The 56,739-nt window shown below is 66.3% G+C and carries 57 protein-coding genes and 2 pseudogenes (1 of these 59 only partly in view); 14 read left to right on the top strand and 45 right to left on the bottom strand.

The annotated features are described in order from the left end of the window. Positions 1-562: the 3' portion of an alpha/beta hydrolase gene (locus ACH438_RS41440; protein ID WP_397015851.1), read on the top strand. It extends 491 nt beyond the left edge of the window; only the last 562 of its 1,053 coding nucleotides appear in the window; the start codon falls outside the window, past its left edge; it ends in the stop codon at positions 560-562. A 61-nt stretch (positions 563-623) separates the two neighbouring features. Continuing rightward, positions 624-1,214 (top strand): hypothetical protein, encoded by a 591-nt coding sequence (locus tag ACH438_RS41435; protein ID WP_397015849.1) that lies wholly within the window; start codon positions 624-626, stop codon positions 1,212-1,214. Positions 1,215-1,258: 44 nt separating this feature from the next. Here ACH438_RS41435 and ACH438_RS41430 read toward each other — a convergent pair whose 3' ends face one another. The 3 genes from ACH438_RS41430 to ACH438_RS41420 form a co-directional block, all read right to left on the bottom strand. Further along, positions 1,259-2,407 carry an alpha/beta hydrolase family protein gene (locus ACH438_RS41430; protein ID WP_397015847.1) on the bottom strand — a complete coding sequence of 383 codons (1,149 nt, stop codon included), beginning with the start codon at positions 2,405-2,407 and terminating at the stop codon, positions 1,259-1,261. Positions 2,408-2,511: 104 nt separating this feature from the next. Continuing rightward, on the bottom strand, positions 2,512-2,910 hold the full coding sequence (locus ACH438_RS41425; RefSeq protein ID WP_397015845.1) for a PPOX class F420-dependent oxidoreductase: 399 nt from the start codon (positions 2,908-2,910) through the stop codon (positions 2,512-2,514). Between the two features lie 99 nt (positions 2,911-3,009). Further along, the gene (locus ACH438_RS41420) at positions 3,010-3,693 is read right to left on the bottom strand and encodes a TetR family transcriptional regulator (RefSeq protein ID WP_397015843.1); all 684 of its coding nucleotides are present in this window, start codon (positions 3,691-3,693) and stop codon (positions 3,010-3,012) included. Positions 3,694-3,807: 114 nt separating this feature from the next. Here ACH438_RS41420 and ACH438_RS41415 point away from each other — a divergent pair. After that, positions 3,808-4,458: pseudogene (locus ACH438_RS41415) on the top strand (SDR family NAD(P)-dependent oxidoreductase); the annotation flags it as partial. A gap of 12 nt (positions 4,459-4,470) precedes the next feature. On the opposite strand, the gene ACH438_RS41410 reads toward ACH438_RS41415, so the two are convergent. The 18 genes from ACH438_RS41410 to ACH438_RS41325 form a co-directional block, all read right to left on the bottom strand. Beyond that, positions 4,471-4,848, bottom strand: coding sequence for a cupin domain-containing protein (locus tag ACH438_RS41410; protein WP_397015841.1), 378 nt, complete (start codon positions 4,846-4,848; stop codon positions 4,471-4,473). 295 nt (positions 4,849-5,143) lie between these two features. Further along, positions 5,144-6,088 (bottom strand): alpha/beta hydrolase, encoded by a 945-nt coding sequence (locus tag ACH438_RS41405; protein WP_397015839.1) that lies wholly within the window; start codon positions 6,086-6,088, stop codon positions 5,144-5,146. Between the two features lie 28 nt (positions 6,089-6,116). Further along, a complete protein-coding gene (locus ACH438_RS41400; protein ID WP_397015837.1) occupies positions 6,117-6,785 on the bottom strand; it encodes a LuxR C-terminal-related transcriptional regulator in 669 nt (222 codons plus the stop codon). A gap of 121 nt (positions 6,786-6,906) precedes the next feature. Next, positions 6,907-7,554 carry a 4'-phosphopantetheinyl transferase family protein gene (locus ACH438_RS41395; RefSeq protein WP_397015835.1) on the bottom strand — a complete coding sequence of 216 codons (648 nt, stop codon included), beginning with the start codon at positions 7,552-7,554 and terminating at the stop codon, positions 6,907-6,909. A gap of 13 nt (positions 7,555-7,567) precedes the next feature. Then, a complete protein-coding gene (locus tag ACH438_RS41390; RefSeq protein WP_397015833.1) occupies positions 7,568-8,446 on the bottom strand; it encodes a hypothetical protein in 879 nt (292 codons plus the stop codon). A gap of 4 nt (positions 8,447-8,450) precedes the next feature. Then, entirely contained in the window at positions 8,451-8,705 is a 255-nt protein-coding gene (locus ACH438_RS41385; protein ID WP_397015831.1) for an acyl carrier protein, read from the bottom strand. Continuing rightward, positions 8,702-10,009, bottom strand: a complete 1,308-nt coding sequence (locus tag ACH438_RS41380; RefSeq protein WP_397015829.1) for a type III PLP-dependent enzyme — start codon at positions 10,007-10,009, stop codon at positions 8,702-8,704. Before ACH438_RS41380 ends, ACH438_RS41385 begins: the two co-directional genes overlap by 4 nt. Before the next feature lie 13 nt (positions 10,010-10,022). After that, a complete protein-coding gene (locus ACH438_RS41375) occupies positions 10,023-11,396 on the bottom strand; it encodes an ATP-grasp domain-containing protein (RefSeq protein ID WP_397015827.1) in 1,374 nt (457 codons plus the stop codon). Positions 11,397-11,432: 36 nt separating this feature from the next. After that, complete coding sequence (locus ACH438_RS41370; protein ID WP_397015825.1) at positions 11,433-12,371, bottom strand: 3-oxoacyl-[acyl-carrier-protein] synthase III C-terminal domain-containing protein; 939 nt, start codon at positions 12,369-12,371, stop codon at positions 11,433-11,435. A 98-nt stretch (positions 12,372-12,469) separates the two neighbouring features. Further along, entirely contained in the window at positions 12,470-13,549 is a 1,080-nt protein-coding gene (locus ACH438_RS41365) for an alcohol dehydrogenase catalytic domain-containing protein (protein ID WP_397015823.1), read from the bottom strand. Continuing rightward, positions 13,546-15,381 (bottom strand): beta-galactosidase trimerization domain-containing protein, encoded by a 1,836-nt coding sequence (locus ACH438_RS41360; RefSeq protein WP_397015821.1) that lies wholly within the window; start codon positions 15,379-15,381, stop codon positions 13,546-13,548. Before ACH438_RS41360 ends, ACH438_RS41365 begins: the two co-directional genes overlap by 4 nt. Continuing rightward, positions 15,378-16,559: a DegT/DnrJ/EryC1/StrS family aminotransferase gene (locus ACH438_RS41355; RefSeq protein WP_397015819.1), complete on the bottom strand. Its 1,182-nt coding sequence runs from the start codon at positions 16,557-16,559 to the stop codon at positions 15,378-15,380. Before ACH438_RS41355 ends, ACH438_RS41360 begins: the two co-directional genes overlap by 4 nt. A gap of 38 nt (positions 16,560-16,597) precedes the next feature. Next, a complete protein-coding gene (locus ACH438_RS41350) occupies positions 16,598-17,725 on the bottom strand; it encodes a glycosyltransferase family 4 protein (protein ID WP_397015817.1) in 1,128 nt (375 codons plus the stop codon). Continuing rightward, a complete protein-coding gene (locus ACH438_RS41345) occupies positions 17,722-18,708 on the bottom strand; it encodes an NAD-dependent epimerase/dehydratase family protein (protein WP_397015815.1) in 987 nt (328 codons plus the stop codon). The genes ACH438_RS41350 and ACH438_RS41345 overlap by 4 nt, the downstream gene beginning before the upstream one ends. Beyond that, complete coding sequence (locus tag ACH438_RS41340; protein WP_397015813.1) at positions 18,701-20,008, bottom strand: nucleotide sugar dehydrogenase; 1,308 nt, start codon at positions 20,006-20,008, stop codon at positions 18,701-18,703. The genes ACH438_RS41345 and ACH438_RS41340 overlap by 8 nt, the downstream gene beginning before the upstream one ends. Beyond that, positions 20,005-21,552 carry a class I adenylate-forming enzyme family protein gene (locus ACH438_RS41335; protein ID WP_397015811.1) on the bottom strand — a complete coding sequence of 516 codons (1,548 nt, stop codon included), beginning with the start codon at positions 21,550-21,552 and terminating at the stop codon, positions 20,005-20,007. The genes ACH438_RS41340 and ACH438_RS41335 overlap by 4 nt, the downstream gene beginning before the upstream one ends. A 1-nt stretch (position 21,553) precedes the next feature. Next, positions 21,554-21,820 (bottom strand): ATP-binding protein, encoded by a 267-nt coding sequence (locus ACH438_RS41330; RefSeq protein ID WP_397015809.1) that lies wholly within the window; start codon positions 21,818-21,820, stop codon positions 21,554-21,556. Beyond that, the gene (locus tag ACH438_RS41325) at positions 21,817-22,563 is read right to left on the bottom strand and encodes an NDP-sugar synthase (protein ID WP_397015807.1); all 747 of its coding nucleotides are present in this window, start codon (positions 22,561-22,563) and stop codon (positions 21,817-21,819) included. The genes ACH438_RS41330 and ACH438_RS41325 overlap by 4 nt, the downstream gene beginning before the upstream one ends. Before the next feature lie 216 nt (positions 22,564-22,779). Here ACH438_RS41325 and ACH438_RS41320 point away from each other — a divergent pair, with 216 nt between their 5' ends. Beyond that, positions 22,780-24,183, top strand: a complete 1,404-nt coding sequence (locus ACH438_RS41320) for an aldehyde dehydrogenase family protein (RefSeq protein ID WP_397015805.1) — start codon at positions 22,780-22,782, stop codon at positions 24,181-24,183. A 159-nt stretch (positions 24,184-24,342) separates the two neighbouring features. Here the strand turns inward: ACH438_RS41320 and uvrA are convergent, their stop codons facing one another. The 3 genes from uvrA to ACH438_RS41305 form a co-directional block, all read right to left on the bottom strand. Further along, positions 24,343-27,159 (bottom strand): excinuclease ABC subunit UvrA, encoded by a 2,817-nt coding sequence (gene uvrA / locus ACH438_RS41315; protein ID WP_397015803.1) that lies wholly within the window; start codon positions 27,157-27,159, stop codon positions 24,343-24,345. Beyond that, positions 27,156-30,485 (bottom strand): condensation domain-containing protein, encoded by a 3,330-nt coding sequence (locus tag ACH438_RS41310; RefSeq protein ID WP_397015801.1) that lies wholly within the window; start codon positions 30,483-30,485, stop codon positions 27,156-27,158. The genes uvrA and ACH438_RS41310 overlap by 4 nt, the downstream gene beginning before the upstream one ends. A gap of 143 nt (positions 30,486-30,628) precedes the next feature. Next, positions 30,629-31,495: a hypothetical protein gene (locus ACH438_RS41305; protein WP_397015799.1), complete on the bottom strand. Its 867-nt coding sequence runs from the start codon at positions 31,493-31,495 to the stop codon at positions 30,629-30,631. A 233-nt stretch (positions 31,496-31,728) separates the two neighbouring features. Here ACH438_RS41305 and ACH438_RS41300 point away from each other — a divergent pair, with 233 nt between their 5' ends. After that, positions 31,729-32,703 (top strand): hypothetical protein, encoded by a 975-nt coding sequence (locus ACH438_RS41300; protein WP_397015797.1) that lies wholly within the window; start codon positions 31,729-31,731, stop codon positions 32,701-32,703. 25 nt (positions 32,704-32,728) lie between these two features. Further along, positions 32,729-33,109, top strand: coding sequence for a hypothetical protein (locus ACH438_RS41295; RefSeq protein WP_397015795.1), 381 nt, complete (start codon positions 32,729-32,731; stop codon positions 33,107-33,109). Between the two features lie 51 nt (positions 33,110-33,160). Here ACH438_RS41295 and ACH438_RS41290 read toward each other — a convergent pair whose 3' ends face one another. From ACH438_RS41290 to ACH438_RS41275, 4 genes are all read right to left on the bottom strand, one after another. Beyond that, positions 33,161-33,868: a S1 family peptidase gene (locus ACH438_RS41290; protein WP_397015793.1), complete on the bottom strand. Its 708-nt coding sequence runs from the start codon at positions 33,866-33,868 to the stop codon at positions 33,161-33,163. A gap of 210 nt (positions 33,869-34,078) precedes the next feature. Next, positions 34,079-34,480 carry a hypothetical protein gene (locus tag ACH438_RS41285; protein WP_397015791.1) on the bottom strand — a complete coding sequence of 134 codons (402 nt, stop codon included), beginning with the start codon at positions 34,478-34,480 and terminating at the stop codon, positions 34,079-34,081. A gap of 61 nt (positions 34,481-34,541) precedes the next feature. After that, positions 34,542-35,366 (bottom strand): SAM-dependent methyltransferase, encoded by an 825-nt coding sequence (locus ACH438_RS41280; protein WP_397015789.1) that lies wholly within the window; start codon positions 35,364-35,366, stop codon positions 34,542-34,544. Between the two features lie 18 nt (positions 35,367-35,384). Further along, positions 35,385-36,278 carry a Scr1 family TA system antitoxin-like transcriptional regulator gene (locus ACH438_RS41275; protein ID WP_397015787.1) on the bottom strand — a complete coding sequence of 298 codons (894 nt, stop codon included), beginning with the start codon at positions 36,276-36,278 and terminating at the stop codon, positions 35,385-35,387. Between the two features lie 164 nt (positions 36,279-36,442). Here ACH438_RS41275 and ACH438_RS41270 point away from each other — a divergent pair, with 164 nt between their 5' ends. After that, entirely contained in the window at positions 36,443-37,876 is a 1,434-nt protein-coding gene (locus ACH438_RS41270) for a hypothetical protein (protein ID WP_397015785.1), read from the top strand. Between the two features lie 320 nt (positions 37,877-38,196). Continuing rightward, complete coding sequence (locus tag ACH438_RS41265; protein ID WP_397015783.1) at positions 38,197-38,733, top strand: hypothetical protein; 537 nt, start codon at positions 38,197-38,199, stop codon at positions 38,731-38,733. Between the two features lie 14 nt (positions 38,734-38,747). On the opposite strand, the gene ACH438_RS41260 is transcribed toward ACH438_RS41265, so the two are convergent. After that, complete coding sequence (locus tag ACH438_RS41260; protein WP_397015781.1) at positions 38,748-39,974, bottom strand: amidohydrolase family protein; 1,227 nt, start codon at positions 39,972-39,974, stop codon at positions 38,748-38,750. A gap of 206 nt (positions 39,975-40,180) precedes the next feature. Between ACH438_RS41260 and ACH438_RS41255 the strand changes: the two genes are divergently transcribed. Beyond that, the gene (locus ACH438_RS41255; RefSeq protein WP_397015779.1) at positions 40,181-40,462 is read left to right on the top strand and encodes a hypothetical protein; all 282 of its coding nucleotides are present in this window, start codon (positions 40,181-40,183) and stop codon (positions 40,460-40,462) included. An 87-nt stretch (positions 40,463-40,549) separates the two neighbouring features. Here the strand turns inward: ACH438_RS41255 and ACH438_RS41250 are convergent, their stop codons facing one another. Next, on the bottom strand, positions 40,550-41,083 hold the full coding sequence (locus ACH438_RS41250; protein ID WP_397016000.1) for a sugar phosphate isomerase/epimerase family protein: 534 nt from the start codon (positions 41,081-41,083) through the stop codon (positions 40,550-40,552). 242 nt (positions 41,084-41,325) lie between these two features. Here ACH438_RS41250 and ACH438_RS41245 point away from each other — a divergent pair, with 242 nt between their 5' ends. From ACH438_RS41245 to ACH438_RS41235, 3 genes are read left to right on the top strand one after another with little or no spacing between them, the layout of a single operon-like run. Further along, on the top strand, positions 41,326-42,555 hold the full coding sequence (locus ACH438_RS41245; RefSeq protein ID WP_397015777.1) for an alpha/beta hydrolase family protein: 1,230 nt from the start codon (positions 41,326-41,328) through the stop codon (positions 42,553-42,555). Beyond that, the gene (locus tag ACH438_RS41240) at positions 42,552-43,505 is read left to right on the top strand and encodes a fumarylacetoacetate hydrolase family protein (protein WP_397015775.1); all 954 of its coding nucleotides are present in this window, start codon (positions 42,552-42,554) and stop codon (positions 43,503-43,505) included. The genes ACH438_RS41245 and ACH438_RS41240 overlap by 4 nt, the downstream gene beginning before the upstream one ends. Before the next feature lie 11 nt (positions 43,506-43,516). Beyond that, positions 43,517-44,260 (top strand): MBL fold metallo-hydrolase, encoded by a 744-nt coding sequence (locus tag ACH438_RS41235; protein WP_397015773.1) that lies wholly within the window; start codon positions 43,517-43,519, stop codon positions 44,258-44,260. A 3-nt stretch (positions 44,261-44,263) separates the two neighbouring features. On the opposite strand, the gene ACH438_RS41230 is transcribed toward ACH438_RS41235, so the two are convergent. Continuing rightward, positions 44,264-45,226, bottom strand: a complete 963-nt coding sequence (locus tag ACH438_RS41230) for an amidohydrolase family protein (protein WP_397015771.1) — start codon at positions 45,224-45,226, stop codon at positions 44,264-44,266. An 82-nt stretch (positions 45,227-45,308) separates the two neighbouring features. On the opposite strand from ACH438_RS41230, the gene ACH438_RS41225 reads away from it, so the two are divergent. Beyond that, positions 45,309-45,797, top strand: coding sequence for a MarR family winged helix-turn-helix transcriptional regulator (locus tag ACH438_RS41225; RefSeq protein WP_397015769.1), 489 nt, complete (start codon positions 45,309-45,311; stop codon positions 45,795-45,797). Between the two features lie 47 nt (positions 45,798-45,844). Here ACH438_RS41225 and ligA read toward each other — a convergent pair whose 3' ends face one another. The 14 genes from ligA to ACH438_RS41155 all read right to left on the bottom strand — a co-directional run bounded on the left by ligA (position 45,845) and on the right by ACH438_RS41155 (position 56,323). Then, positions 45,845-47,836, bottom strand: a complete 1,992-nt coding sequence (gene ligA / locus ACH438_RS41220; RefSeq protein ID WP_397015767.1) for an NAD-dependent DNA ligase LigA — start codon at positions 47,834-47,836, stop codon at positions 45,845-45,847. A 79-nt stretch (positions 47,837-47,915) separates the two neighbouring features. Beyond that, positions 47,916-49,466, bottom strand: a complete 1,551-nt coding sequence (locus ACH438_RS41215; RefSeq protein WP_397015765.1) for a cation:proton antiporter — start codon at positions 49,464-49,466, stop codon at positions 47,916-47,918. A gap of 146 nt (positions 49,467-49,612) precedes the next feature. Further along, entirely contained in the window at positions 49,613-49,963 is a 351-nt protein-coding gene (locus ACH438_RS41210) for a DUF190 domain-containing protein (RefSeq protein ID WP_397015763.1), read from the bottom strand. 133 nt (positions 49,964-50,096) lie between these two features. Further along, positions 50,097-50,324, bottom strand: coding sequence for a hypothetical protein (locus tag ACH438_RS41205; RefSeq protein ID WP_397015761.1), 228 nt, complete (start codon positions 50,322-50,324; stop codon positions 50,097-50,099). Positions 50,325-50,422: 98 nt separating this feature from the next. Further along, positions 50,423-50,836 (bottom strand): hypothetical protein, encoded by a 414-nt coding sequence (locus ACH438_RS41200; protein ID WP_397015759.1) that lies wholly within the window; start codon positions 50,834-50,836, stop codon positions 50,423-50,425. A gap of 269 nt (positions 50,837-51,105) precedes the next feature. Further along, positions 51,106-51,924, bottom strand: coding sequence for an SDR family NAD(P)-dependent oxidoreductase (locus ACH438_RS41195; RefSeq protein WP_397015757.1), 819 nt, complete (start codon positions 51,922-51,924; stop codon positions 51,106-51,108). A gap of 143 nt (positions 51,925-52,067) precedes the next feature. Beyond that, positions 52,068-52,202, bottom strand: coding sequence for a hypothetical protein (locus tag ACH438_RS41190; RefSeq protein WP_397015755.1), 135 nt, complete (start codon positions 52,200-52,202; stop codon positions 52,068-52,070). A gap of 103 nt (positions 52,203-52,305) precedes the next feature. Beyond that, the gene (locus ACH438_RS41185) at positions 52,306-52,680 is read right to left on the bottom strand and encodes a YbaB/EbfC family nucleoid-associated protein (protein ID WP_397015753.1); all 375 of its coding nucleotides are present in this window, start codon (positions 52,678-52,680) and stop codon (positions 52,306-52,308) included. 27 nt (positions 52,681-52,707) lie between these two features. Then, a complete protein-coding gene (locus tag ACH438_RS41180; protein WP_397015751.1) occupies positions 52,708-53,010 on the bottom strand; it encodes a hypothetical protein in 303 nt (100 codons plus the stop codon). A 2-nt stretch (positions 53,011-53,012) separates the two neighbouring features. Continuing rightward, a complete protein-coding gene (locus tag ACH438_RS41175; RefSeq protein ID WP_397015749.1) occupies positions 53,013-53,243 on the bottom strand; it encodes a hypothetical protein in 231 nt (76 codons plus the stop codon). 1 nt (position 53,244) lies between these two features. Continuing rightward, positions 53,245-54,195: a hypothetical protein gene (locus ACH438_RS41170; RefSeq protein ID WP_397015747.1), complete on the bottom strand. Its 951-nt coding sequence runs from the start codon at positions 54,193-54,195 to the stop codon at positions 53,245-53,247. Between the two features lie 151 nt (positions 54,196-54,346). Continuing rightward, positions 54,347-54,856: a methyltransferase family protein gene (locus ACH438_RS41165; protein ID WP_397015744.1), complete on the bottom strand. Its 510-nt coding sequence runs from the start codon at positions 54,854-54,856 to the stop codon at positions 54,347-54,349. Between the two features lie 37 nt (positions 54,857-54,893). After that, positions 54,894-55,727, bottom strand: a complete 834-nt coding sequence (locus ACH438_RS41160) for an SAM-dependent methyltransferase (protein ID WP_397015742.1) — start codon at positions 55,725-55,727, stop codon at positions 54,894-54,896. Further along, the gene (locus tag ACH438_RS41155; protein ID WP_397015740.1) at positions 55,634-56,323 is read right to left on the bottom strand and encodes a helix-turn-helix domain-containing protein; all 690 of its coding nucleotides are present in this window, start codon (positions 56,321-56,323) and stop codon (positions 55,634-55,636) included. The genes ACH438_RS41160 and ACH438_RS41155 overlap by 94 nt, the downstream gene beginning before the upstream one ends. Before the next feature lie 170 nt (positions 56,324-56,493). Here ACH438_RS41155 and ACH438_RS41150 point away from each other — a divergent pair. Continuing rightward, positions 56,494-56,631 (top strand): annotated as a pseudogene (locus ACH438_RS41150) (IMP dehydrogenase); the annotation flags it as partial. Positions 56,632-56,739: the final 108 nt, after the last annotated feature.

Here is a 56,739-nt window from a genome sequence, read left to right as displayed (position 1 = left end):
CACGATCGGATTGGTCGGCAACGCCATACCCGAGGCCGTCGACCGGCTCGTCTACCTCTCCGCCTTCTGCCCGTCCACTGCCGACGCACCCAGCGCCACGGCCCTGAGCCAGACCCCCGAGGCGCTCAAAAACGTGCCGATCCCAAACGCCGACCACTCGCTGTTCCTGGGCATGGAGCCGGTATCGCGCGGACTCATCCGCTTCAACCTCCGCTCCCCCGATCCCGATGCCTTGGAAGACTTTCGGCTGACAAACATGCCCGAAGCCCCCCTCACGCAGACACTGACGGTGATCAACTACGGCATGCAGCCCGAGGACGGCGCACAGACCAACTTCGCCGACGCCCGAGTAGACGCCGACACCTGGGGACGGGTACCCCACAGCTATATCGTGCTCACGAAAGACAACGTCATCCCGCCGGCGCTGGCCACCAAGATGATCGACGACGCAGACCGCCTCACACCGGACAACCCCTTCGACGTCCACACCCTGGCAGCTGGACACGTCGGTGTCATCCTGCAAGCCCGCGAGCTGGCGGCCATCCTCGCTGGCCTCGCCTGAACTGTCGATTATACGATCCTGCAGAGCAGTCGATCCGATAGCCGATAACTATGATCTTGGAATGGCTATCGATGCTCGGTATCGGGCGCTTCCTTATGAACCGCTGTTGGAACGCGCGATCTGGGATCGTGAGGCCGCAGAGAATGCAGTCGCACTTTTCGCCAGTTTGGCTACCACTGACGTTGCGAGTTCGCCGTATTGGGATGATCCGATCTGGCTGGAGCTGGCCCCGGTTGCGCGCCAGATCGTGAGGGAGCGGCCCGGCATTCTGGACCGGACCTTCTCCACGCGGGCATGGGACGCTGTCTACTGGTTACTTGCACCGAACCGCCGTGCGGACGAGGGGCGGAATCCCGGAGGGCTGGCCGAGATCGCAGTATTCGGGGCTGAGCCGTTCGCTTCGGGTGCGACTGGGGGACAAGGGATTACGCTGCGGTTCGTCCGACCCGATACTGCGCGCATCGTAGCTGATTTCGTTGACAACAGCGTGGAGGACGCATCACGGCTGTTCGATGCCGAGGCGATGGAAGCATCCGGCGTCTACAAGGGTCCGAGGGATCGCGATTATCTGCTCGATCTGCTGGGCCAGTACGCCACGTTGTATCGATTAGCAGCCGACCTGGACGAATGTGTGCTGGTGATGCTCGACTGAACCCGTTCACATGCGAATTCGGTTCGACCCCAGGATGACTGGTCTCAGCGCATGACGGTGATATCCGGGATCGTCTCCGGGTGTTCCAGGGCGGTTGATTCGTTGCCGCGGAGGAATTTGTCGAAGAAGCTCGTCACCGTGGTGCGCACGGCGGCATCGGCGCGGGCGGGAGGGATGGGGCCGACGACCGCGTTGGCGCCCATGTAGGTCGGGCTGGGGATCAGCCGGTTCAGGTCGGTGAGGTCGTTGTGGGCGGAGTTCGTCAGTTCCAGTTCGGTTTTCCAGCTGTGGGCGTGATCGAGCATCGCGTCGAAGGCGCCGTGTCCGGAGCCATTGTCGATGGTTTGCTCGCTGCGCAGCACCAGCAACGGCTGGCGCACGCCGTCGGTGCCGGACTTGCCCCAGTCTTCGTTGTCGGCGACTGCGCCGTCCAGGTCGAGGACGGCGTCGATGCGCGGGTCCTGGGCTGCTGCCTCGACCATGGTGGTGCCGCCCAGTGAGTGCCCGAAGGCGCCGAGGTGGGTGAGGTCGAGTGCTGCTCCCAAACCGGAGGGCAGCGGGCGGTTCTCGGCATCGGGGTCGGTGCCGGCATGGAGTGCGGTCAATGCGTCGAGCACGTATTCCACGTCGGCGACCTGGATGTCGCGCCGCTGTCCGCCGGGCAGGGAGGTGAATTGCGGTGCGGGACCGACTATCCGGTCGCCGGGGAACTCGATGACCGGGGAGTCGCCGGTGTGGTCGATGGTGACGACGACGTAGCCTCGGCTGGCCAGTTCCTCTGCGGCGCCGGTGCCCAGCAGTCTCGGGGTGCTCTGCCCGGGCGAGAAGAGCACGACCGGATACGAGCCCGCCGCGACCGGTGCGTCCTGGTACGAGTTCGACAGCAGCACCGGCAGTGACACCCCGAGCTGCCGCTCCAACGCGGGCAGCACGACGGCGGACACCGCATGTGCGCGAGGCAGATTCGTGACATCAGCGGCTGGATAGAACACCGACACCATCAGCTCGCGGTCACTGCCCGGGGCGAACGGGTCGGGTCGGCCGTGCTGCACCAGATGCATGGTGGTGGTGCCGACCGGCAGGGGCCCGCCCGGCGCCGGCAGCATGCCCGGTGCGGGTGTGGCCTGCGCCGCTCCTGCTTGCAGCACCGACACCGCTACCGCGGCACTCACCGCAGCCAAACGACCGAACATGAACTCTCCCCGCCCAATTCCAGCATCCGGCTCTGCCGGGATCCGAGGCGACGTTACCTCACACCGCCGTCGTCAACCGATCCCCCACTGGGCGAAGGGGTCGACTACTCGCCGCTGCGGCTGGTGAAGTCGAAGGATTCGGTGTCGATACCCCAGGAGATGACCTTTTCGGGGTGGATACGGATGACCGCGCGCTCCTGGGACGGGAACGGCGGCTCCTCGTCGTCGAGAGCCTCGGCCGTGCCGCGCACCTCAACGCCGCGAATCACGTAGGGATCCAAGGAAACTTGCTGGTCTACGACGAACGACACGCGGCTGCCCGCTTCGACATTGCGGTACTTCCGGCTGCCTCGCATCCGCATACCCCCGATGTCGATCGTGCCGTCGTCGTTGACCCGATAGCCGGTCGGGTTGTTCTGCACGACGCCGTCGGGCGAGACCGTGGCCAGCCGGCCGATCCCGGCCTCGGCGAGGAACTTCTGCTCGTTGATCGTGAATGCCATGTCCGTTGCTCCTCAGGTCAATTCGAGATTCTTCTAGCATCGCTAGAAACTAAAGCAAAGGTAACACCGGCATGCAAGATTGTCTAGCGGTGCTAGATTTCAGATCGAGCGGGCGACGTAGCCGATCATCAGGGTGGCGAGAAGGTCGGTCAGTGAAGGCTCGACATCGACGATGGCGTGGGCGAGTTCGGATTCGGATTCATAGAAGGCCCGGAGGTTCGTGCCGGGGGCGGCCATCTGCCACATGGCGCCGGCCATCGCGGTGGCGGTGGCGACGACGCTGCGGGCCTGGTCGAGCTGCAGGGGCGTGACAACACAGAGCGCGGAGCCTATTTCGGCCACCGCAGCGAGGGCGCGGAGCTTGAATGCTTTGACCTTCTCCTGAGAGACGTTGCGCTCGAGGTTCAGTGGCGTCTGCGCGAGCAGGTCGCAGAACAGCGGACGAGCGACGAGCGAGTGCGCAACGACGGAGGCGACTTCATGCGCGGCGGCCTGGTCCCAGTCGTGGCGTCCACCGGCGGCGAGATCTTCGAGTTCGACACGGACCGCGCTCGACCATTCGCCCCACGCGTCGGCTGCCAGTTGCAGGAAGATGTCCTCGCGAGTTTCGAAGTAGCGCAGCATCGCCGACTTATGCATGCCGACTTCGTCAGCAATGGCACTCGCCGTAACCTCACGCACGCTGGCAGCGGTGGCGAGCCGAGTGGCTGCGGCCAGGATCGTTTCCTGCCGGGCACGCTTGGCCTCGGGAGTGCGGGCGCGGGCGAAGTCCAAATCAGTCACCCCTCAAACATACAACCATAACGAAACATTGTTGCAGTATGTCCATATTTAACACAACACCGTTGCGCTAATAGCGCAACGGTGTTGTACTAGTGCGCCGATGCGCTCGGGCAGGGTTTCGACAGGTACGGCCGGATCGATGTGGTGGTCAACAACGCCGGCTACGCCAACCTCTCCCCCGTCGAGACCACCAGCGAAACCGACTTCCGCCGACAGTTCGAGACCAACTTCTGGGGCGTCTACAACGTCTCCACGGCCGCGATCCCGCTACTGAAGAAGCAGGGCACGGGCATCGTCATCCAGTTCTCCTCGGTCGGCGGACGCGTCGGCCGCACTCCCGGACTCGGCTCCTACCAGGCAGCCAAGTTCGCGGTCGACGGGTTCACCCGCGTCCTGGCCGTTGAGACCGCGCCGTTCGGAATCCGCTACCTGGTGGTCGAACCCGGCGGCTTCGCCACTGACTGGGCCGGTCCGTCGATGCGAGTCGACGACATTCCCCAGGAGTACCGCGATACCGTCGGAGCGATGGCCGAATTGCTCGGCAAGGGTGCCGCGCCCGGTGATCCCGACCGGGCCGCGGACATCCTCGTGCGGATCGTGCACGCCGACAACCTGCCCAGCCATCTACTCCTGGGTGCCGGTGCGACAGAGATGGCCCTGGGCTACTCCCGCAGCCAGATCGCCGAAGCCACAGCCTGGCAAGCCATTTCGGCCTCTGCCGACGCCGGTGCCGATTATCCGGTGGACCTGCCCATCAACCACTAATCCCTACCCGGGTTACTGAATCCAGGGCGGGGTGGCGCCTGTCGCGCCGCCGGGGACGCCTGCCTTGGCTCCTGCGGGGGCGGTGACGATTGCGGAGAAGCCGAGGGTTGGGTCGCCGGCTACTTTTCGTGGGGTGCCGGCGGGCATGATGACGGTGTCGCCTGCGGTGACGGAGACGGTTTGGTCGCCGAGTTCGATTGTGGCGCCGCCTTCGACGAAGACCCAGACTTGTTCGGCGTCGAAGACGTGCAGGGGGCCTGCGACGTCTGCGCCGACTTCCACTCGCCAGACGGCGCTGCCTGCGCCGCCCAGGGTGGGTGAGGCGAAGGTGGTCATGACGCCGGCTCCGGTTTCGGAGCGGCGGGTTTCGGTGGAACGGATGACGGCCATGGAAGCGGTCCTCTCTGGCTGAGCGGGGCTCAGCGACGAGCTGTGGGGGAAGACCACTCGAGTGATCCGGGATGAGTTTGCGACGCGTCGCGGTGAGAAGCGATTACGTGCGAGGTAACGAGAATGGCCGCGACGCTGGGCAGTTGATTGGCGCCATCTGTCTCTTCGTCGCTGTCATGTTCGTCATGGTCGCGAATACTGTCCGACGGTGCTGGTAGTGCACTGTCAGCCACTGCCAGTGGCTACATCGTCGCGGCTCAGCGCTGATCGATCAGGCTCGCGATACCGACGCAGGTCAGTGGACGGGGTCTGCGACCACCGCGGATCGGATTGTGGCGCAGATATTTTCGGCTGCTTCGCGGCCGCCGGGGAGGAACTCGGTCATGGCGAAGAAGCTGTGGAACAGGCCCTCGGCGCGGTAGAGGTGGGTGGGGACGCCGGCTTCGGTGAGGCGGGCGGCGTAGGCCTCGCCTTCGTCGCGCAGAGGGTCGTATTCGGCGGTGAGCACCATCGCTGGGGGCAGGTCGCGCAGATCGGGGGCACGCAGTGGCGAGATGTCCGGATGTGCTGCCGTGGAGGGGTTTTCGAGGTACTGGCGTTGAAACCAGTCGAGATGGGCGGCGGTGAGGTAGTAACCGTCAGCGTTCTCGTGGCGCGATGGCAGGTCGGAGAGGAAGTCCACCCAGGGATATACGAGCAGTTGGAATGCGATGGCGGGTCCGCCGTGGTCGCGCACGCGTAGGCAGGTGACGGCGGCGAGATTGGCTCCGGCGCTGTCGCCGGCAAGCACGAGGCGTTGTGGGTCGCCGCCGAGCTCGTGGGCGTTGGCGTGGGCCCAGTCCAGTGCGGCCTGCGCGTCTTCGACGGCGGCTGGGTAGGGGTGTTCGGGGGCGAGGCGGTAGTCGACGGCGATGACGATGGCGGGGACTCCGGCGGCCAGGGTGCGGCAGAAGCCGTCGTGGGTGTCGATGCTGCCCAGGACGAAGCCGCCGCCGTGGAAGTAGACGATCACCGGGGGTGGGGCGGATTGGGTTCTGGGCCAGTAGATGCGGATCGGTAGTGCTGATCGTCCCGAGATGGTCCGGTCTTCCACGCGCGGCAGTGGCATGGCCGGTGGTTGCTTGACGCGGGCGAGTAGTCGCCGGGCTTCGGCGGGATCGGTGATGGTTGTGCCGATGTCGGGGTAGGCGGCGGTCATCAGTTGTAGTACTGCTTCGGTTTGCGGATGTAGTCCGGTCATCGCTGCCTCCGATCGTGTCGCGGGGTTGTCAGTGGCATTCGATGAGGCCGTATTTCATCGCGGTGACGACCGCGGTGGTGCGATTCGGGGATCCGAGTTTGAGCAGGACGCTGCCCACGAGACGTTTGACGCCGTGTTCGGAGATCTTGAGCCAGCGCGCGATTTGTTTGTTGCTCAAGCCCTGTGCAAGCAGGGTGAGTGTTTCATTCTCGCGGGCGGTGAGGGAGACCGGGCGCAGATTATCGCCGGGTGCGGCGCGGCCGAGTAATTGCCGGGTGAGGGTGGCGGGCATAGGTATTTCGCCGATGGCCATCCGGTGCAGTGCATCGTGGAGTGCACGGGTGGAGAGTTCTTGGCGCAACAGGAATCCGTCGATGGGCAGGGTGGCGAGGGGGCCCAGGTTGGCGGCCTGTGGTTCGTCCAGGAGCATGAGTACTCGGGGGCGGGAGATGCTGCGGCCCAAGGCTCGTAGGCGTGGTGCTGCGGCGGCGGTGACGATCAGGACGTCGATGCGGCCGGTGCGCAGGCGGCGTTCGAGTTCGGACCAGTCGGCGCAGTGGTGGATGGCGCCGATGCCGGGGGCGCGGCGCAAGGCGGCGCCGAGTTCGCGGCTCAATACCTCATTGTCGACGAGGAGGGCGTGAATTGTCTGGCCGCCCAGTGCAGGCCTGGTGTATTCGACGAAAGCTTCGGTCACGGTGATCCCCTATCCGCATTTTTCGCTGAATTTCAATTTAACAGCGGGACGGGGTGCGCGACTCTGCATAAAAGTGTGCCGAGCGGGACCGGCTGACGGCAGCATACTGCCGTCCGGAGTGTCACGATCGTGCCAATTGCACGAATTTACTTGCGGATTCGGGTCCGGGGCGCCACGTCTGAGGAATCACGGCGGCAGGCTGTGTGCCCGCTAGTGCCACGGCGGCGGTGTACCCGGCGGGGACGTTCAGGTCGGTGACCGTCCACAGGCCGGGGAGAGCCTGCCGGGGATCGCGCACGATGACGGTGCCTGCCGTACCGGCGACGGGCAGCCGAAGTCCTTGGGCCAGGCGTACTCCCGCGGCCTTCACGCATGCTTCCTTGCGAGTCCACAGCCGCGCGAAGGCCGGGTGCGCTGATCGCGCGTTGCGTACCAGCTCAGCCTCGGCAGACGGAAAGTAACGGGAGGCAAAGGCGACCGCCGGAAATCCACTGCGCGGGGCTTCCAGGTCGACACCTACCGAGCGTCCCCCGGTCACCGCCAGCAGGGCCAATTCTCCGGAATGCGTGAGGTTGAAGCTCAGCGTGCCCGAGCAGCCTTCGATCTCGGGCTTGCCGAATTCACCTGTGCGCCAGCGCAGCCGATGTGGTGGCTGATCCAGATAGGCTCCGAGGATGCGGCGGGTAGCCGCCCGGGCTGATATGCGCAGTTCCACGGCCGCCCCCGCGATGGTCCAGAGGTGAACCTCACCGGGCGGGACGACGGGCATTGTCTGCGCCGGTTCAGGATTCGGTGCTGCCGCCTGGCACCTCGATGGTGCACAGCGACAGATACCGCAGCACGGGGTCGTAGTCGATGAGCTCCACGCGCTGTCCGGTCCGCTGCCACTGCGGTAGCCGCTCGGCGAAGGCCGTCCACAATCCGGCGCAGGGCAGATCCGCTGCGGCCCAGTACAGCTGCTCTCCGTCACCGGCGCGGGTGTCCACGCCGGCCCCGGCGATGGTGGTGGTCGGGATTCCGGTGGCGGCCGCCTCATGCAGGTGGGCGTCGACGAGTTCGCGTGCTTCAGCCGGGCCGACATCGGCGAGATTGAGCGTCGTCACCGGCCCGAGCGCGCCGGCGGGTTCGAGGATGAGAACCACCGCGGCATCGCGTCCTGGCATGCGGGTGCCGCGCGGCGGCTGGGCACTGGCGCCGTTCCACAGGAAGCTCTGGTCCAGGATCATCACCAGCCCGCGTCGAAATGAGCTGTCGCGCGCGTATTCACGGGTCAACTGCAAGGCGGTGAACGGTGCGGTGACCCCTTGTTCGGACAGGGCGAAGGACAGCGTGTCGCCGCTCAGTGCCTGCGCCAGGTAGCAGGCCGGGCGGGTGGGTTTGGCGTCGGGCGTGGTGTGCGCGATGACTGCGAGATCGTAGGTCTCATCCGGAGGGGTTGCGGCGGACAGGATCTCACTCGCCATGGCGGTGAACGAGTTCGGCGCGGCCTGGGCGAAGTAGTCCGGGTGATAAGGCTGGCCGAACTGCCCGGACAGATCCTGGAAGTAGTCGAGGAATTCGGCGCTGTAGGGTTCGCCGCGCCCGAAGTGGCGGACTTCGATGCGTGCCAGTCCGAGTGGTGGCGCCGTGGTGGCGGTGGTGTGGGGCTTCGCGAGGTACACGCGGTTATCCGTCCAGTTGGTCGAGGGTGTAGCCGACCAGCGAGCTCACCGTTTCGAAGTGGTGTTGTTCGAGGGTGTCCTGGTCGAATTCGATGCCGGTCTCGTCCTCGATCTTCATGAGTAGTTCGAGGGCGCTGGTGGAGTCGAGTCCGAGGTCGTCGAAGAGGCGGGTGCCGGGTTCGAGGGTGTCGGGCTCGCGGTGCACCATGGCGGCGAGGATGAGGACGACCTTGTCGGCGATGGCGGTCTGCTGGCTCATTGTTCGGTTCCTTCGCGGGTGGGTCCGGGCGCGGTGCGGGCCGTCAGGTCGTGCAGGTGCTGGGGGCGCAGTAGGTCCTCGGCGGTGTCGCGCTCGCGGATCCGGTACGCCTGCCCGTGGTGGACGAGCACTTCCGCGGGACCGCCGTGTCCGAGGAACAGCACCGGTGAGGCGGTGGGCCCGTAGGCGCCCGAGCGGGCGACGCCCAGCAGATCCCCGGGCCGCAGCGGCGGCAGCTCCGCACGTTTGGCGAGGGTGTCGTTGGGAGTGCACAAGGGTCCGGTTACGGTCCAGGTCCCGACCGGTCCGGCTTCACCGCCGGAGAGCACGCGCATCGGGAAGTCGCGTTTGACGAAGGACCCGATGCCGACTGCCGCCATATGGTGGTGCGTGCCGCCGTCGGTGATCGCGAACTGTTGTTCCAGTGAGGTTTTCACGTATCGCACTCGCACGGCGTAGGTGCCGGCGAGGGCGGTGAGGTAGCGCCCGAGCTCCATGACGAGCCGGGTCCGCGGGTGCGAGGCCGTGAACTCGGCGATGATCGGTTCGAGCCGCTCGCCGACCAGGGCCGGGTCGAGATCGCGCTCGCCGTCGAAGTAGGCGATCCCGAGTCCCCCGCCGATATCGACCATCTCGAGTGCGAAGCCGAGCTGCTCCGACAGCCGTTGCGCGAGCGCGAGTATGCGCTGGGTGTTCTCGGCGATCACCCCTTCGTCGAGAATTCGGGTGCCCATATAGACGTGGATGCCCATGAACCGCAGGTTCGGATAGCGGCGCACGAGGTCGGGAGCCTCGTCGAGTTGTGCTTCGTCGATGCCGAACTGGCGCGGCTTGCCGCCCATGGTGAGCCCGGAACCTTTGACCGCGAAGGCGGGATTGACCCGCAGCGCGACCGGTGCGATCAGCCCGCGCTCCCCCGCGATCCGATCGAGCAGATCCAGCTCACCGAAGGATTCGCAGATGATCGCGTACACCCCCATATCGAGGCAGGCGGCGAGTTCGACCGGGCTCTTGCCGGGCCCGGGAAAGATGATGTCACCGGGTGCGACGCCCGCGCGGGTGGCGGTGACCAGTTCGGCGAGCGAACACACCTCCGCTCGTGCGCCCAGCGAGTGCAGCAGCGCGCAGATGCTGATGTTGGGATTGGCTTTGAGGGAGAAGAAGATCTCCAGCTTCGGGTGCAGGTGTGCGCGCAGTCGCCGGTATTGGGATTCGAGCACATCGCCGTCGTAGACGAACAAGGGTGTGCCGTGTTCGCGGGCGAGTTCGCTGTAAGTGAGGCCTTGGATCTCGGTGTCGCTCATCGGTTCTGCCTCTCTACAGCGCCGCCAGGCGGGTGCTGATCTCGGTGTCGATGGCTGAAAGCTGGTGCGGGTCGCGGGCCATCACCAGTCCGTAGAGCCGCCCGTCGTACCCGTCCGAGGGTGTGCTGGCGGCCGGTGCGGCGGCGTTGACGGTGGCGAAGTTGTTGATCAGCAGCCCGCTGTCGCTGTCGCGTTCGAGCAGTATGCCTTTGAGTGCGCGGCGCAGGTCGGAGAAGGCGAGCGGGGCGCGCAGCCGCACCGGATAGTGGCGGGCGAGTACCGGATTCTCGTCGGTGCCGAGGGTTTCCTGGATGCGGGCCTGGTAGGTGGACATGTTGTTGCGGGCGTTGATCTCGATCATGGGATAGAGCCCGCCGTCGGGGTCGAGCAGGGCGTCCACGCCGGCCACGCCGAAGTAGCCGTCGCGCGCGAGCGCCGCGCCGATGCGCTGGGCGCTGTCGCGCAGCAAGGCGTCCTGGGCTGGGGTGAGTGCGGCCGGGAATCGGTGTCCTTTGTGCACACCGGCTTCGGTGATCGCCTCCTTGACGAAGTCGAAGTGCACGTCGCCGTCGCGGCCGATCGTGAACTGGTAGTTCAGGTCTGTGCGTTTGGCGACCCACTCCTCGACGACGAGTCCGGCGCGCCGATGTCCGGCGCGTTCGGCTCGGCGAATCGCCATGCGCTGCAACCGATCGAGGCGCTCGACGGTGGCCACCACGGCGATCCCGCGCCCGGACACCCCGTAGGCGTCCTTGACCACGACGGTGTGCCCGTCGGCAAGCAGCAGCCGGGCCTGTTCCACGGCTCGGTCGAGTTCATCCAGGGTCTCCGCGGCCCATCCCCGCGGGCGCCGCAGAGCCAATTCCTCGGCCAGCCGGCAACTGTAGATCTTGCTGTTGACCCGTTTGCAGACCGCGGCCGCCGGTGCGGCCAGCGGAATTTCACTCGCCTGGGCGAGCTCTTCTTCCAGGTCCGAGACACCGTGCGGGAGCAGCCGGGCGCCGCCGCGACCGAGCCGCCGTAACGCATCCTGGGTAGCGTGATCAGCGAGGATATCGGCGGTGACGGTGTGCTGCGGGTCCTGATGGTCGATGGTGAGGATGTGCGGCGGCGTGAGTCCGAGTTCGTCGAGGTAGTTCAGATACCCGGGATCGGGTGCGGCTTTGAGTACGACGTGGTCGTCCGGGCCGGCCAGTAGCAGGGTGAATTCGTCCATCCGGTTCACCACGGCTCGTCCCGCGGGGAAGCTCACCCCGGGCAGGCCGGGTTCGCCCATGGCCCACCGGTCTTCGATCTCGAAGTTGCCGAGAAAGACCAGAGGAGTGTCGGGTGTGCCGGTGACGGCGATTTTGAGCCGGGTGCCGAAATCGTCGGGCTGTGCGCGCATGGTTGGTCCTGGCCTGTTCTCGAGGGCGGAAGCTGCTCAGTGGCGGAAGACCATGGCGGAGAACGTCGCTCCGAGCCCGACCGAGGCCATCATGTAGTAGTCGCCCGGTCGCAGCCGCCCGGTCTCACACGCGGTGCGGTAGTTCAGGAACGGGTCCGCGCAGAAGCAGTGCCCGGTGATGGGCAGGTTCTCGAGGAAGATGCGCCCGATCGGAAATCCGATCTGCTTCGACAGTCGCTTCCAGGAGTTCTGATTGACGTGGTGCGGCAGGATCAGCGCGATGTCATCGAGGGTGAGCCCGGCATCGTCGACCGCCGCCTGCAGCACCTCGGCGAGAGCCTCGGGATAGAGCCGATCGAATTCCCGCGCCAGTTCGTAGGTCAGCCAGGGCGCTTGATTGAACTGGCCGTGGGTGCGGGTGGCGTAGGACAGTATCCGGTCGTGATCGCCATTGCGTCGCACCAGGATCGCGGCCATGCCCTCCCCCATGACGGCGGTGTCGACGATGAACTGCTGCGAGTAGGCGTTGTAGGCCTTCTCGCCGGTGAAGATCAGCGCCAGCGCCTCGGGATCGCTGTCGGCGGCGAGCAGTCGCCCGCACACGTCCAAGGCGAGCAGTCCGGTGGCACAGGCATGCTGGGTCAGGCAGAAGGTCGCGGCATGGTCGAGCCCGAGTGCGCGGCGTACTTCGTGCACGGGGTTGGTCGGGTAGGGCGCGGCGACGGGCAGGGTGAGGGCCTGCACGATGTAGCGCACTTGCTTCTCGCGCCCGCGCAGTTGTTCTTCGAGTCCGGCGACGGTGCTGAGCATCTGGTCGGCCAGCCGGGCCTGGCTGTCGCGGCGGATGTGGGAGAAGCCGTAGAAGCGCCGGAACAGGCGGATCTGGGTGTCGCTGACGTCGAGTCCGGCCAGGGCCTCGTCGATGGGGATGCTGCGCGGTGGGAGATAGGTGGCCACCGCTTCCAGGCAGGTCATCGCGTGTCACCCTGCTTTCTGGGCTCGAAGGGTTTGGGAGAGAGGATGTTTCGACTATCACCGATGGCGCGCGGGCGGATAAGGCTCCGACGGGCGCCTCATCGGCCCGATCGAACGGTCATGCCCGATGGGCCGGTGTCCGCGCCGGCGGTGAGCACGACCTTGAAGGCCTCGCGCCGGTGGAACAGGTCGTAGCCGTGGCGGGCCTCGCGTAGTGGGAGGCGGTGCGAGATCAGGGGTGCCGGGTCGATGACGCCGGTACGCATGAGTTCGACGGCCTTGTCGCGGTGGCGGATCGGGTCGCCGACGGTGAAGCGCAGGGTCAGTTCCCGGGTGAAGGCCAGCCCGCTGGGGAAGGGCATGGCGGTGGCGCTGTGCGCTCCGACGACAGCAACGGTGGCGCGTGGGCCCGCGCTGTGCATGGCGCATTGCAGGGCGGCGTCGGTGCCGACGGCTTCGAGGATGGCGCGCGCGCCGTACCCGGGTGCGGCTTCGTCCAGCGTGGCTGCCAGTTCGGTTGGCGCGACCGCACGGATGCCGAGGGCTTCGGCGGTGGCGCGGCGAGCGGGATCAGGATCGGCGATCACGACGTGTGCGGCGCCGAGGGCGCTCGCACAGAGGGCGGCGAGCAGCCCTACCGGTCCCGCGCCCACGACTCCCGTCACCGTACCGGCCTCGATGCCTGCGTCCGCTGCCGCGGCGTAGGCGGTGGTGAGCACGTCGCCGGCGAACAGTGCTTGCTCGTCGGTGAGGTCTGCGGGCGTGCGCGCGAGCACCGTGTCAGCGAAGGGAATTCGCACGTATTCGGCTTGCCCGCCGGGTACGGGCGCACCGACGACGGTCGAGTAGCCGAACAGGCTGGCGTGCGCGCAGTGATAGTGCCAGCCGCGCGCGCAGATCGGGCAGCGGCCGCACGCGACGAGATCGGAGGCGTACACCCGCTCCCCCGCCGCGAAGGGCACTTCGCTGCCGGCATCGACGACGACGCCGGCGAATTCGTGGCCCAGGATGGTGCCCGGTGCGAAGTCGGGAATCTCGCCCCGGTAGGGGTGCAGGTCCGAACCGCAGATGGCGCTGCGGGTCACCCGTACGACCGCCGCGCGCGGCCCGTCCACGCGCGGCATCGGCACGTCGTTTACGCGGACCTGATAGGGCCCTTGGTACACAACGCCTTTCATCGGCGCTCCTCGTCGCTGTGCGGGTGCAGGATGGTCCAGTCCTTCGGTCCCAGCTCGATCCGGGCCTTCTGTTCGATGCCGCTGTCCCACCGGATATCGGTGACATGTGTGGTGGCGCCGTGGTTGATCACAATCAGCCGCTCGGCATCGTGGTCACGGATGAGTTCGAGGTCCGGATCGTCGCAGTCCGCGATCGCTGGGATCCCCGCCAGCGCGGCGATGCGCCGGTAGAACTGCTCCCAGGGCGCAGCCACCAGTCGTCCGGGCCGGTCGAGCTGACGTTCGAACGGGGTGTTGGTGAACAGAACCCGCCCCTCACCGATCCGTTGGCAGACCAAAGCCGGCGTGCCGTCGCGGTAAGAGCCGAGTACCTCGGCAGTGGTCGCGCGCAGTGTGGTGGCTCGGGTGGGAGCGGCGCTCCAGTCGATCTCCCATGCCCGGCCGTCCCACTCGAACGCGGCATGCCCGGTCGAGGGCGGTGCGTAGTCGATGATCTCCGCGCCGACAAGGTCCGTGCCCGGGAACCCGTGCAGATGATCGCCCAGCGAGCAGTACACCGTTCCCCCACGTTCGGCGACGCCACGCAGGGCACGCCGGTCCGACAGCGTGAGGTGCGTCGGCGAGGGGCACAGTACGAGGTCATAGCCCTCGAGATCGCCTGCGGCGATATCGAAGTCGAGGTGCGCGCGGGTGAGCAGCAGATGGCAGAAGAACGCGCCCAGCGTCGCGACACCGGTGTCGAGGTAGGACGCACCGGCCTCGCGCCCGCGCCGGGGTAGGTACACCGCGATCCGGGGACGCGAGCGCCTCACAGCGAGTTCACTTGCGGCGTCGGCGATTCTGCGGAACTCGTGCATGGCGGGTTTCTCGGTGCCGTCGAGGCGGTGTAGTCCGGCGACTCGTTCGCCGGGCCGGTCGAGGTAGGGCGCGGTCTCGGCGGCGATGTCCTGCCAGCACCACACGAACAGGCCGTTGGCGCCGTTAGCGATGGCCGAGGTTGCAGCGGCGCGAAGGTACGAAGCAGCGGTGTCGTCGGCGACGCCGTAGCTCCCGAGCTCGTCGACCAGCGGAACACCGTATGCCGCAGCGTATTTGACCAGGAATGCAGGCAGCGTGGTGGCCTTGTAGGACAGGGTGGATTCGATGGATCCCGGTGCCCACAGCGGGAATCCGTGGATGCCGATCAGGTCGAGTGGTTCGCTGTTGTCGGGTCCGAACGGCGACGGGCCGAGCACGCCGGAGGCGTCGTTGGCCTGTAGGACGAGGACGCCGGGTGATTCCTCGCGTAGTGCAGCGGCCAATCGCACCTGCCAGCAGGCGATGTCATCCGCGGTCAGGGCGGCGGCCTCGATGGGATCGACACAGCCGATCTCGTCGCCGAGGTCGAAGCCGAGCAGGCCCTCGCGCGCCCCGACCGCGCGGGCGACGGTGCGAGCGAATTCCTCCTGGCGGTCGAGCATGCCGGGATCGCGCCAGAGGCTGCGTCCGTGCCGCCACGGCAGGTCCAGCCGTTGCCCGTTCATCCAGATGGTGAACAGCGAGACCACGCACGCCAATTGCGCGCGCTCGGCCGCGGCGAGGACCGCGTCGAGGCGGTGCAGCATGGCCGGATCGATCTGTCCCGCCGCGGGTTCGAAGTCACGCCAGAGCACGAACAGCCGCACGGTGCTCAGCCCGGCCGCCGCCACGGCCGTGAAATCGGCTTCGATGGCGAGTGGATCCCAGTCCGTCCAGATCCGGCACCCCGCGACCGACGGGTGATAGTCGACGCCGACGGCGAGGAAGGGCCGCCCATTGCGATGTAACCGGCCGTCGCGCACAGCGAAGCTCATGAGACGGTCCTCCCGCAGGCGCGCAGCACGCTCTCGGCGAGCACATCGGCGACGAATGCCGGATCGTCGTCGCTCATCCGGGCGTGCAGCGGCAGGGACAGCAGTCGAGTGGCGATGGCGTCGGTGACCGGCAGCGGTCGCCGGTGCGAACCGAAACGTGCACGGTAGTAAGAGAATTGGTGCGTCGGCGGATAGTGCACGGAGGTCTGTATCCCCGCGTCACGCAGGTGTGCGCGTACGGTGTCGCGATCGGCGCGCACGGGCAGGATCACCGCCATCAGGTGCAGGCCGCTGTCCTGGTCGTATTCGGCGAAGGGCACGATCAATTCCGGAATCCCGGCCAGCCGTTCGCGATAGTGGTCGATGAGCTCCCGGCGGCGGCGCCGCTCGCCCGCGAGTTTGCGCAATTGGATACCGCCGATGGCCGAGGTGATTTCGGTGGGCCGATAGTTCAGCCCGACATCGGCAACGTCGTAGTCGGCGCGCCCGCTGCGATCGCGATCCCAGGTGCTGGCCGACAGGCAGTGCGAGCGGGCGGCCCGCACGTGCCCGAGCAGTACCGGGTCCTTGGCCACCACCATGCCGCCTTCGCCGGTGGTGAGGTTCTTGGTGGCGTAGAAGCTGAAACAGCCTATGTCGCCGATGGTTCCGAGCATGCCGGTGCCGGGTGCGCGCACGATCGGCGCGTGGGCGGCGTCCTCGATCAGCGCCAGGCCGTGCTCGCGGGCGATGCCCGCCAGCGCGACGAGGTCGGCCGGGTAGCCGCCGTAGTGCATGGCGACGATCGCTTTGGTGCGGGGCGTGATCAGCTTGCGGACATCGCCCGGATCCAGGGTGGGATCGCTGCCGGAGCGGACGTCGGCGAAAACCGGTGTGCCGCCTTCCAAGACGATCATGGCCGCAGCGGAGACGAAGCTCAGCGCCGGCATGATCACCTCGTCGCCGGGCCCGATGTGCAATGCGCGCACGGTCAGGTGCAGGGCGGCGGTGCCGCTGCTGACCGCGACCGCGTCCGGGCATCCGAGTGCGGCGGCGAAGTCCTGTTCGAAGGCGCGGGTGCGTGGGCCCGGTGACAGCCAGCGCGAGCGCAGCACCTCGGTGACCGCGGCGATCTCCTCCTCGTCGATGGTGTTGTCGGCGAGGGTGACCTTCCACTCGGGTGGTGTCGGGGTGGGCATCGAAGCCTCCTTGTGGTGAGTGGCGACCGGCGGACCGGTCAGGTGGTACCGCGGATCTCGGCGTAGCCGGCGGCGACCTGCTCGGCGACGCGATCCCAGGTGAAGTCGGCGCGTACGCGCGCCTGCCCGGCTTGTCCCATGGCTCGGCGGGCCGGTTCGTCGGTGAGCAGCCGTATCAGGGCGGCGGCGATGTCCGTGGGCCGCGGGGTGACGACCAGGCCGTCGACGCCGTCGGCGACGATGTCGTGCACGCCCGGGAAATCGCCTGTGACAACCGGTATTCCGGATGCCCACGCTTCGAGGAACACGAGTGGGAACACATCCGCACTCGTCGGCAGGCACAGGACCGCCCCGGCGGCGAGGACGTCGCGTTTGGTCGCTTCGTCGACGACACCGAGATCCAGGATGCGCGGATCGGCATACGCCCGAAAGGTTTCCGTGGCGGTGCGATCGCCGTCGGGCCCGAGAAACAGGAATCGTATCTCGGGCAGCGTCCGCCACACCAGCGGTGCGGCGCGCAGTAGTTCGGCATATCCCTTCGAGGGGATCCGCCGCCCGACGAACACGACCACCGGCCCGCCCAGTGGCAGCCGGTCCCGGATCCGGTCTGGTTCCGCTTCGCCGGACAGATCGGGTGCGTGCGGAATCTGTCGTATGCGTCCGGGTTCGGCGCCGAACCGCCCGAGTTCCAGGGCTTCGGACTCGGTCAGCGCGTAGATGATTCCCGCACGCCGGCATGCGATCCGCCCGAGTTCGCGATCGGGCCACAGCTGTGGCGCGGTGGCCGGTGTCAGCGCCAGTCGTGCACCGCAGCGTCCGGCCAGGCGCAGTGCGCTGGCGATGTGTTCGGGCTTGGCCAGGTCGTAGGCGTGCACGACGTCGGCGCGCCACATCTTCTCGGGACCGGTGCTGTGATCGGTGCGCATCACCCGTGGATCCAGGTCGTTCTTGCCGCGATCGGTGCGTATCGGTCCCGGGTCCAGCTCGGTCTCGCAGCGGTGGATGTGTACCAGTGCGGGGTCCAGGTCCTCGGGTGGGTGGGAGTCGGTGAGGGCGTGGACGCAATGTCCTTGTCGGGCGAGGTGTTCGCTGGTTCGCCAAGCCATGCGCTCGGCGCCGGCGTGGGTGCCGGCGTAGCCGCCGAAGGTGACGAGTACGGCGGTCATCGCGGGCCGGCTTCGGGGTCGGCGGGGCGATGGCGGGCGTACCAGTCGAAGGTTTCGCGTAGCCCGGTGTCGAGGTCGGTTTTCGGTTCGTAGCCGAGAACGCTGCGCAGGACCGAGAGTTCGGGCAGTCGGCGATCGGGTGACCCGGCGGGCGGCTGGTGGACGGTGATTTCGGGGTGGGCTGCGGCCAGGTCCAGTACTCGCTGGGCGAGGTCGTGGATGCGGATTTCCTCGCGGTCGTTGCCGATATTGGCGATGATCGGTTCGGTCCCGCCGAGGCGGGTAAGTCCGGTTGTGGCGTCGATGGCGTCGTCGATGTAGCAGAAGGCGCGAGTCTGGGCGTCGCCGTAGATGTCGAAGGGGTTGGCGCCGGACAGGGCGCGTTCGATGAATTGCGGGATGACGTGGGAGCGGCCCATGCGCGGTCCGTAGATATTGTGGTAGCGGCCGATCCGCACGCGTGCGCCGGTGTCCTGTTGCAGGAACAGGGTTTCGGAGACGATCTTGCTGAGTGCGTAGGACGAGCGTGGCGCGCGGGGGTCTGTCAGTACGAACGGCAGATCCTCCGGTGACGGGAAGGCCGACAGACCCGCGCGGAGTGCGCCGTCGGCGACTTCGCTGGTCGAGCTGAGGAACAGTGCACCTGGGGGGTGGGCGCGACACCAGTCGAGCAGGTTCAGTGTGGCGAGCAGATTGGTCCGCAGGACCCGCCCTGGTTCCTCGTTGGCGCGCTGCACGCCGACCACCGCCGCCAGGTGGTAAACGGCGTCGAAGTCCTTGCCGGGCAGTCGGTCCGGGAGCGGTGTGGTCAGGTCGTGGGTGACGACAGCCGCATGCTGGCGGATTTCGGCGAGGTCGGCGTCGTCGGCGCCGCGTGAGAAGTCGTCGAGCAGTACCAGTTCGGCTCCGTCGCGCAGCAGTCGCCGCGCGAGGTGGAGGCCGACGAATCCGGCGCCGCCGGTGATCAGTACGCGTTCAGGCACGGCCCAGCCTCCGATACTCGATGCCGGGAACCCCGGACAGTGCACCTTCGAGCAGCCCCCACATGTCGAAGACGATGGCGGGCTTGCGCATTCGGGTCAGCACGAATTCCGCGTCGAGGACGCTGTAGCGCGGGTGATCGACCAGCAGCAGGAGTGCATCGGCGTCGGTCAGTCCCTCTTCGAGGCTCATGGGCTGCGCGCCGATCTGTGTGATCCGCTCCGCGCCGACCACGAAGTCGTGGCCGCCCAGTACCGCGACCTTCCCGCGCAGGTCCGCGGCGATCTCGACGGCTGCCGACCCGCGCACATCATCGGTCTCCGGACGCCCTTTGTAAGCGATCCCGCCCAGCAGGATCTTCGCCGATTCCAGGGATCGTCCCTGTGCGGCAAGGGTTTTCACCACAGTATCCAGGGCATGGTGCGGCACCGCTTCGTTGACGGCGCGAGCGGCCGCGACCATCGGTGGTGTGTATCCGGCGTGCTCGGCGCTGTGGATGAGCAGGTAGGGGTCCTTGATCAGGCAGCTGCCGCCGACGAATCCGGGTTTCGACAGATCCGGCCGCGGATAGCGCAGATTGGCGGCGGCGATGACCTCATTGGCGTCGATGCCCAGTGCCGAGGACATGAGTGCGACCTCGTTGCCGAACCCGTAGATGAGGTCGGTGTGGGCATTGCACACCAATTTCACCATCTCCGCGGCTTCCGGGCTCGACACCGTCACTTGGTCGGCTGCGACCGGCTTCAGTAGTCGGCGGGTGCGTTCCAGTGAGCGTTCGTCGAGCGCGCCGATGATCTGCGGGAGTTCTTCGAGCTCACGCAGCGCTTGCCCCTGAATGATCCGTTCAGGGCACATGGCCAGCAGCGGCGCCTCGACCCGACGGCGCAGCAGCGGCAGCACGACGGTGCGGCAGGTGCCGACGGGCACGGTGCTGCGGATGACGACGAGTGTCTCCGGTGACATGTGCTCTGCGACCATGCTCGTCGCCGAGATGAGGTGGCGCAGATCGGGTTGATGGGTCTCCTCATCGACCGCGGTGCCCACGCAGATGATGATCTCGCGCGGTGGCTCGTCGGGCAGCCGGTCGGTCACCGTGAACTGCTCGGGCCCAACGGATTCGAGTAGCTCCGGCAGTCCCGGCTCCAGAAATCGGGGTGCCCCGGCCGCGAGTGCGGCGCGCACGCCGGGATCCACGTCGACGCCGATCACTCGTCGACCGGCGCGCGCCAGCGACAATGCCAGCGGCAGGCCCACATAGCCGAGTCCGATGACCGCCACGGTGTCGTTCACAGGCTGGTTCATATTCCACCTTCACTGAGGTCCGGGGCGGCGGCCGCGCGCCGGTCGACGGCGGTGCCACGAAGAAGTTGGCCGAGTGAGACCTTGCCGAGCGCGCTGCGCGGCAGCTCGGCGACGACGTGCACTTGGTGCGGAATCTCGTAGGGCAGCAGTCGTGTCCGGCAGAACCCGACGACTTGCTCGAGATCGGCGTCGCCGGCGAGTACCACGGCGGCGTGGATCTCCTGCTCGGCGTCGTCTTCTCCGCCGCCGTAGACGAATATCTCGCTGACGTCGGGACATTCGCCGATCAGCCGCTCGACTCGGCGCGGGTTGATCTTGCGTCCGCCGACATTGATGAAGGTGTCCTTGCGGGCCAGGACGAACAGATTCCCATGCTCGTCGACCCGCACCAGATCACCGGTGTCGTGAAAGCCGTTGTCGTCGTGATGTTCTCCGGGCTTATCGAATCCGTCGAACATGGTGCCGGTCCGCACGCGCAGCCGCCCGACCGTGCCATCCACTTTCGCGTCGGCGGCCGGAGAACCCGGTTCGGCAATGGCGCCGTCGTCCGCGATCTCGGTCGGGGCGGGCGCTTCCACGCGCCATTCGACGCCGGGTGCGAAGGTGCCGACCGATCCTTCCGGCCAGGGCTCGGGCCGTTCGTAAGTGCAGGCGACGAGCCCTGTTTCGGTACTGCCGTAGATCTGGTGGACGCGTACGCCCAGCCGCTGTCCCGCGGCGGTGGCCACGCGCTCCGAGAGCGGGCCGCCCGAGGACAAGGCCACCCGCAGCCGATTCCCGCCCGAGCCGGGGGCCGAGGCGATGAGCTCGTAACCCAGCGGTGTTCCCAGTAGCACGGTCGCGTCGCTCAGACCCGCCAGCAGCACACGCAGATTGAATTGGGTGAGCGTGAGTAGCCGCGCGCCGGAGACGACGGCGGCTGCCAGTCCGCCGACCAGGCCGAAGGAGTGCGCGAGCGGGATGCTCACGAAAACTGTGTCGTCCGTGGTCAGTCGGTGAATATCGCGGTAGATGCGTCCGCCGCGCACGATATTGTCCGCGCGGTGCCGTGCAATGCGTTGCTCGCCGGTCGATCCGGAGGTGAGCTGGTCGATCGATGCGGGAGGTGCGCTCTCCGGACGTGCCGTTGCCGGTCCGGTCGTGAGCGTCCGGAACTCCATATACCGCAGGCGGTCCGAGACCTGCTCGGCGAAATCCGCCGGCCCGATCACGCAGCGCGGCGCGGCGGCAACTACCGCCGATGCTTCGTCGCCGAGATACGAGTTGGGCCATTCCACCAGCAGCAGTTCGATCCCTGCGGCAGCCAGCCCGATCAGGACCGCGACACACTCCACGGTGTTATCGACAACGACCACTACCGGCCCAGCGCCAGCGGGCAGTACCTGTGTGCGGCCCGCTACCGTTTCGGCCAGTTCGCGTAGCCGCGACCAGCTGACCGAGGTCCAGCCTTGCGGTGCACCGGAACTCACCGCGATCGCGTCGGGCGCCCGCTCGGCGTGGCGGCGCACATGGTCGAGGAGTGTGGCTTCTCGTTCGGTGTCCATGTCAGTACCGCCCGAACACGACGGCCAGCGCCTGCGGGGTCCCGGTATCGAACATGGCCAGCACCAGCTCCTCGTGCAGTCGGTCCGCGATCTCGTCATCACGCGGGCGGTATCGGTCCAGCAGTTCCGCGACGACCTGCATCGCGCGATGCGAATCCCCGCCCTCACGGAAGAAGTCCTCGGTCGCCGCGAGCGGTGATCGTGTCAGCGCGCGGCCCATGAATCTGCCTATCGTGGTGAGGAGATCGGTCATGGTCGTCTCGCTCATCGGGCCTCCAGGACCGGGTGTCCGTCGCGTGGCCGGTCGGCGACGGTGAGGTAGTGATCCGGGTCGGCCAGGAATTCGCGTTCGGCGGCCGTGTAGCCGGCGGGTGTGCCGATGTCGTGCCAGGCGTCGGCGAAGCGGTAGGCGTACACGTCTTCGCCACTGTCGATGAGCGATTCGATGAGGTCGGGCATGTCCACGGTGACGCCCGCGGGAATGAGTTCCCGCACCACGGGATCGATCACGTACATGCCCGAGGACACGTCGACGGCGAGCGTCGGCTTCTCCCAGATGGCGCGCACCTGCCCGGAGGCGACGTGCAGCACACCCAGATCCATCGGCACTTCCCGGCGCCGCACCGCGACCGACAGCAGACAGCCGCTGCGCACATGGATGCCGTGCAGATGGGCGAAGTCGACAGCGGTGAGGATGTCGGCGTTCATCACCACCGCGGGCGTGTCCCAGTCCCGCACCTGCCGCAGCGGCGCGGCGGTCCCGCAGGGCGGCTCGTCGATGCAGTAGTCGATGGCCAGTCCCAGCCGTGAGCCGTCGCCGAATTCGTCGCGGATCATGTCGCCGAGGTGCGCGATACACAGTGTGGCGCGGTCGAATCCGCACGACCGCAATCGCCGGAGCAGGATTTCCAGGATGGAATACCTACCCAGCGTCATCAGCGGTTTGGGCCGGTTCCGGGTGTAGGGCAGCAGCCGCGATCCCCTACCCCCGGCCAGAATGATGGCGTGCACAGTTTCTCCTGCCCCGGAACTGCTGGAACGATGTCCCGAATTCTTTTGCAGTGCACCGAGTATCGGCAGCGGAGGGGGTGAGCGGTAAGTCCCGGACGCGCGCGCGACCGACCTGGAAACACGACCATGCTCGAACGGTCAGCAACCGTGGACGGGGACGGTGGGCGGTTGCTACCAAGGACTCGGGGGAATTCGCTACCACCGGTGGAGCCGTGCATGGAAACGACGCATATGACGATAGGCGGCCGGGTGGCCGCAGTCGTCGACACCTTTCCCGTCGAGAATCCCGCTGACGCGGAGGTTTTCGCGGCCGCCCCGGCAGCGACGGTCGAGCAGGTGGATGCCGCGGTCACTGCCGCGCGGACCGCGCACCCGCGATGGGCAGCACTGCCGATCGATGGGCGCCGCGCTCACCTGCGTAAGTGCGGCGCGGCGCTGAGCGCGGCGGCCGATGAGATTGCGGCACTGCTGACTCGCGAGCAGGGCAAGCCGTTGGTCAAAGCCCGGGCCGAAGTCGAGCTGTCCGCGACGTGGTTCTCCGATACCGCCGGCCAGGATCTCGCCGTCGAGGATCTCGGCGACGCCGGCGCCGAGATTCGGCTGCAGCACAAGCCTTATGGTGTGGTGGCCGCGATCACGCCATGGAACTATCCGATCATCCTGGCCGTGTGCAAGTTGGCCCCAGCCCTGCTGGCGGGCAATACGGTTGTGCTCAAGCCGTCACCGGAGACCCCGCTGTCGTCGCTGCTGATGACCGAAGTGCTGTGCGAGGTACTCCCGTCGGGTGTGTTGAACGTGGTCTCGGGCGCAGGCCCGGTCGGCCGTGCCCTGGTGGAACATGCAGGTGTGGACAAGGTTTCGTTCACCGGCTCGGTGCAGACGGGCCTGGCGATCGCCGCGTCGACGGCGCAGCGATTGCAGCGCCCGACTTTGGAGCTCGGCGGTAATGACGCGGCCATCGTGCTGCCGGACGCGCCAGTGGCAGAGATCGCGGAACGCCTGTTCTGGGCCGCATTCGAGAACAGCGGCCAGTACTGCACCGCCGTCAAACGCGTCTATGCCCACCGCGTCGTGTACTCCGATCTGGTCGATGCGCTGCGGGCGCAGGCCGAGCAGGTCGTGGTCGGCGATGGAATGGATCCCACTACCCAATTGGGCCCACTGGTAAGCGCCCATCAGCTCGACCGGGTCGCCGCCCTCGTAGAGCAGGCTGTGGCGGGTGGCGGGCAGGTGGTCGCTGGTGGACGCCGTCTCGATCGTCCCGGCCACTTCTATGCGCCGACCATCGTCGCCGGCGCAGAGCCTGACAGCCGCCTGGTGCAGGAGGAACAGTTCGGACCAGTGCTTCCAATTCTGCCCTTCGACACGGTCGAGGAAGCTGTGACCCAAGCGAATTCGACCACCTTCGGTCTCGGCGGTTCTGCATGGGGTGAATCGGATCGTGCAACCGAGGTCGCGGCTGAACTCGAGTGCGGCACAGCGTGGATCAACACCCATGGCGACCTACGCCACGGTGTCCCCTTCGGCGGCTACCGGCAGTCGGGAGCTGGTGTCGAGTACGGCACCCTCGGCCTGCTCGAGTACACCCGACCGCGCGTCACCCACGTACGCCGGGTCTGAAGACCACAGGTACACGCCCGGCCTGCGGGTGACCCACGCTCTCCCAGCGTGGAGATCACCCGACCAGGCCGGGCGTGAGAACTATCAGCGCACGCCGCACTTGAAGCCCACCAACGCATTCCCGGCGCGAAGACGGCCGGTGCACAGCGGATCCGAGCCTCACCGCCGCAGGCCGGGCGTGAGGACCGCGGGTGCGCGACGCAGGTATGGGGCGAGTGCGCTGGTGGGATCCTCTGCGACGTCCTCCGGTGTGCCCTGTGCGACGAGTTGCCCGCCGCCGTCGCCGCCGCCGGGTCCGAGGTCGATGATCCAGTCGGCGGCCGCGATCACGTCCACGTTGTGTTCGATGACCACGACGGTGTCGCCGCGGTCGACCAGGCGGTGCAGTAGGTCGATGAGGAGTCCGACGTCGGCGGCGTGCAGGCCACTGGTGGGTTCGTCGACGATGTAGAGGGTGCGGGCGGCGTCGATGTCGCGCAGCAGTTCTCGGGAGAGTTTGAGCCGCTGGGCTTCGCCGCCGCTGAGGGTGGCGCAGCTCTGGCCGAGTCGCAGATGGCCGAGTCCGACCTCGTCGAGCATGCGCAGGGCGCGGCCGATCTTGGGACGGTCGCCGAGGACGTGCATTGCCTGGGTCACTTCGAGATCGAGGACCTCTGCGATGGTGACGCCGTCGAGCCGGACCTCGAGTACCTCGGCGTTGTAGCGGCGGCCGCCGCAGACTCCACATGGCACGACCACGTCGGACAGGAAGTGCATCGGCATAGACAATTCTCCTGAGCCGCGGCAGGTCCAGCATTGGCCGGCCTCGGCGTTGAAGGAGAAGTGCGCGATGCCCCAGCCGCGTTGCGCTGCGAGTGGTGCCCGCGCGAACAGTTTGCGGATCTCGTCGAAGATGCCGATGTAGGTCGCGGGGATCGAGCGGTTCGACCGGCCCATCGGATCCTGCGCGGCCCCGATCACCCGATCGAAGACCTCGTGTCCTCGCAGCCCGCGCAGGACCTCCGGATTCGCCGGTTCGCCTTTGAGTGCTGCGGCTACTTCGGGTTCCAGGATGCCTTTCACCAACGAGCTCTTGCCACTGCCGCTCGGTCCGGTGACGCAGGTCAGTACATCTCGGGGTATGGATACGTCAATATCGCGCAGATTGTGCAGCCGCGCGCCGGTAAGAACGATCTGCGCATCCGGTGCCGGGATGCGGCGGCGGGGCTGCCGCCCACCGGGCACAAACTCGCCACGCAGGTACCGTGCGGTCGCCGACATCGGTTCTCCCGCAACCACTTCAGGAGGTCCTGCCGCAACCACGCGACCCCCCGCATCGCCCGCACCTGGCCCGATATCGATGAGATGGTCTGCGCTGCGCATGATGTCGGCATCGTGCTCGACGACGACCACGGTATTGCCGCTTTCGCGCAGGCGCGCCAGACTCTCGATGAGCCGGCCGGTATCGCGTGGATGCAGACCCACAGAGGGCTCGTCCAGGACGTACACCACCCCGACCAGCCCGCACCCGAGCTGGCGGGCGATGCGCAGCCGCTGGCCCTCCCCCGCCGACAGCGCGGGCATCTGCCGATCCAGCGACAGATAGTCCAGCCCGACCTCGCTCATGTGCGAAAGCCGTTGCCGCAGTTCAGAAATGATCTCCTGCGCGGCCTGGGCCACTACATCGGCAAACACCAGCTGTGATACCGCATCCAACCACGCGGGCAGTTCCGAGATCGGCAAGGCCGACACCTCGGTGATATCCAGTCCCTCCAGCCGGACGGCACGCGCGTCGGCATTTAGCCGCGCGCCGCCGCATTCCGGGCACGGGGTGGCGCTCATGAACTGGTGGTAGTTGTGCCGCCGGTCCTCGGAGGCGGCCGCTCGCGCGAGCCGATCGATCTGCGGCACCAGGCCCGCATCGGTACGGCGTGGCAGATAGGCGGCGACGTCGCCGGGCACCGAATGTACCGTCTCGCCGTAAAGCACGATGTCGCGCAGTGCGACCGGAAGCTCGCACCAGGGTGTGTCGAGGGTGGCGCCGAACATCTCGAGCAGCTTCGGTACATCGCGCACCGGCCAGTAGGTCTTCTTGGGTTCGCGACGGCGATCCCCGTAGAAGGCGAGCGCGCCGGCACGGATGGAGGCGTTCGGATCGGCCACCATCCGTGCCGCGGTCACTGTGATGCGGGTGCCCAATCCCTCGCATTCGCGGCACATACCGTCGGGTGTGTTGGCACTGAAGTAGCGCGCCGAGATCGCTGCCGCCTTGCGCCCGCAGTCCGTGCACACATGTCCGGTCGCGAGATACGCCGGATGCGTCCCGGCCCGTTCGATGACGAGCACCCGATCGTCTTTGGGCCGCACCGCTTTGATCCGCGCCCGCAGCCGCCGCGCGACGGATTCGGAACCACCACCGTCTGTTCCGACATGTCCGTTACTGCCGGCCTTGCCGAGCGATTCCACTTCGACCGCGTAGTTCTCCCCCAGCGGCGCCACGCCTTCGCCGACCGGCAGCGCCCATTGCGGGACCAGCCCCGCACGCACCGCGTCCCCGGCTACGGCCGTGGCCTGTTCGAGCAGCTCATCGGTGCTGCGCCCGACCACATCCGCTCCGCAGTAGCGGCAGGTGTGTATCCCGGCGCGTGCGAACAACAGCCGCAGCAGATCTCCGGTCTCGGAGACACTGCCCACGGTCGACCGCGGATTGCGGCCCGGCACATGCTGTTTCACCGCGATCGTGGGACCGAGCCCGGTGATGGTGTCGACTTTGGGCCGCGGCAGTCGTTCGAAACCGCGCCGCAGATACGGCGAGAGGCTCTCCTGGTATTGGCGTTGCCCCTCCGCGTAGAGGGTGCCGAAGGCGAGGGAGGACTTCCCGCTGCCGGAGACGCCCGTGACGACGGTCAGCGCGTTGCGCGGGATCTCCACATTGATCGATTGCAGATTGTGTTCGCGCGCACCGCGTACCCGAATGACCTCGGGCTCCGGGCTCACGCTGTCGCCCCGTGCACGGCCACGTGCTCGGCGGCGCCGCGCAGGGTCGGCCGCAGCAGGAATTGTGCGAGGCCCAGTTCTACGCCGAACTCGCGCAGCACCGCTGTCAGCATGGTGGTCACCGCGAGCGAATCTCCGCCGAGGGCGAAGAAGTTGTCCTCGGGCGCGGCGAGTTCACCGTGCAGTACGTCCGACCAGATCTTCTGCATGCGTCGCTCCTCCGAAGAGATCTCATCCGCTTCCTGTGCCCAATCCGTCTCGTCCCGGGCGCTTCGAACGGCCACCATGGTGCGGTCGAGGGTGCCGTCCGGGCGCAGCGGGAGCGTATCGAGGACGGTCACCCGGCTGGGCACCATGTAGGAGGGGATGCGGTACTGCACCGTCGAGCGCACGTCGTCACCCGAAAGCCGTTCGCCCCGTTGCGGAACGACCGCGGCCAGCACCCGGTCCCCTGCCGGTGAGGGTTCGCTCCAGGCTACCGCCGCCGAAACTCCGTCGGCTTCGCGGAGTATCCGTTCGACGTAGCTGAGCTCGACGCGGGATCCGCGCACCCGTACCTCCCGGTTCGGCGGTCCGGCGGATACGAATTGGCCGTTGTGGGTGAGCCATCCGAGATCTCCGGTGTGATGGCGGGAGTCGCAGTCCGGTCCCGTGCCGACGGGTGGTCCCGCTATCACCAGGTCGCCGATCACTCCGGTCGGCACCGGTTCGCCGGCGTCGTCCACGGCGAAGATGCGTGCGCTGCCGATCGGGCTGCCGATAGGTACGTCCGCCGGGCCGGAGCGCGTGGTGACATCGGCCCAGGCCGCATCCGTTGTGACTGCCGACGCGCCATAGATATTGATCAGCCTGCACTCCGGCATGGACTCTCGCGCCCGTGCCAACAGGTCGGTATCGAGGGTTTCACCACCGAAGACGCACACTCGCACGGTGGCCAGCGCGGTTGACGCATCGGGGACAGTGTGCAGCACTGTCCACATCATCGAGGGCGTCACTCGCAAGCGAGTCGCCTCACATCTGCGAACCCACCCGGTCAACTCGGCTGCGTCGAAGACTGCCGAGAGGGGTAGCGGCGCGAGCGCGGCACCGGCGAGCAAGGGTGCGAATGCCGCAGTGACAGTGCCGAATCGGGCGTGCGCAGCGGCGGTCACCACCACTTCTCCCGCCGTGCCGGGGAATGTCTCCGATTCCCACGCCCAATGTTCGAGAATCGCGCGATGCGTGCCGGTGACGACGCGGACGGTCCTCGTGCCGTCGGTTACAGCGGCCAGCCAGGCCGGATCGCCCGATGATCGGTGTGCCGGTGTGCCCGGTGATTCCGCTACTGCGGCAACGTCTTCGGCAGTAATCACCGCCGGCCCTGATGCTACGGCTTCGCTCATCTCACCGACTATCGCGCTGACTCCGCAGGCGCGGATCTGATCGGCGGGTGCCGGCTCGGTGCGTGTGCGGTCGATCATGGCTACGACAGCGCCGAGGGACCAGGTCGCGAGAGTTGCGGCCAGCGACAGCGCGGAGATCTCCGCGTCCACCGCGACTACATCGCCGGGTCCGATTCCATAGCGGCGCAGGCAGGTCCGGATTCGATCACGCATGTGCGCGAGATCTTGGAAGCTCGATCGCCGGCCGGGTTCGTGCAGCGCGACGGCGTCCGGCTGGCGGGTGGCAACGGCCTCGAACGCGGCGCACACACCGAGGTTCGCGGCGCCTGCCGTCACCGGTGTGTTGACCTCGCGCAGGAGACCCAGTTCGGCCGGGTCGGGCCGTACCAGTTCGCGCAGTGTCACGGCCCCGTCCTCGGGCAGTGCACGAGTGATCCGCTCGAATCCCGCCGCGATATCGGCGGTTTCCTCGGCCGTCAGCACCTGCGTGGCGTATTCCCAGCTCAGGTGCAGGATTCCGGACACCGCAATGGCTTCGAGCATCAGATCGAATTTGGAGGTGCCGGTGTGCATCCACAGTGGTTCTGCCACACAGTCGTCGAGCATCAACGGCACGTCATCGTTGTTCTGCAGCACCATGACCACGTCGATCAAGGGAGTGCGCGACGGATCGGGTGCCCGGCGTGTGCGCACCGCGAGCTCCTCGAGCGGTACGCCCTGATGGGTGAAGACATATCGCCATTCGTCCCGCAGCACGGCGATGAGGTCTTGCAGTGTGGAATCCGGTGTGGCGCCCACGCGCACGGGCACTGTGTTGGTGAAGTATCCGACGGTCTCGTGGTCCTGGGGCCGGCTGCGCCCGGCCACGACGGTGCCGATCAGCGCCTCCCAGCGCCCGGTGCGCCGCGCGAGGCTGACATGCAGAATCGCCAGCAGTACAACGAACAACGAGGTGCGCGCCGCGGTGGCCAGCCCGGTCAGCTTCGCGGTGATCTCCGGCGGCAGATCGGTGTAGAGCACCGTCCCCTCGAGGTTGCGGGTGGGTGTGCGCCGGCGGCCGTCACCGAGGTCGATGCGATCGGGCAGGGGTAGTAGCCGTTGCGCCCAGTCCTCCGCCTCGGCTTCGACACCCGCTCCTATTCGCTGCCAGTGCGCGAAGTCCCGATAGTCGGCGGTTTCGCCGCGTCCAGGATCGGTACCCGCGTACAGGGCAGCGAGCTCACGGTAGATGATGTCCATCGACCACCCGTCGATGGCGATGTGATGGAACACGAACTGCAACAGCCATTCCCGCTCCCCGGTGCGGTAGGTGCGCAGTCGCAGCAGCCGTCCGGCGGTGAGATCGAATGGGACCTGAATGTCTTCCTCGGCGAGCTGCTCGGCTTGCGCCCAGGGCATGAGTGCCCGGTGGTGGATGATGTCGACCGGTGCGACGACCGGCGTCGCGGGTTCGACCGCGGGCCGATCGGCGGCGTAGCGGGTCCGCAATGCCGGATGCCGGGCGACCAGAGCGGTGACCGCCCGGTCGAGGATGTCGAGGTCGAGCGCTCCGACCACCCGGAATCCGCCCACCGTGTGATATGTGGAGCGTTCCCTTTGATATTCGTGCGCCATCCACAGCCGTTCCTCACCGAACGACAGTTCCCGCGATACCGGCGTGGCCTCGACGGCGACGGCATCGTCGGCGAGGGAGTCGACCAGCATGCGCGTGAGTGCCTCCGCGGTCACCCCGTCGAGCAATGCTTCCAGCACACTCCCGTCCACGGCGGCCGCCGTGTCGAATTCGAAGGCGATCCGCCCGGCCACTTTCAGCGCGCGCAGCGAATCACCGCCGAGTTGATGGAAACTCGCGCCGGGATCGACATTCCCGGCGCCGAGCACCTCCGCCATGATCCGCTGTACTGCCTCGAGCGCTTCGGATTCGGTCAACGCAGTTTCTGTCATGCCCAGCACCCACCGTCGTACGTTCGAGCGAACTTCCCGATCCGTCGAGTATCGAAGCGGGCACCGCCTCCGATAAGCCTCGGACGAGCGCCCCATCGACCTGGATGAACGGCTATGGCCTTGCGCCGCCCCGTATTCCGCGCTCAGTGCTGCGCCGCGTTGACCACCGCACCGATCGCACTGCCCAGCCGCGCATAGGTCGGTGCGAGCCTGCGCAGTGCCGCGGCGGCAGTAGCGTCCTCACCGACGACGAGCGCACGCTGCAACGACCCGATCAACCTCGCCTGCTCCCCGACGATCGCTGCCGCCTCCCCATACCCCGCCCGCGCAAGGCAACTCGCCGCATCGGCAGCCCGGCGCGCGCCTGCCCGCACGGAGAATCCGGTCAACAACCCGCGCAGTCCCGGATCGCACCCGCTATCGAGCATGCGCGCCAACCCGAGCGCTGCTCCCGCGTCGGCATTCTCGGTGGGTTCGGCCGTCAACCGCCGATGCGCCGCAGGCAAACACGCGGTCACAGCTTCGGTCTCGCTCACCTCGCGGACCTGCACGAATTCGGTGTACATGGTGAACGGCTGCCCGTAGTCGATACTTTCGGCGCGCCACGCGGCAAGCAGATCAGCGAGCGCGATCCACGCGAACGGATACCCCTGCGGATCGTGGACCGTCACGCCCTCATCATCGACATCGAGGACAGCGACATAGTGGTCCGCGCCGATGGGCCCGTTCATTCCCGGCTGATGCCGCAAATGCCCCATCTCCAAAGGCCCGATCACCACGGGCCCCCGAGCGCACGCCTCGCGCAGCCGCGCAACGGCCTCACTCTCCGACCCTCCCGAGGTCTTCGTCGCGGTCCACCCGAGCGCATCGAACGCCTCATCGATCCCGACCTCCGGAGTCCACCCGTGCGGATCGAAAAACAGTGCGTCACCAAGGATCTGCATCCCGAACGGACTACCCGTCACCGTCTCGAGCAGCCCTATCCCGGGCGCTCCCTCCCCCATAGCCATCGCCACACTGTTCGCATAGCAATAGGGACCCGACCCCAAATACGTTGCCGGAGTATTCACCTCGCGCGCCACCGGTTCGCTCTGCATAAGCCCACGCTTCCAGCCCCGGCCCGCGAACACCACCACCGACACGGCATACCCCCGGCGTGTCCGCCCTTCGGGCGTGCCGGATTACCGGACGGTGTTGGGCCGATACGCACACCGCCGACCGCCGAACAAGCAACAATGCCTGCGTGGAGCTCTTCGAGCTGTGGGGTGCCGCCGCCCAGATACCCACAGTGACCATGGATCTATTGCGGGAGGCCGATGCCGCACTGGCAGATGCCGCGCGAGATCTGAACGCCTTCGAGGCAATAGCGGAATCGACCGAGTTCTCCCCCGAGCGCCCACCCGCGTGGGAATGGGCAAGCGAGCCGGGAATCGCGGGATTTTGGGGCGTCGGGCTGTGGATGACCGAGGACGGTCACGGACTGCACCCCGCGGTGTTCGTCGACTCGGGATTGAACCGCGGCCAACCTGGGCTCTTCACTTCATGGCCGGACGAACTCGACTATCGGATGCGCGCGGTGGGCATGCCGGCGACAATTCGCGAAACCGGTCTTCTACCGATCGGCCGCGACCGAGCGCAATTGCAGCACTGCGCACCGGGAGACGAAGTCCGGGTTCCCGGACAACGAAGCACCCTCGGTTGCCGGGTCACTCTCGCCAATGGACGCCGCGGAGTCACCACGGCAGGACATGCCACCTCCGCCATCGGGATCACCGCCCAGGTCCACCAGCAACGGATCGGGCGAGTGGTCGACATCGCCAATCCACTGGTCCAGCCCGCGGGAACCGCCGGCCCCGATATTGCGCTGATCGAACTCGACAGCAAGCACAGCGACCGATCCACGCCGACCTATACCGGATACGCCACCATCGCCCCCGGCGACAAGATGGTGGTCAATGTGCGTGGCGGCGCTCCCCAATCGGTATGGGCGCGTGCGGTGATGCCCACCTTGTGGCTCGCCCACACCCACGGCGCGTGGAGCACGGTCATCGAAACCGATCGACCCGTAACCGGCAGGGGTGACTCCGGAACACCTGTCGAAACAGATTCCCGGCCAGGCTATCTGACCGGGCATGTGGTCGCCGGCGACGCGGTCCGAACCATCGTCCAGGACCTGGACTACCAACTGCGCCACTTCAATGCCCAACTGCGACCCTAGATTCCGAGACCTACGAAAGACCGGCATGCATATTCTGATCTGGATCGTCACGATCGCGGGCGTCTCGGGCTCCGTCCTCATGTTGATCATCGGCCTGGTCAAGGACTGGACCTATGGCCATCGCGCCCGCAGAACCGCACAGGACTTGCTCGAGGCCGGGGAGAGGTCGGTGCAGACCGCCACCGACAGACTCGCCGAGGCCGGCGCTGGCGCCGATGCCGACAAAACGACGCAGACCCTCCAAGCCCAGTCCAGCGTTCTCGACACGATGGGCTCAACCCTCGAGGGACTGGCAAAGCTCGCGACCGCTCTCAAAGACCTCGACGCCGGTAGTCGCGCCTACTTCCTCTCCGTCGTGTTCCTGGTGGTTGCGGCCGCGACGGCTTCGGTCGGCCAGTTCGCCTGATGAATCGGCTGGATCGCTTTCTGCCGGGGGTGGAACTGTCGGGCGGCATGGTTATACGGGAGTGAAGCCGGCGCCGGGCCCGCCGGCGGCGTCGAGGGCGGCCAGGACGGGGGCGATGGGCTGGAAGTACTCCGGGGAGTGGATGGGGTTGGCGGCGATGTCGCAGGGGGCGTTCACATCGATGCCGGAGAGCTTCGTGTAGCGGCCGCCGTTGATGCCGACGAGTTGGTCACCAGCGGTGACCGGGCCGCCGGAGTCGCCGGGTTTGGAGCACGCTTGGCTGAGGGTGAAGGTGTCGGGGGTGCCCCAGACTATGCCGCAGTCGAATCCGCTGGAGCGGCCGTTGGCGCACACGACTGCGCCCGGTGACGGAGGTCCGCCGACGCCGGTGATGGTGGTACCGCCCACCGTTCGGGTCGGCGTCACCTTGGAGGGATCGAATTCGATTACGGCGTAATCGGTTTGACGGGTGTGGACCGAGGTGGTGACGGTGCCCAGCACACCGGTTGCCGGGCTCTTTTCAGCGAAGACGTCGGTACCCGCGGATGCGCAGTGTCCGGCGGTGAGGCCGACCAGACGGCCTGCGCGGTCGTGGCCGATGGCGGTCAGCGAGCACAAGGTGTCCTCGCCGAGCTGGATGCCGGAGCTGCCGCCCAGGACCGCCGGGGCCGGGTCCGCTTGTGCGGCAGCCATTCCGGGTGCGACGGTGGCCGCCATCAGCCCGAACGAGACTGTTCCGACTATGCGCGTGATCGTCATGGGAAGCTCCTTGCCGAACGGATGATGCGCCCACTCGAAGTGGGTGCGGAGAATCTCCCAGCATCTGCACAGCAACGCAATCGGCAACGAGCTTCGTGACTGCGACGTGACCTCGAGGTAATCGCAGGTCAGTACCACATCACAGGGTCAGGGCACCCTTCGCACCCGAAGGTCACACCTGAGTGATCCGTGCCACTCGCATTCGATTGGCTATCGTTTAGCTAACTTTGCTCTTTCGAACTCGTAGTTCCCCACTGCCTCCACGAAGGCGCTGTACTCCAGACGATCGAAGAACAACCTCGCGCCTCCAGCCGACGCCAGATATGCAGGCGCGGCATTGAATTCATAGATTCCGTCGGATCTCTCGGTTATCACGAGGAATTCACGCACGGGAGCGCCCGTGCGTATCGATTCCTGAACGGCCTCGAACTCTTCATGCTCGAAGCTCAGGCATTGCCCGAGCGGGACAGCGGTGTCGGCGGATCGGCCGGCGGCGAGCTTGTCATCCCAGATCAGCGTGCGGTGCTCGTCGCGGTAGACCATGACGCAGGCTTGCTGGGGTGAACTGGCTGCCGCTTTGCGGAACTGACCGATACTCGGCGTCGACAGCATGGGGTGGATCCTTTCGAACTGCGCGGGCGCGCTGGCAGACGCGCTCTACGCGGTGTGCGCGCTACGGGAGGTTCCCGAGCGCGGCAAAGTTGCAGGGGCGGGCATAGTCGTCGTTGTCCAGCGGCTGGTCCGGATGCCAGTCGGTGGCGTAGGTGATACCCGGTTCGACGAGTTTCCAGCCGTCGAAGAAGGTTTCGAACTGCTGGCGAGTTCGCAGCGTGACCGGAGTACTGGCATCGGCGAAGATGGCCGCACCTGCGGCGACCTGTTTCTTGATCTCGGGCCCGGCGTCCTGCAGCGACACATGTGTCATCGCGATATGGCTGCCGGGCGCAACGGCGTCGCGCAGTGTGGCGATGAGTGCGGCGGGTTGGCTCGCGTCCGGTATCCAGGGCAGCACCGAGACGAGCAGCAGGCCCACCGGTTTGCTGAAGTCGATCAGGCGCCGGGTGTCGGGGTGGTCGAGGATGCGTTCGGGTTCGCGCAGATCGGCGTCGATCATCGCGGTGGTGTCGAGAAGTTGGTTGCGCTGCAGCAGCTCTCGCGCTCGGTTGATCGCTTCCTCGTCATTGTCGACGTACACGACGCGGGCCTGCGGGATGATCTCTCCGGCGACCTCGTGGGTGCTGCCGCCGGTCGGCAGTCCCGCGCCGATGTCGAGGAATTGGCGGATCCCGTTGCCGGCCATGTAGCGCACGGCGCGGGCGAGGAACTGCCGATTGTGCCGGGCCCACATCGGATAGAAGGGGATCTCGTCGTAGAGCCGTTGAATGAACGGCAGATCCGATTCGAAGATCACCTCACCGGTGACCATGTGGTGGTAGATGCGCGCGGAGCTGGGCTTGTGGGTGTCGAGCGGTCTGGGCTCGAAGTCACTGGGAGACATGCTGTTTCCTCGGTCACGCTAGCGTTGAACGGTGGGCCGACTGCGCAGACCGCGCGCAAGGTGTTCCATGAATTGGCGGGAATCGGCAGGACTGAGTCCGGTCATGCTGAGCCGGTTGAAGATTCGGTCGCGGATGGCGACGGCAGTCTTGTCGTCGATGTAGCGGATCTCGCCCTGTGCCTCGATCACCACCATCTCGAGGTCTCCGGCCGCGCCCGGTGAGGGGACTCGCACGAGGATGTAGCGGTCCTCGGTTCCGGCCCCGGGAGCTTGATGGGTGAAGGGCATGATCTGGATCAGGATGTTGGCGCGCTGGGACAGTTCGATGAGGTGGTCGATCTGGTCGAGCATCACCGCGTCCCCGCCATAGGTCCTGCGCAGGCACGACTCGGACAGGATGGCGTGGAATTCCGGTGCGCCGCGCTTGAACAGGATCTGCTGTCGCGCGATCCGGGCCTCGACGTAGTCGTCGACGGTCACCGCGTCCGGATCATCGGGATCGGGTTGCAATGGCTCGTGCAGTGCTCGAATGTAACTGGGGTGCTGCAGCAGCCCGGGAACGATCTCGGCGCCGGTCTCGCGTAATCGATCGGCGACGTCTTCGAGGTCGACCAGCAGGCGTAGCTCGTCGATATAGGCGCGCCGGTAGCCGGAGCTCCAGTAGCCGCGGCGATGGTTGTCCTCGCGGAGATCCAGGAGGATCCGGATGTAGGCGTCATCGCAGATACCGAGTTTGCGGGCGAGTTCGTCGATGGCCGGTGCGGTGAGGTTTCCGGTGCCGGCGATCGCCGCGGCGATGCGGGATTGGCTGACTCCGATGAGTTTTCCCGCGTCGGCCTGGGTGGTCCGCGCGCGCCGCAGGATTGCGTCGATTTCCCGTCCCAACAGCACTTTTCGTGCGGTTCTCGCCATGGCTCCCCACCATATCGGGCGATGCTCGCACCCTTCGGTGTTCCGCAAGCCTGATTATCAGGATAGATTATCAGCCACGATTATCGGGCGAAGCGGACCACGCGGACAACGTACCGTGTTCGCCCCGTTGGGATTTCGGCGAATGCAGAAGGGCGGGGCCGCTCATGGACCTCACCGACCCGGACAGTGAAAGACGTGGCCAGCACACCGGGGCCGCCGACGACTGGGGCTCGCATCTGCGCAGCTATCGCCGCACCCAATTAGGTGTGAGCCGTGGCGATTTCGCCGAATTGATCAACGAACAGGCCCGCCGCCAGCGCATCAACGTCTCCTGCTCGGAACGGCACGTGGCACGCTGGGAGCTCGGCGAGGTCCGCAAGCCGAGCAAGACCTACCGCCGGCTTCTCGTCAGCATCGGGGCACCGGACCCCGACGCCGACACCACTGCCGGGACGGCGATCTCGAATGTCATGCCCGATGTCATCTCCGAGACCGCGCCCGCCGCCCAACGCACCGACAGCCGTGGCGTCACCTTGCTGGAAGCCCTCGCGGCCGCCATCGTCGGGTCCCCGGACATCCTCGCGAGCTGGCTGCCCTACCCCGAGCCGGACGCACCACACCCCCGGATGCGCCCCGATCTGGACTTCGTACGCAGCGCCACGATCCGCATGCGCGAAATCGATCAGCACCACGGCGGTTTCGCCGTCGCACACGCCGCCGCCGAACTGCTCCGATCCTCGACCGCCGTACTGGAACACGAGCGCGGCCAGGACGAAGACCAGATGCTCGTCGCGTGCGCCGATCTCGCGCGGCTGGCGGGCTGGGCCTATCACGACGTCGGTGATCAGCAGCGCGCACGGCGATACGCCACCATGGCACTGGTTTTCGCCCGCCGCGCCGGCGCCGACAGCCTGGTCTCGGCCAGCATGTATGTGCTGGGCAGGATCAGCCTGATCGAACGCGATCCGCGCACGGCATTGCGGATGTTCCAACTCGGGCAACTCCCCGCACAGGATTCGGCCAGCGGCGGGGAATCCGCGCGCCTGTACGCCAATGAGGCCTGGGCACACGCCATGATGGGCAATGCCGGGCGTATGGAGTCGGCCCTTGCACGTGCCGAGGAGGAGATCTCGCGCGTCGGTGATCAGATCGATCCGTGGACCCGAGTCTTCTTCACCCCGGGCGAATTCACCGGCATCCAGTCGGTGATCTACCACGAGTACGCGCTGACAGCGCACGGGCCGGCCGCCGAACGCTATACCGCCGCGGCAGTCGAGCGGGCCCGAGCGTCGGTCTCCGCATCCAAACCGGGCCGTCCCGCGCGCAGTGTCCTGTTCGACAACATCACCATCGCTACCTCGGCTTTCCGCCTCGGTCAGATCGACGACGCGGTCTCCTATGCCGGTGCTGCACTGGAATTGAGCAGCCACGTCGTCAGTGCCCGCGCCGACGGGCGACTACGCGCGATGATGCACACCGCCACCCTGTCCTCACCCCGCTCCGACGTGCGCGACCTGTGCCACGCGATAGGACAATCCCTCGACACCGGAGCCCACACGACACGTTCAGCGATCCGCTACGAACTCGCGACCGCCTGACACCTACCCTGACATCTGCCCGGCCACGACTCCGGGCAGATGTCATCTGCAACAGCTGATTCGCCCCTCGACTGCCATGCCCGATGTCATTGCCCCGGCGCTACTTCAACGATTGACTCAGCAGCACGAGGCTGGGTGATCCCGAGGTACTCACCACCGGAGATCCACCGGCTGTCACAGATATCGACGTTCGACCGATCCGGCCAGGGGCTCTTTCGCATGTGGTTGTCGCACCATCTCCCGTTCTCCACGAAGACCGGACGCCCCGCTACGGCCCGCCGCCCCGATATCGCCCCGGACAGCCCGCTATGAGGGCCGCGATGCGCACCGCCTGCACCCCTTTCCCGACCATGGACGACACCCGCGACGGTATGCACACCTCCTACGGCACCGAAGGCCTCCTAGAGGCGCGCCAGCTCATGCTGGCCATCGCCGGAAACCTCTCCGGCCGTTCCCCTCTCATCGAATGGGCCCGCGAGCTCGCCGACCTGCACGCCACCCTCATCACGGCTTCGGTCTCGGTCACACGCCGCCCCGCCGACTTCGACGACATCACCACCCGGGCCCGAATCCGCACGGTGATCGCTCTCATCGATGAATGGTCGGCTCGCCATCTCCCCCACCCGACTACGGGTCGCCGCCATACCCATTCCCTGGGTGAGGTGATCAGCCACGTTGCGGATACCTACGCTCAAGTCCAGCGCACCCTCCGCCACACCACCGCTGCGGAGCATCAGCACGACGCGGCGCTTCGATTCGCCCAAGTCCAAGAGGGTTACGCCGACCTCATCGAGGACATCCGCGCGCTCCGCGTCCGTCTCCCCCTGGGCCGCCACTCCACGCGCCCAGCAATGTAACCGGTCGCCCGGCCTCATACCCCGGTGACTGTAGGAGTCGACCCGCGTACGCCGTTCAGGCGCAACTTATTTCGCTTCGTGCCGAGCCGTTGCAGGTGTCCGGCTGTCACCACCACGACCGGCGCGGTGAGTGTGTGCAGGTTCTGGGTCGGATTGCCGGGGACGGCGAGGATGTCGGCGGCGAGGCCAGGGGTGAGTGTGCCGGTGAGGTGGCCGATTCCGAGTGTGGTGGCGGCTTGGCGGGTGGCGAGTTCGAGAATGGTTGCCGGAGTGAGGCCCAGATCGGTGTAGACGGTCAGGGCTTGGCCGAGACCGCCGTGGGGAGTGAGGGCCGTACCGGAATCGGTGCCCGGAAGCAGGGGTATGCCGGCGGTGAGCATGGTTCGAAGGTGGTCGCGGCGGTGCCGCCAGGGCAGTCGGGCCGAGGTACGTGCGTGCTGATCGACGATCGGGCACACCGCGATTCGGCGGGCCGCGATCTCGCGGATCAGGCCGTGATCGACGTCGAAACCGCCGGGTGCCATCCAGGTGCAGTATTCGAGGCTGTCGACACCGATCTCGACGGCTTGGCGGATCCCCGCGGTGCCGTGTGCGAGTGCCGCTACCGGGAGGTTGTGGTGGTGGGCGGTGGTGACGATCGCTCTCAGCAGCTCGTCGGTGAATTGCGGCTCGTAGGGTGAGAAGCGTCCGCCGCTGCTCCGGCCGCCTGTCACCACTGCTTTGATCCATGCGGCGCCGCGGCGCGCATTTTCCGCGATGACACGTTCGACGTCGGCGACGGTGGCGACTACGCCGCCCAGGCTCTGGGCCTGACCGCCGGGGACAGTGAGCGGAATCGTGGAGGTCAGTACCCGGGGGCCGATGTTCGCGGGCAGGGTATCGGCGTCGATATAGCGGGGCGCGCCCATATCTCGGACTGTGGTGACCCCTGACCGTGTCGCGGCGGTGGTCGCGGCGCGGATCGTGTCGGCTACCGCGGTGCGGGCCAGGTCGTCGAATTTATCGGGCGGGCGGAAGCCGCAGTCGAAGGCCAGATGGACATGGGCGTCGATCAACCCCGGCAGCAGTGTGGCTTCGGCGAGCTCGACACGCTCGCGGGCCAGCTGGACCCATTCCGGCGGGAGATCGGCGGTGCGGCCGACCCATCCGATCATGGCGCCGTCGATGACGATGCTGCCGGGGGTGTGGGCGGTGCCGTGGCCGGTGAGAATCCGGGCGGCGTCGATGATTCGCACCGTCACCGCGGTCCTCCTTCGTTGCGGGAAGCCTGATCGCCGAGTTGTTGCCCTACAACTGAGTTCGAGACGGTCGGTCCGATGGTTTGGTCACCAACCGGTCGGAAGTGTCTGACACCGTAAGCGTCGAATTCTCCGGGCGCCTCCCCCGTGGCCCGGTATGCTCCCCCGCTAGTTATTCAGTTTCGCTCTGATTTGAAGGCTATCGATATATGACGCAAAAGGATTGGACCACCGACGTCGCCATCGGCGAGGGTGGGTTGGCTACCGAGGAAGCGGGCGTTCTGGCGGGAGATGCGAGTTTGCGGACCTTCTGGTCGGAATCCAATGGGATGGCGCTTGTCACCGTGCGCAGTGCAGGGACACAGGAGTGGTACACGATGAGTGGCAGCCCCGTGGCGGCGATCAGTGAGCAAGACGGTCTGGCTGTGCACGAGGCCGCCGTCGAAGCGGCTCAGCGCGGAGATCGCGCCACCGTGTCGAAATCTGTCTGATCAGTCGAAAGCCCGACGCGTGTCGGATCATCAGCGCCCGAACTCCGACACGCGTCTGGCGGCGGTACTCCCGCCGGTTCGCAATGGCTACAGCGATACCGCGGCCAGTAAGGCGCGGGTCGCCTCGATCGACGGGCGGAGGCGTTCGGCAGGTTGGACGCCGTCCAGGGCCAGTGATCGTTGCGGGATTTCGAGTCCGATCACAATGTCGGAGGGAAGTTCGGCGAGGATGCCGCTCAGGGGAAGTTCGCCTTGGCCGGGGATCATGCGTTCGTACATGGCTTCCTCGGCGTAGTTGTCGGTGCGCGGTGCCAGTGTGGTGTCGCTGATTTGGGCGTAGCCGATGAGGTGTGGGTCCAGGGCGGCGAGGTCGGTTGGGCCGGAGCCCGATCGCACCAGGTGCATGGTGTCGATCAGCAAGCGGAAGTCCTGTCTGGCAACGTGTTTGACGGCCGCCAGTGCGGTGGGCAGGTCGCCGATCGTCAGGCCGGGCACCGGTTCGACCAGCGTTTCGAGGCCGCGTTGGGCCACCAGTTCTGCCAGTGCGGCGAGCTGGTCGAAGGTGTGATCGCGGTCCGGATCGAGGCTGACGGCTCCGCTCGCACCTGCGGATTCGGTCAGCGCAGGTCAGCAGTGCTTCGACTGGCATGCCACCACGCAGGACGATTACGGACAGACATTGACCTGCACCCATACCTCCGATAGCGGCCACCTGATGTATTGGGAGTACGGCGGTCCGCAGGATTCTTGATTCGTCAGCGGTCGATGCCGGGTTGCAGAGTGCGGATCACAGCGCGTGCGCATTGACCCACACCACCGAACGGGCCGCCCACCGTGTGGGTGTCGCTCCGTTTCTACCGCGGTTGTTCGCCGACAGGTTCACCCACCTGGGCGGGTTCCATCCCGAGGAGTTCCGCCGTCAGCTGGACGGTTGCCGATCCTTCGACGACGCCCGATGGGCCGGCTACTGGGCAGGTTTCGCCCAGGAACATCTGACGCGGGCCGACGCCGCCCTCGCGCGTCTGGGCGGACCCCGCACCGAACACTTGCTGGATCCCGCAGCCGACCTCCGTTCCCTCGGCGATCTGCTCGCTCCTGCGGTGACGATCCTTGCCAACCGCGGTACCGTCGCCGATCCTGATGCGGTGCAACAGTTCTGCGCCCGGTATCCCGAATCCACCGATGCCGCAGTCGCACTCGACGGCTTGATCAAGGCCCTCGTCTACGAGTTCGTGGCCGCCTGGCCAGGTTGGAGTCCGCAGCGGCTGCGCGCCTATGAGCGATCCCATCGTCTGTGCGAGGTGCTGTTGCTGGCATTGGCACCGGCGATGGATGTGACCATCGAGGTGGTGCGTATCCCGATCGGCGGCACCGACCACGTGCGCGGAATCCTGATGCTGCCCAACCACACCGTCTCCACCCCGACCGTTCTGGTCACCAATGGCCTCGAAGGGACGATCGCCGAGGTGCCGCTCCCGCTGCTGGCCCAACGCGGCAACGGGATGGGTACATTCGTGATGGAGATGCCCGGCACCTACTCCTACAGCGAAACCCTTTCCGGCACAGCCGAACACGCCTACTCGACAGTCATCGATCACCTGTCCGCAGACCCGCGTATCGATCCCGGCCGAATCGGCATGATGGGGTTCAGTTTCGGCGGCTACTGGTCCACCCGTATGGCCGCGATAGACCCCCGATTGACGGTCGCGGTATCCAACGGCCCGCTCACCCATCACAGCTTCGGCCCACTCAACTCGATCGGGATGCCCGAGATCATGATCTCAACCCTGGCCTCCACGCTGGGCGCCACCGGCACCGCCGACCTGAGCCGGAAGCTGGCGAAACTCTCGCTGGCACAGCTCTATCGACACACAGAGATCCCCCTGCTGGTGATCAACGGCGCCCACGACACCCTGGCCAGCACCCAGGATTCGATCGATCTCGCCGCTGAAGCCCCCAACGCGCAACTGGTGCTCTATGCCGGCGATGACCACTGCGCCATGGGCCACGCGCAGCAGTGGTCGGCATTGTCGGCTAGGTTCCTTAGCGATCATCTAAGCGCCGCCCCTACCACCGTCGAGGTCACGCAATGAACGATTCGCCGCCGTCCCTGCCGCAGTTGCGGCGAATCCTCAACCGCGGCGAACACCGCTTGGACGCGCAGATCGACACCGGTGACGGGTGGCGAGCCATCGACGAATCCGACAGCGCCGGAGGGCTTTCCGCGATCCCGCCGGCGTTCTCCACTGACTTCGAGATCGCGCGCTACGACGCCCTCGGGCTGGCCGACGGGGCTGAAGTCCTGCCGGTGTGCCCGACGTCGTTCCGCGATTTCATGGTCTTCGAGAAACACGCCATCGATGCCGCTCGCGGGCTGGCCAAGCGTTTCGTGCCCGGCGGCTACCGGGTCGCGAAGGTCTACGAGGCCGTGACCCGCCGCAGCTTCCCACTGTTTCGACCGCCCGCGCTGTGGTACCAGCAGCCGATCTACTACATGTCCAATGCGCTGACCATCGTCCCGTCCGGGGTCTCGGTCTCCCCACCCGCCTACAGCCAGGCACTGGATTTCGAGCTCGAACTCGGGGTCGTCTTGGGTGCACCGTTGCGCGACGCCACCGTCGAGGAAGCCGCGGCCGCGATCGCCGCGGTGGTTGTCATCAACGACTTCTCCGCGCGGGACGTGCAATTCGCTGAGATGCGTTCAGGTTTCGGACCGCAGCGGTCCAAGCATTTCATGTCGTCGATGTCGGCGACCGCGGTCGCCGGACCGGCCGTCGCCGATCGGCTCGACCGTCTGACGGCTTCGGTGAGCATCAACGGAAACACGCTCTCCCGCAGTGGAACCGAGTCCATGAAGTATTCGCTGCCTGAGGCCATCGCCCACGTGTCCCAAGGCGAACAGCTCTACCCCGGTGAGTTGTTCGCCAGTGGCACCCTCCCCGGTGGCTCGGGCATGGAGTTGGGCCATTGGCTGGCTCCCGGCGACGAGCTGCGTCTGGAGATCGACGGCATCGGCATCATCGAACACCACATCGAGAAGTGAGCGGGGCGCCCATGAAGATCGAGCAGGTTTCCGACTCCGTCTACGCGGTGGCCGGCACAAACGTGAACTGGGCCTTGGTCAGTGATGGGTCCGGCGTCACCGTCATCGATGCCGGCTACCCCTCCGACACCGCCGATGTGCTGGCGTCGGTGCAGCAGATCGGCCATCAGCCGAGCGATATCGCCGCAGTCCTCATCACCCACGCGCATCTCGACCACATCGGTGCGATACCCACCCTGGTCGAGCGAGTGGGCATGCCCGTCTACACCGGGGCCGAGGAAGTCCGCCACGCCAAACGCGAATACCTGCAACAGATCACGCCTGTCGGCATGATCAAGCAACTCACCACCCAGCGTGGCCGCCGCTGGGTAACTCACACCGTGCGCGCGATCTACGGTCACATCCAAATGACCGTTCCCACAGCCACGACCGGCGACCCCGCCGCCCTGGCCGCCCTGCCAGGCGCGATCGTCGCGATCCCGACGCCCGGGCACACCACCGGCCATACCGCCTACCTCATGCCGTCGGAAGGCGTCCTCTTCTCCGGCGACGCCCTCGTCACCGCCCATCCCCTGCTGCGTGACTCCGGCCCCCAGCTACTCCCCCAGGTCTTCAATCACGACGAAGCCCTGACCCTCAGCACCGCAACACAATTGACGTCCCAGCCCGCACGCACCCTCGTGCCCGGACATGGCCGCCCCATCCCCTTCGACGCCGACCTGATCACCTCCGCGCTGGCCAGCCATCCGCAGTAGCAGCTACGGGGTTGCCACACTGCCGCTGTCGATGCCGAGCAATGCTTGTGCGTTGCCGTCGAGAATCAGTTTCGCGGCGGCGGGGTCGATAGAGGGATCGTTGATGAAGTCGATCGCGCGCACGAAGATGTCGCCGGCTTCGTAGGGGAAGTCGGTTCCGAGCAGGAGGCGGTCGGCGCCGAGGGAGTCGATGGCGGCGCGCAGCGCGGGGACGTGACCGTGGCCCACGGTGTCGTACCACATCCGGCGGGCAGTGATACTGGGCAACTCGGGGGTTTCCGGTGCCGCCCAACCATATTGGTTGTCAAGCCGCTGCAGCAGCATCGGCAGTGCGCCGCCCAGATGCGAGTTGATGATCTTGAGGTTCGGGTAGCGGGTCGGGATGCCATTGGTGATCAGCTGGACCACCGAGATCGTGTCCTCGACCGGGGCGCCGACCATCCAGGTCTGCTGGTGGTCTGCGATCAACGGCGTGCAGACACTGTTGCCGGCCGGATGTAGGTAGAGGACGGCGCCGCGGCGATCCAGTTCGGCGAAGATCGGTGCGAACTCCGGTTCCACCAGGACCCGGTCGAGGATGGTGGTGTTGAGCACGACGCCGACCATGCCCAATTCGTCGAGGGCCCGGCCCATTTCGGCGATCGACTCCTCGACGTGCGGCATCGGCAGGGCGGCGAAGGCGCGGAAACGATCCGGGTGAGCGGCCACCACCGCGGCGTACTGGTCGTTCACGAACCGTGCCGTCGATACGGCTTTGTCGCGTTCGGCGAAGTGTGGCAGAAGCGGTGCGGCAGACAGGATTTGCATGTCCACGCCCGCGCGGTCCATCAGTTGCAGCCGGGCGTCCAGCTCGGCGCCGCCGCCGGCGCCCTGTCCGCGCTGCGCGTCGGTGTCGGTTCTGCCGAGGTTGACCAGCAGGTCGAGGTAGTCGTCGGTCCAGTAGTGCGCGTGTACGTCGATTCTCATGTCGATGCCCCTTCGCAGTGGATGCAATACCTAGCTCAGTATTAGATAGCATGCTATCTATTGCAAGTGCTAGTATCTTCATGTGGCAAAGGAATCAGCGGACACCCTGGAACAGGACACGACTCCGGAGGGCTTCGACCAGTTCGTTCGCGCTTCGCACGAGCTTTTCGTCGCGATGCGCCGCAATCGCGGACGCTTGGCCCAAGACCGAAGCGGCCTCACCCCCGCCCAGCTGGGACTACTGGATGCCGTCGCCGATCGCGGTCCGATGCCGGTCGGACAGATCGCCACCTACGCGGGTGTGGCCGGCCCGACCGCCACCCGAATGCTCAAGCAACTCGAAGCCGACGGTGTCGTCACCCGCGAACGTTCCAGCGAGGACGAGCGGCGCGTCGATGTCGCCCTCACCGACCACGGCCGCGAGCTCGTCGACCGCCAGCGCCTCAGTCTGCGCGAAGCTCAACGCCGCCATTACGCAGCGTTGAGCCCGCGACAGCGAGCGGAATTCGTCGACGTACTACAGCAGATGGCCGCCTGGCTCGAACAGGGCGTGCCAGACGATCCGGAATAAGCGACCGAGCGAGAAACGCTCGGTCGCTGAGGTTTTCATGTCCGCCGCTAGATGATGTTGGCGGCGATCAGCAGGTTCCAGATCTCGCCCTGGTCGACGACCTCGACGCCGAGCTTCTCCGCCTTGGTCAGCTTGCTGTCGCCGACACCGGCACCGGTGATGAGCATGTCGGTGTTCGCCGAGACGGACGATGCCGCCGTGGCGCCTGCCTTCTCGCAGAGGCGTTGGAACGTTGGGCGAGCGACCTTTTCACCGGAGCGAGGGTCGCTGATCGCGCCGGTAATCACGACCGTTTTGCCTTCCAGAGGCGCGCCGGCCGCGATCACCGGAGGAAGATCTTCCTCGCGCACATCGAGGGACACACCGTTCTCACGCAACCGCTCCAGCTCCGGGCGCAGGCGGGTGAGGTGTGCGACGAGGGAGGCAGCGACCTTGGGGCCGATATCTTCCACTGCGACAAGGCGTTCCTCGCCTGCGTCGGCGACTTCCTCGAGAGAGCCGAATCCCGAGCGGGCCAGGCGAGCGGCGGTGCCGTCGGAGGCCATGGGAATCGCAAGCCCGATCAGTGCGCGGCGCAGGCCGACCTGACGGCTGCCCTCGATCGAGTCGATCATGCGCGTGGCCGAAACCTCGCCCATGCGGTCGAATTCGAGCAGGCGCTCCTTGGTCAACGTGTAGAAGTCGGACGGGTTCTCCAAATCCCCTGCCTCAGCGAGGCGTTCGATCCACACCTGCCCGATGGCATCGATATCCGCCGCCGCGCGCGACGCCCAATGGATAAGCCGACGTACCGTCTGCGCGGGGCAGGAAACGTTGGTGCAGAACAACTCTCGGCTGTTTCCTTGCTCGGTCACCGGCTGCTCACATGAGGGGCAGACGGTGGGCGGCAGGATCTCCTGCTCCTCGCCCGTGCGCTTGGAAGCATCGAGCACGCCCGCCACGAACGGGATCACATCGCCCGCACGACGCACCAGCACGGTGTCACCGACCTTGATATCGCGAGCGCGAATCACTTCCTGATTGGCCAGCGTCGCCTTCGTGACGGTCGTTCCACCCACGAACACCGGCTCCAACCAGGCGACAGGAACGATCTTGCCCGTCTTGCCGACATCCCAGATCACCTCACGCAACAGCGTGGTCTTCTCCTCGGCAGCGAACTTGAAGGCCAGCGCCCCACGCGGGGAGTTCGACCGGGTTCCGGCCGCCGCGTAAGCATCTCGATCGGCCAGCCGCAGCACCGCACCGTCGAGGTCGTAGTCCAGGTCATTGCGACCCTTTTCGATCGCGGTGATCGCGGCCTGCGCCTGCTCGGCATCGACGCAATGCACCATCCGCGCACCGGTGATCCCTAGCGCCTGCAGCCCCTCCTCGAGGTCGGCCACAGAGTCGCCATCGGAAATATCGAGGTCGAATCCGAAGAACTGCAGCCGCCTTTCGGCCACAGTGGCCGGATCCTTCGCCCGCAGCGTGCCCGCCGCAGCATTCCGCGGATTGATCAGCGGTTTGTCCGGATGCGCGGTGTTGTAGGCCAGGAAGGTCGACCGCAACATCACGGCCTCGCCTCGCACCTCGACCCGCCCAGGTACATCGATCCGCGCCGGCACCCCGTCGACCAGCGCCCGAACCAGCTCGGTCACATCGTCCCCGGTAGTCCCATCCCCGCGGGTAATCGCCCGAACAAGGCGCCCCTCCTCGAACACCAGCGCCAGCGACAACCCATCCAGCTTGGGCATCACCACCACCGACTGCCCCGGGAACCGCTCGAAGAACGCCATCACCTGCTCATGCTTGGTCGCCTTCTCCAGCGACAACATCGGCCGCGAATGCCGAATAGGCGCATGCAACACATTGGGCGCCCCCACCTGCTCCAACGGATTCGGCTCCGGCGCCAACTCCGGATGAGCCTCGATCAACCCCCGCAACTCATCCTCGACCGCGTCATACTCCGCGTCCGCCACCAGCGGCGACCCCTGATAGTAGGCATCCCGCAGCGCCACGATGCGATCGGCGAGCTCTTGGATTCGTTCCCCTGTTTCCACAGCACAAGACGCTACCCAAACCCACCGACATCGCGACTTACCGGCACTCGCGCAGTTGCCCGACTCCAGCGGCACTCGGTCAGAGGTCTCGGTCGAGCCATCGCGACCGGAATCGACGCGGCCGTGGTTGCGGTGCGGCGGGTGGGTCGGCTACGGGGTGGGTAGCGGTGTGACCGAACAGTTTTGCGATGTCGTCGAGGGTTTCGGGTTCGGCGAGGATGAGGATTTCGTCGCCGCCGTGCAGGGTGGTGTCGGCGGTGACGGTGACCAGGCGGCCTTGACGGATGAGGACACTGACCCACAGATCGTCCGATGGCAGGTCGGCGACGGTGGTGCCGTCGGCGGGTGCTCCGGGGGCGATGGTGAAGCGGTGCAGGCTGTCGGGTTCCTCTTCGAAACGGGCGTTCATACCCCAAGGGCGCGGGTTGACGGTGTGCAGCGGTATGCCGAGCCGGCGGGCGAGCGCGGGAACCGCGCCACCTTGCACGATCACCGAGAACGCGACCACGACGAAGATGATCTCGTATGCGCGCCGGGCGTCGGGTACCCCGGCTTGCAGGATGAACACGCCCAGCAGAATCGGCACCGCGCCCTTGAGCCCGGTCCAGCAGATGAACAGCCGCTCGCCACGGGTCAGATCGGTGCGCCACAACAGGATTCCCGCCAGGACCGGTCGAATCAGTACCGCCAGCAGCACGGCCAGTCCCAATCCGATACCGAGGGCATTGCCGTCGGTGATGCCGTGTGCGCCGGAGATCTGGATGGTGAGCCCGAGCATGACGAAGGCGACGATCTCGGCCAGATTCGCCAGCGCCGAATGGAATCGCTCGATCTCGGTCTTGTAGGGCGCACGCTGGTCACCGACCATCATCCCGGCGACCAGCACGGCGAGGAATCCGGAACCGTGGGCGAGGGTCGTGATCGCATAGATGGCCAGCGCGCACATCAGCACTCGTAGCGAGTACAGGCCGGCGGCCGGAAGCAGCACGCTGCGCATGAACCACAACAGCCCCAATCCTCCGGCGACACCGAATGCGGCGCCGATGAGCAGTTGTGTGGCAAATGCCCACGCGACCGAACCCGCTGCGGCAGCGGTGAAATGCGTGGTGCCCAGCAGCACGACCAGCAAGGCGATACCGACCGGGTCGTTGGCGCCGGACTCTCCCTGCAACAGCACGCCACTGCGCCCGGCAATTTGACGACGTCCCAGCACCGAGAACACCACCGCGGGATCGGTGGGCGACAGCGCGGTGCCGAGCAATAAGGCTATGCGCCAATCCAATCCGAAGATCAGGTGGGCGGCCGCAGCGAGCGCCGCGGCGGTGAGCAGAGTTCCGGCCGCCCCGATCCAGACGATCGCCCCGGCATTGGCCCGGACCTTGCGCCAGCCGATCTGCATGCCACCGTCGAAAAGAATCACCACCAGCGCGATGGTCACCACCCGTTCCAGATGGACGGCAGGCAGATCACCCAGCGCGGGCCAGATATCGGAAGCCGCGGCGGCACCGATCAGGAACAGCGCGGGCGCCGGAATCGGGAATCGTTCGAGCACACGGTGAGACAGCACTGCGGCCAGACCGACCGCTGCCACGAGCAGCACTACGGTCGCGAACGGCGAGACGTCGTTCATGGCAACCGGCGCGCCTCCTGGTTCTCGCGAAGTAATCGTGCGTTCGCCGACCAGGCTTCCCGGCACTCCTGCGTTCAACTCTAACGGTCGGCGCACCTGATTTTCCCGGTGGGACGATTCTCGCCGAGTCGGGGTCGCCGCAGCGGTCAGGGTGCGCGGCGGAAATCCGCCGCATAGTGGACGAGCATCTGCACCGGGTCCAGGGTCACCAGCCCGTGCGGAACGATCTCGTCGATCTGCGGCAGGAATCGATGAATGCTGTCCTCGGCATCGACGATCACCACCGCGACCGGCCGATCCGGCGACAGCGACAGGAACCGGCGCCGGTGCGTGCGATGAATGGTCCCGTAGCCCTCCAGGCCGTGGAACACCGAAGCGCCCGCCAGCCCGGCCGCGTGCGCGCGCCGAACGATCTCTCGCCACACCGGTTCCCGGTTCCAGGTATCACCGTCACCGACGAATACGGTCAGCCGCAACGCCTTACCCGCCACCCGCACCGCACACACCCTTTCCGCGTGCCCGCCACCGCTCCGTGAGATCCGATCCAACTCCCAGCATCGCGGGCGGACAAGGCGCGGTGGTACCGCATCTCGGGTGCCATACGGCATTTTTACGGTCGGCGGCGTACGGTCAGCGCCGGCCCGCGCGCAGTGTCGTCGAGTGATCGAAAGGCCGATTCGCGTGGGTGGCATCGACCAATTTGCGATCGTGGCGAACGAACACGTTGTAGTAGCCGAGACACACCAACCCGAGCCACGCTGCGATGGCGGTCGGCAGACCGGTGTCGAACATCGCGAAACACAGCAGAACTATCGAGAAAGCTGCAATAGCAACGAAATCGAGGACCTTGCCACTCATCGAGACACCTCCGGTGACGACGAATCGAATTCTCGCCGACCAGACTTCCCGGCACTCCTACCTCCAGGCTAGACCTCCACGAGCCCGATATGGCCTGATTACATGCCGATCCGCACCATTCGCACCGACTCCAATCTGCGCAACAGAGCCCGCACGGCCGACGCGCGATCCGCATACCGCCGCACCACCGGCGGGATCGGGTCTGTGGCTGTTGCGGCACAGGAGTGATGGAAGGACAGTGCTTGCGCGACCGCCTCGCCCCGATCTGTCAGGCGGAGCGTCCCTGTGATCGTCAGTGGATCATCGCAGCTGTTCTCGCGATCTGTGGCGAGCAGGCCGTACGTTGCGAGCAGGCCGAGAGCCGATGCCAGATCTGCGGGTGGCGCCGGCACAAAACGCATCAGAAGTGCTGTGTTGCAGCCGGATTCGGAGACGAGGTCGAGGATCTCGATGACGTGGCGGTGGCTCGCCAGTTCGTGCAGCATGATCGATTCATCGTGATCGCCGGCCATCGGAACCATCTCCTCGCTGCCCGGCGGAGAACTCCGGGCGGATATGGAAGATAGGCGTGAGCGAGCGACGACGACAGCGGCTTTGACGCAGTCTTGACGCTGTCGATCGGCTTCTTTGCATGATGCGTTCGATCCGACGCCACGCCTCAACGTGGCGACAGACGAAGCCGCCGCGGCCCATGACAAGTTCGCGGCGGCTCCTCTCCGGCACAGCCTTTGACAGGCGGCTGTGCAGGAAGTCGGTCAACGTGGCGGCAATGCCGAACGGGTCATGCGGAGTGGGCGAGCTGGTTGCTCCAAGCCGACAGACGGGTCCGCGCACGCGAATTACGTACCAGCGCTGCGGCATTCACAGGCTCGGTGCCCTCGTAGTGGCCGCCGTTCATCACCGGAGTGCCGGGGATGGACAGCTGGACCAGCAGTGCCGCCGCATTGTCGAGCGGTGCGGTGCGGTGGCTGCGGACGCGTGGGAGGTCGATCTCGAAGTCGGTGGGTTGCACGCTGATCGAGATCAAGCCCTCGGGGCCAGTTTCGGCCAGGGAGCGGCTGAACATGGTCAGCGCCAGCTTGGACTGGGCGTAGATGGCCAGCGGGGTGTAGATGCCGCGGCGGCGGTCCAGGTCGGTGTAGTCGAGGTTGCCGGCGGCGTGCAGTTTCGAGGTGACGGTGATGACCCGGCCTCGGGCTGCTTCGAGTGCGGGGAGCAGTGTCATGGTCAGGCGGTGCGGCGCGAGATAGTTGACCTGGAGAGTCAATTCGTGGCCGTCCTCGGTGTGGGTGCGCGCGTCGGGCGCGGCGATCGCGGCGACATTGATCAGGGCGTCCACACGGGGGTATTCCGCGAGCAGCGCGCGGCCGAGTTCCTCGACCTCGGTCAGCCGGGCGAAGTCGGCGTGCGCCGTGCGCAGTTGGCCGGGTTTCGCCGCGGCCTGCAGGCGTTGCGTGGTCTCGTCGGCGTGGTTCTTGTCCAGGATGTGCGCGATGAGGGTGTCACCGTCGGCGATCACCCGCTGCGCTGTCGCGAAACCGAGGCGGGTATCTGCCCCGGTCACGACGACGGTGCGGGTGCTGGACGGGCTTACGGACATAGCTCTCCGATCATCAGAGGCGTGCCCCGGAATCGGGAGCACGTGAGAAGTACGCGAAGACATTCGCGGAAGGGTGGAACATCGCACTGACACGGCGATATGACTGCGCAAATATGCTGCGCGGCAAGGGAATGACGAGCTGGCTACGCCGGACTCGGCGGCTCGTCCTCACTCTGGAACCCGAAAAGCTCCAGCGCGGAGGGCATCTGCTCGGCCCGATGCCGGGCAGCATCGGCGACGGCGCGCACGGCGCGGTCAGAGCCGATGGTTTTGTTCACACTGGGATATCACCGCATCGAGCAGTCCCCGGCAAGATTTCCGAACCCGCTTTGACGAATCATTTACGGGCTCACAATCGTGCCGGGGACGGGCTTCAAACGCTCACTCGTCGAAGACTTGTGACTTCGGGCGGTACTGATAGTCCTCGTCCCATTGGTCCTGGGCGTTGTACGGGAGGCTGCGTTCGGGTGTATCACTCAGTTGCTCAACGATTGTCGCGACGCGAGGATCGGCTTGGACTTGGGTCACCAGGTCTTCGACCTGGGCCTGTGCTCGATCGCGGGCCTCGTTGATCAACTCGGCGATCAGGGGGCCGAGACGGCGACTGTCGAGAATCGAAGCATCGTCGATCTCGAGGGCGATGACGTGGCCGTTCGCCTGGACATCAACCGAGATGCCCTCGGATTCGACTGAGAAGTGGGTGTTCGTCACCGCATCGGCGAGGCGGTCCATCTGGGTGGACAGTGATTCGGTCACCCGATCCTCCTGTGCGGGCCGCCGGATTCATTCCTGAACATTGCCGAAAGCCTCCGCACTTCGATAGTCGGTGCCCGTGTACTCGACAGCACCCGTCACCGAGTGCTCACCCAGAGCGCCGAGATGTTCCGCAAGGGCCTGCAGGGCCAGCGCGCCCATGCCGGCGCCGAAATGGCAGACGCCAGGAACAGCGGTTCCGTTCAAGCCGGTCTCGACGCCGGGCAGCGCCTTGTGTGTGGTGATCTCCCCGATTCCGCTACCGGCGGTAGCGAAGGTGCCGCCGAGTTTCAGCACGGATTCGGGGTGTACCTCGACTGATCCATCCCCCATTGTCATCTCCCTAGAACTATTTTCGTGAAGGTCAATACGACGATCAGCAGGCCGACCAGGATCAATGCGATGCCGCCGGGCAGCGTGGGAAAGCCTCGGCTCGAGGGCGAATGCGTGCGGCCATAGGCGACCAGCCGGGTGGCCAGATCACGAACGTTCAGGACGAGCATGAGCCCGAGGGTCGAAACACCCAGACCCACCAGGATCAGAATTGTGTAGCCCACGTATTTCATGTCACCAGATCCTGAACATGTAACTGCCGGTCAGCGCAGCACCGGGGGTTCCCAGACCGCCACCGATCTCCGTGGAGAAATCCTTGCCGTGCGTGAAATCGGGTATGCCACCCCAGGTTTCGCCGACGGATCCGACCACGCCGGGACCGGCCTGGCCGGACGCCGTGACACCCCAGCCGTGCACATAGCTGTCGATGTCCGGCGAGGACGGAGTCTTGCCCTCATCGATCCAGCCCGCCCGCGCCGTCGGAAGTTCGATGTCTCCTGGTGTGCCGATACCGATCTGCGGACCGATATAAACATGCCCGTCACGCGTGACCGTGAGCACCCCTCCGCCACCTATCAACCATGGTGTGAACGCACCGAAGTCGACGGTGTAATAGTCGGGCCGGCGTCCTCCGCCGATACCGGTCATCGAGGCCAAACCCTGGAACGCGCCCGTGATGCTGTGCGCGGCATTGTCCAGGGTGTCCCCCAGCGAGCCCAGGGCCGACATGATCATGTTGCTGTGGTGCGACGCACCTCGCGACATCGAGCCCAGACTCAGCAGGCTCGCGACCGGTCCCAGCGCCGCCGAGAAGAGCTTCTGCGCGGTGGACAGATGCACCGATCCGTCCTCGTTGACCTTGTACCCTGCATCCTCGGCGTCTTGAATCTTGTTCTGCGCCTGCTGATGGCTGGTCGTGATCGCCGCATGCCCGTCCCGAGCAGCACTGTCGCCCGCCATGAGCGCATCGATCGTGTGCGTCAGGAAGTCATCGGTCTTGCCATGCCGATCCCGCATGAGGTCACCGCCAGCGCTGCGCCAGAAGTCCTGCGAACCTGCGACATTCGACGCGACAGTGACCTGATGCCCGCTCGCGGCCTGATGTCCCTGACGCCATTCGTCGGCGAGGCTGAGCAGCGGACTCACATCGAGAGCCTTGACCTGACTGACCGTTGGCGTTCCCACGACCCCTCTTTCGACTGAAGACAAGGCGTAAAAGTACCCACGGATCTCGCGGTTCCGCCATATCCACTAGCGGTTTCCTTACACCCTGCGCGGCCGCTCACAAGCGTCGCAACCCGACCCGAAAATCGGTTGCCCGCAAGGGGTCTGGATGCTATCCGCCCGTGGGCGCCCACGGTGTTCGCCGGGGGATCCAGGCAGGCACTTCGCGCTGGTAGCGCTCGTAATCCTCGCCGAATCGTCGGTGTAGGGCGGGCTCCTCGTACAGGTGGACGAACAGCACCTGCCCGACGGCGACAATCGCTGCGTACCAGAGGAGTTCGGCGCGTCCGAGCAGCACGGCCTGACCGACGATGATCGTCACGACCGCGATATACATCGGATTGCGCACGAATCGGTTCGGGCCACCGACCACCAAGTGCTCTGTGGGAGCGATCGGCGCCGGTGTGCCCGAACCTTCAATCGCGAAACGGTAGATCGCATGGAGCAGGACGGGCAGCCCAGCCACAATCAGTACGATGCCCGCGATTCGGAAACCGATGTCTTGTGGTAGATCTCGGCCGCTCCGCCAGTGCGTGAGGAACCACGGCAGCAACGCGGCAACGGTTCCCGGCACGACAATGGTGAAAAGTAAGCTTCCCCAGACTGCGCGAACACGCCTCATACCCACTCCCAGAACAAGTTTCGCCTGGGTAGTGAGCCTAGCGCTTCATGCCGACGCCACCCATGATGCAGTTGCGCACAGTGGAGAGGCTGCGGAGGCGCGGGCCGTCGGGCCACCAATTGTCACAGAGAACCAGGCCGGGCTCGACGATGGACAGGTCGCCGAACAAGCTCTTGATCTGGGTGCGGGTGCGGAAGCGGCCTGAGCCCATGGGGCTGTGGACGAACTTGTCTTCCATTGCGCGGGCCAACTCGCTGTATTCCGGAACCTCGGGATCGTAGAAGTGGGCGATGGCTACGTACGAGCCTGATGGCAGCGCGTCTATGTAGGTGCCCATCATGGCATCGACGTCATCGCCGAGGTAGTGATGCAGGGTGCCGATCTGGAACAGCGCCACCGGACGATCGAAGTCGATTCGTTCCCGGATCTCGGGGTTCTTCATCACCTCGAAGGGCCGGAAGATGTCGGCCTCGACGATGTCGGTCTTCGGATGCCCCGCGAGCAGCGCCCGGGCGTGGGCCAGCACCATGGGGTCGTTGTCGACGTAGACGACAGTCGAATCCGGATTGATCCGCTGGACGACCTGATGGGTGTTCTCGGCGGTGGGCAGGCCCGAGCCCAGATCCAGATACTGATCGATGCCTGTCTCGCGGGCCAGGAATCGGCAGGCGCGGATGAGGAAATCGCGGTTGGCCCAAGCCAATTCGGCTACTCCGGGCGCTACGGTCCGCACCTGATCCAGTACAGCGCGATCGATGTCGAAGTTGTCCTTTCCGTTCAGCGCCGCGTCGTAGACGCGCGCGATGCTGGCACGGGTGGTATCCACCCCCACCGGCACCACACTGGGATAGCTGGACGAAGGCTTGGACATGACAATCTCCCCTGGCGTATGCGGCTTGATGTCGAACTGCCCCCAGTCTCTCGCAGTTTCGGCGATTCGGGACGACATCGTCCTAAGTAACGACGTTTGCCCATCGATCTGCCTCGGCAGACACCGAGCCTGCAGAGGAACGGTTCATGCCAACAAACCTGCGAACGATGCCGATCGAGCATATCGAGGGTGCGGCTGGTGATGTAGGCGGGGTTGGGGCGCAGGGTTTCCAGGACGAGTTTGATTTTGGGTGCCACGGTGCGGCTGGGGGTGGGTGGGGGTTGCGGGGCTTGGCGGGCGGCGTGGGCGGCCAGGTCGATCAGGTGTTCGTGTTCGTCGGGGTCGAGGGTGAGGGCGCGGGCGAGGGCGTCGACGACGGCGGGGCTGGGGCGGGTTTCTTTGCCGCGTTCGAGGCGGGTGTAGTAGTCGATGCTCACTCCGGCCAGGGCGGCGACTTCTTCGCGGCGTAGTTCGGGGGTGCGGCGGATGCCTGTGGTGGCTGTGAAGCCGACGTCGGCGGGAGACAGCTGGGTGCGACGGGCGCGTAGGAATCGCCCCAGTTCGGTGCCGGTGTCGCGGGGCCGCTGTTCTGCCATGACGTCCAGTCTGGCCCGATCGTGACGGGCATGCCTCATCTCTGAGGGGCCGTGTCGCACCCCCGCTGGGCGCTCCCCCGAACACCGCGGCGTGGTGGGGTGCTGTGGCTGTAGGTCATAGTTTGAACAGCGCAGGAACGTCTCGAGAATCGAAGGAAGGTGGTTCGACTATGCGTGCAACGCTGCTCCATCAGGCCGGTGACGTTCGTGTCGAGGACGTCGAGGACCCGAAGATCCAGAATCCCACCGATGCGGTGATCCGCATCGTGGTGGCGTGCGTGTGCGGTAGTGATCTGTGGCCGTACAAGTCGGCGCCGCGTACGGGCCTTGACCCCGGGTAGTGGACACGCTTGATCTTGGTCTCAGACCAGGGAAAGCGAGAAGATCTACCCGATGTCCAAGAACTACAACGAAGA

Origin of the sequence: Nocardia sp. NPDC020380 (assembly GCF_044386975.1) — a bacterium.
Classification (GTDB): Bacteria; Actinomycetota; Actinomycetes; order Mycobacteriales; family Mycobacteriaceae; genus Nocardia.
The sequence above is the reverse complement of the archived record's forward strand: the minus strand, read 5'-3'. Positions and strand labels throughout refer to the sequence as shown.

Coding starts and splice junctions, on each gene's coding strand:
- ACH438_RS41435 (WP_397015849.1), top strand. CDS start 624: ATGGCTATCGATGCTCGGTATCGGGCGCTTCCTTATGAACCGCTGTTG.
- ACH438_RS41430 (WP_397015847.1), bottom strand. CDS start 2,407: ATGTTCGGTCGTTTGGCTGCGGTGAGTGCCGCGGTAGCGGTGTCGGTG.
- ACH438_RS41425 (WP_397015845.1), bottom strand. CDS start 2,910: ATGGCATTCACGATCAACGAGCAGAAGTTCCTCGCCGAGGCCGGGATC.
- ACH438_RS41410 (WP_397015841.1), bottom strand. CDS start 4,848: ATGGCCGTCATCCGTTCCACCGAAACCCGCCGCTCCGAAACCGGAGCC.
- ACH438_RS41405 (WP_397015839.1), bottom strand. CDS start 6,088: ATGACCGGACTACATCCGCAAACCGAAGCAGTACTACAACTGATGACC.
- ACH438_RS41395 (WP_397015835.1), bottom strand. CDS start 7,554: ATGCCCGTCGTCCCGCCCGGTGAGGTTCACCTCTGGACCATCGCGGGG.
- ACH438_RS41385 (WP_397015831.1), bottom strand. CDS start 8,705: ATGAGCCAGCAGACCGCCATCGCCGACAAGGTCGTCCTCATCCTCGCC.
- ACH438_RS41380 (WP_397015829.1), bottom strand. CDS start 10,009: ATGAGCGACACCGAGATCCAAGGCCTCACTTACAGCGAACTCGCCCGC.
- ACH438_RS41375 (WP_397015827.1), bottom strand. CDS start 11,396: ATGCGCGCACAGCCCGACGATTTCGGCACCCGGCTCAAAATCGCCGTC.
- ACH438_RS41370 (WP_397015825.1), bottom strand. CDS start 12,371: ATGACCTGCCTGGAAGCGGTGGCCACCTATCTCCCACCGCGCAGCATC.
- ACH438_RS41365 (WP_397015823.1), bottom strand. CDS start 13,549: ATGAAAGGCGTTGTGTACCAAGGGCCCTATCAGGTCCGCGTAAACGAC.
- ACH438_RS41360 (WP_397015821.1), bottom strand. CDS start 15,381: ATGAGCTTCGCTGTGCGCGACGGCCGGTTACATCGCAATGGGCGGCCC.
- ACH438_RS41355 (WP_397015819.1), bottom strand. CDS start 16,559: ATGCCCACCCCGACACCACCCGAGTGGAAGGTCACCCTCGCCGACAAC.
- ACH438_RS41350 (WP_397015817.1), bottom strand. CDS start 17,725: ATGACCGCCGTACTCGTCACCTTCGGCGGCTACGCCGGCACCCACGCC.
- ACH438_RS41340 (WP_397015813.1), bottom strand. CDS start 20,008: ATGAACCAGCCTGTGAACGACACCGTGGCGGTCATCGGACTCGGCTAT.
- ACH438_RS41335 (WP_397015811.1), bottom strand. CDS start 21,552: ATGGACACCGAACGAGAAGCCACACTCCTCGACCATGTGCGCCGCCAC.
- ACH438_RS41330 (WP_397015809.1), bottom strand. CDS start 21,820: ATGAGCGAGACGACCATGACCGATCTCCTCACCACGATAGGCAGATTC.
- ACH438_RS41320 (WP_397015805.1), top strand. CDS start 22,780: ATGGAAACGACGCATATGACGATAGGCGGCCGGGTGGCCGCAGTCGTC.
- ACH438_RS41310 (WP_397015801.1), bottom strand. CDS start 30,485: ATGACAGAAACTGCGTTGACCGAATCCGAAGCGCTCGAGGCAGTACAG.
- ACH438_RS41305 (WP_397015799.1), bottom strand. CDS start 31,495: ATGGCTATGGGGGAGGGAGCGCCCGGGATAGGGCTGCTCGAGACGGTG.
- ACH438_RS41295 (WP_397015795.1), top strand. CDS start 32,729: ATGCATATTCTGATCTGGATCGTCACGATCGCGGGCGTCTCGGGCTCC.
- ACH438_RS41290 (WP_397015793.1), bottom strand. CDS start 33,868: ATGACGATCACGCGCATAGTCGGAACAGTCTCGTTCGGGCTGATGGCG.
- ACH438_RS41285 (WP_397015791.1), bottom strand. CDS start 34,480: ATGCTGTCGACGCCGAGTATCGGTCAGTTCCGCAAAGCGGCAGCCAGT.
- ACH438_RS41280 (WP_397015789.1), bottom strand. CDS start 35,366: ATGTCTCCCAGTGACTTCGAGCCCAGACCGCTCGACACCCACAAGCCC.
- ACH438_RS41275 (WP_397015787.1), bottom strand. CDS start 36,278: ATGGCGAGAACCGCACGAAAAGTGCTGTTGGGACGGGAAATCGACGCA.
- ACH438_RS41270 (WP_397015785.1), top strand. CDS start 36,443: ATGGACCTCACCGACCCGGACAGTGAAAGACGTGGCCAGCACACCGGG.
- ACH438_RS41265 (WP_397015783.1), top strand. CDS start 38,197: ATGCGCACCGCCTGCACCCCTTTCCCGACCATGGACGACACCCGCGAC.
- ACH438_RS41255 (WP_397015779.1), top strand. CDS start 40,181: ATGACGCAAAAGGATTGGACCACCGACGTCGCCATCGGCGAGGGTGGG.
- ACH438_RS41240 (WP_397015775.1), top strand. CDS start 42,552: ATGAACGATTCGCCGCCGTCCCTGCCGCAGTTGCGGCGAATCCTCAAC.
- ACH438_RS41235 (WP_397015773.1), top strand. CDS start 43,517: ATGAAGATCGAGCAGGTTTCCGACTCCGTCTACGCGGTGGCCGGCACA.
- ACH438_RS41230 (WP_397015771.1), bottom strand. CDS start 45,226: ATGAGAATCGACGTACACGCGCACTACTGGACCGACGACTACCTCGAC.
- ACH438_RS41215 (WP_397015765.1), bottom strand. CDS start 49,466: ATGAACGACGTCTCGCCGTTCGCGACCGTAGTGCTGCTCGTGGCAGCG.
- ACH438_RS41205 (WP_397015761.1), bottom strand. CDS start 50,324: ATGAGTGGCAAGGTCCTCGATTTCGTTGCTATTGCAGCTTTCTCGATA.
- ACH438_RS41200 (WP_397015759.1), bottom strand. CDS start 50,836: ATGGCCGGCGATCACGATGAATCGATCATGCTGCACGAACTGGCGAGC.
- ACH438_RS41195 (WP_397015757.1), bottom strand. CDS start 51,924: ATGTCCGTAAGCCCGTCCAGCACCCGCACCGTCGTCGTGACCGGGGCA.
- ACH438_RS41180 (WP_397015751.1), bottom strand. CDS start 53,010: ATGGGGGATGGATCAGTCGAGGTACACCCCGAATCCGTGCTGAAACTC.
- ACH438_RS41175 (WP_397015749.1), bottom strand. CDS start 53,243: ATGAAATACGTGGGCTACACAATTCTGATCCTGGTGGGTCTGGGTGTT.
- ACH438_RS41165 (WP_397015744.1), bottom strand. CDS start 54,856: ATGAGGCGTGTTCGCGCAGTCTGGGGAAGCTTACTTTTCACCATTGTC.
- ACH438_RS41160 (WP_397015742.1), bottom strand. CDS start 55,727: ATGTCCAAGCCTTCGTCCAGCTATCCCAGTGTGGTGCCGGTGGGGGTG.
- ACH438_RS41155 (WP_397015740.1), bottom strand. CDS start 56,323: ATGGCAGAACAGCGGCCCCGCGACACCGGCACCGAACTGGGGCGATTC.